The sequence below is a fragment of the Pseudoalteromonas sp. GCY genome (genome assembly GCF_016695175.1).
Taxonomy (GTDB): Bacteria; Pseudomonadota; Gammaproteobacteria; order Enterobacterales; family Alteromonadaceae; genus Pseudoalteromonas.
The window spans coordinates 3,755,858-3,813,528 of record NZ_CP068023.1; the positions used below are offsets into that span (position 1 = coordinate 3,755,858).

The 57,671-nt window shown below is 44.1% G+C and carries 52 protein-coding genes and 2 rRNA genes (2 of these 54 running past the window's edge); 24 read left to right on the top strand and 30 right to left on the bottom strand.

Going from position 1 to position 57,671, the window contains the following annotated elements; translation table 11 throughout:
* A protein-coding gene (locus JJQ94_RS22275; RefSeq protein WP_010376687.1) for a DegQ family serine endoprotease crosses the window boundary here: on the top strand, window positions 1-664 show its end. 689 nt of this gene lie to the left of the window's left edge; 664 of the gene's 1,353 nt are visible here — the last part of the coding sequence; the start codon falls outside the window, past its left edge; its stop codon occupies window positions 662-664.
* A 103-nt stretch (window positions 665-767) separates the two neighbouring features.
* Window positions 768-1,847 carry a trypsin-like peptidase domain-containing protein gene (locus JJQ94_RS22280; protein ID WP_099030730.1) on the top strand — a complete coding sequence of 360 codons (1,080 nt, stop codon included), beginning with the start codon at window positions 768-770 and terminating at the stop codon, window positions 1,845-1,847.
* A 69-nt stretch (window positions 1,848-1,916) separates the two neighbouring features.
* On the opposite strand, the gene murA is transcribed toward JJQ94_RS22280, so the two are convergent.
* From murA to JJQ94_RS22315, 7 genes are read right to left on the bottom strand one after another with little or no spacing between them, the layout of a single operon-like run.
* A complete protein-coding gene (gene murA, locus JJQ94_RS22285) occupies window positions 1,917-3,176 on the bottom strand; it encodes a UDP-N-acetylglucosamine 1-carboxyvinyltransferase (protein ID WP_099030729.1) in 1,260 nt (419 codons plus the stop codon).
* Between the two features lie 12 nt (window positions 3,177-3,188).
* On the bottom strand, window positions 3,189-3,446 hold the full coding sequence (locus tag JJQ94_RS22290) for a BolA family protein (RefSeq protein WP_039492911.1): 258 nt from the start codon (window positions 3,444-3,446) through the stop codon (window positions 3,189-3,191).
* Between the two features lie 5 nt (window positions 3,447-3,451).
* The gene (locus JJQ94_RS22295; protein ID WP_010376680.1) at window positions 3,452-3,757 is read right to left on the bottom strand and encodes an STAS domain-containing protein; all 306 of its coding nucleotides are present in this window, start codon (window positions 3,755-3,757) and stop codon (window positions 3,452-3,454) included.
* Window positions 3,744-4,430 (bottom strand): MlaC/ttg2D family ABC transporter substrate-binding protein, encoded by a 687-nt coding sequence (locus tag JJQ94_RS22300; RefSeq protein ID WP_099030728.1) that lies wholly within the window; start codon window positions 4,428-4,430, stop codon window positions 3,744-3,746. The genes JJQ94_RS22295 and JJQ94_RS22300 overlap by 14 nt, the downstream gene beginning before the upstream one ends.
* A gap of 2 nt (window positions 4,431-4,432) precedes the next feature.
* The gene (gene mlaD, locus JJQ94_RS22305; protein WP_099030727.1) at window positions 4,433-4,978 is read right to left on the bottom strand and encodes an outer membrane lipid asymmetry maintenance protein MlaD; all 546 of its coding nucleotides are present in this window, start codon (window positions 4,976-4,978) and stop codon (window positions 4,433-4,435) included.
* A gap of 12 nt (window positions 4,979-4,990) precedes the next feature.
* Window positions 4,991-5,770, bottom strand: a complete 780-nt coding sequence (gene mlaE, locus JJQ94_RS22310) for a lipid asymmetry maintenance ABC transporter permease subunit MlaE (RefSeq protein WP_010376675.1) — start codon at window positions 5,768-5,770, stop codon at window positions 4,991-4,993.
* A gap of 2 nt (window positions 5,771-5,772) precedes the next feature.
* Window positions 5,773-6,573 carry an ATP-binding cassette domain-containing protein gene (locus tag JJQ94_RS22315; protein ID WP_010376674.1) on the bottom strand — a complete coding sequence of 267 codons (801 nt, stop codon included), beginning with the start codon at window positions 6,571-6,573 and terminating at the stop codon, window positions 5,773-5,775.
* 174 nt (window positions 6,574-6,747) lie between these two features.
* Between JJQ94_RS22315 and JJQ94_RS22320 the strand changes: the two genes are divergently transcribed.
* The 12 genes from JJQ94_RS22320 (at window position 6,748) to mgtE (ending at window position 16,217) form a co-directional block, all read left to right on the top strand.
* Entirely contained in the window at window positions 6,748-7,707 is a 960-nt protein-coding gene (locus JJQ94_RS22320) for a calcium/sodium antiporter (RefSeq protein WP_010376669.1), read from the top strand.
* Between the two features lie 9 nt (window positions 7,708-7,716).
* On the top strand, window positions 7,717-8,688 hold the full coding sequence (locus tag JJQ94_RS22325; RefSeq protein WP_099030726.1) for a KpsF/GutQ family sugar-phosphate isomerase: 972 nt from the start codon (window positions 7,717-7,719) through the stop codon (window positions 8,686-8,688).
* Entirely contained in the window at window positions 8,688-9,239 is a 552-nt protein-coding gene (gene kdsC, locus JJQ94_RS22330; RefSeq protein ID WP_099030725.1) for a 3-deoxy-manno-octulosonate-8-phosphatase KdsC, read from the top strand. Before JJQ94_RS22325 ends, kdsC begins: the two co-directional genes overlap by 1 nt.
* Window positions 9,236-9,790 (top strand): LPS export ABC transporter periplasmic protein LptC, encoded by a 555-nt coding sequence (gene lptC / locus JJQ94_RS22335; protein ID WP_099030724.1) that lies wholly within the window; start codon window positions 9,236-9,238, stop codon window positions 9,788-9,790. Before kdsC ends, lptC begins: the two co-directional genes overlap by 4 nt.
* On the top strand, window positions 9,780-10,325 hold the full coding sequence (gene lptA / locus JJQ94_RS22340) for a lipopolysaccharide transport periplasmic protein LptA (protein WP_099030723.1): 546 nt from the start codon (window positions 9,780-9,782) through the stop codon (window positions 10,323-10,325). Before lptC ends, lptA begins: the two co-directional genes overlap by 11 nt.
* Window positions 10,322-11,047 (top strand): LPS export ABC transporter ATP-binding protein, encoded by a 726-nt coding sequence (gene lptB, locus JJQ94_RS22345; protein ID WP_010376664.1) that lies wholly within the window; start codon window positions 10,322-10,324, stop codon window positions 11,045-11,047. Before lptA ends, lptB begins: the two co-directional genes overlap by 4 nt.
* A 46-nt stretch (window positions 11,048-11,093) precedes the next feature.
* Window positions 11,094-12,593, top strand: coding sequence for an RNA polymerase factor sigma-54 (locus tag JJQ94_RS22350; RefSeq protein WP_099030722.1), 1,500 nt, complete (start codon window positions 11,094-11,096; stop codon window positions 12,591-12,593).
* Window positions 12,594-12,622: 29 nt separating this feature from the next.
* On the top strand, window positions 12,623-12,910 hold the full coding sequence (gene hpf / locus JJQ94_RS22355) for a ribosome hibernation promoting factor (RefSeq protein ID WP_010376661.1): 288 nt from the start codon (window positions 12,623-12,625) through the stop codon (window positions 12,908-12,910).
* A gap of 1 nt (window position 12,911) precedes the next feature.
* On the top strand, window positions 12,912-13,370 hold the full coding sequence (ptsN, locus tag JJQ94_RS22360; protein WP_099030721.1) for a PTS IIA-like nitrogen regulatory protein PtsN: 459 nt from the start codon (window positions 12,912-12,914) through the stop codon (window positions 13,368-13,370).
* On the top strand, window positions 13,363-14,229 hold the full coding sequence (gene rapZ, locus JJQ94_RS22365) for an RNase adapter RapZ (protein WP_010605937.1): 867 nt from the start codon (window positions 13,363-13,365) through the stop codon (window positions 14,227-14,229). Before ptsN ends, rapZ begins: the two co-directional genes overlap by 8 nt.
* The gene (locus JJQ94_RS22370) at window positions 14,230-14,499 is read left to right on the top strand and encodes an HPr family phosphocarrier protein (protein WP_099030720.1); all 270 of its coding nucleotides are present in this window, start codon (window positions 14,230-14,232) and stop codon (window positions 14,497-14,499) included.
* 359 nt (window positions 14,500-14,858) lie between these two features.
* A complete protein-coding gene (mgtE, locus tag JJQ94_RS22375) occupies window positions 14,859-16,217 on the top strand; it encodes a magnesium transporter (protein WP_088531979.1) in 1,359 nt (452 codons plus the stop codon).
* 67 nt (window positions 16,218-16,284) lie between these two features.
* Here the strand turns inward: mgtE and pmbA are convergent, their stop codons facing one another.
* Complete coding sequence (gene pmbA, locus JJQ94_RS22380; protein ID WP_099030719.1) at window positions 16,285-17,634, bottom strand: metalloprotease PmbA; 1,350 nt, start codon at window positions 17,632-17,634, stop codon at window positions 16,285-16,287.
* A gap of 136 nt (window positions 17,635-17,770) precedes the next feature.
* Between pmbA and yjgA the strand changes: the two genes are divergently transcribed.
* Window positions 17,771-18,289: a ribosome biogenesis factor YjgA gene (yjgA, locus tag JJQ94_RS22385; RefSeq protein ID WP_010605940.1), complete on the top strand. Its 519-nt coding sequence runs from the start codon at window positions 17,771-17,773 to the stop codon at window positions 18,287-18,289.
* 77 nt (window positions 18,290-18,366) lie between these two features.
* On the opposite strand, the gene tldD is transcribed toward yjgA, so the two are convergent.
* The 9 genes from tldD to JJQ94_RS22430 all read right to left on the bottom strand — a co-directional run bounded on the left by tldD (window position 18,367) and on the right by JJQ94_RS22430 (window position 31,033).
* Window positions 18,367-19,806: a metalloprotease TldD gene (gene tldD / locus JJQ94_RS22390; protein ID WP_099030718.1), complete on the bottom strand. Its 1,440-nt coding sequence runs from the start codon at window positions 19,804-19,806 to the stop codon at window positions 18,367-18,369.
* Complete coding sequence (locus JJQ94_RS22395) at window positions 19,803-20,618, bottom strand: carbon-nitrogen hydrolase family protein (protein WP_099030717.1); 816 nt, start codon at window positions 20,616-20,618, stop codon at window positions 19,803-19,805. The genes tldD and JJQ94_RS22395 overlap by 4 nt, the downstream gene beginning before the upstream one ends.
* Window positions 20,611-24,540 carry a YhdP family protein gene (locus tag JJQ94_RS22400; protein WP_099030716.1) on the bottom strand — a complete coding sequence of 1,310 codons (3,930 nt, stop codon included), beginning with the start codon at window positions 24,538-24,540 and terminating at the stop codon, window positions 20,611-20,613. Before JJQ94_RS22400 ends, JJQ94_RS22395 begins: the two co-directional genes overlap by 8 nt.
* Window positions 24,541-24,553: 13 nt before the next feature.
* Window positions 24,554-26,026, bottom strand: coding sequence for a ribonuclease G (rng, locus tag JJQ94_RS22405; protein ID WP_010376650.1), 1,473 nt, complete (start codon window positions 26,024-26,026; stop codon window positions 24,554-24,556).
* Window positions 26,027-26,029: 3 nt separating this feature from the next.
* A complete protein-coding gene (locus tag JJQ94_RS22410) occupies window positions 26,030-26,596 on the bottom strand; it encodes a Maf family protein (RefSeq protein ID WP_099030715.1) in 567 nt (188 codons plus the stop codon).
* Window positions 26,596-27,075 (bottom strand): rod shape-determining protein MreD, encoded by a 480-nt coding sequence (gene mreD / locus JJQ94_RS22415; protein WP_010376646.1) that lies wholly within the window; start codon window positions 27,073-27,075, stop codon window positions 26,596-26,598. The genes JJQ94_RS22410 and mreD overlap by 1 nt, the downstream gene beginning before the upstream one ends.
* Entirely contained in the window at window positions 27,068-27,910 is an 843-nt protein-coding gene (mreC, locus tag JJQ94_RS22420) for a rod shape-determining protein MreC (protein ID WP_010376644.1), read from the bottom strand. The genes mreD and mreC overlap by 8 nt, the downstream gene beginning before the upstream one ends.
* Window positions 27,910-28,953 (bottom strand): rod shape-determining protein, encoded by a 1,044-nt coding sequence (locus JJQ94_RS22425; protein WP_010376642.1) that lies wholly within the window; start codon window positions 28,951-28,953, stop codon window positions 27,910-27,912. The genes mreC and JJQ94_RS22425 overlap by 1 nt, the downstream gene beginning before the upstream one ends.
* Before the next feature lie 67 nt (window positions 28,954-29,020).
* Window positions 29,021-31,033, bottom strand: a complete 2,013-nt coding sequence (locus JJQ94_RS22430) for an SUMF1/EgtB/PvdO family nonheme iron enzyme (RefSeq protein WP_099030714.1) — start codon at window positions 31,031-31,033, stop codon at window positions 29,021-29,023.
* 299 nt (window positions 31,034-31,332) lie between these two features.
* Between JJQ94_RS22430 and JJQ94_RS22435 the strand changes: the two genes are divergently transcribed.
* Window positions 31,333-32,244, top strand: a complete 912-nt coding sequence (locus tag JJQ94_RS22435) for a 1-aminocyclopropane-1-carboxylate deaminase/D-cysteine desulfhydrase (protein WP_099030713.1) — start codon at window positions 31,333-31,335, stop codon at window positions 32,242-32,244.
* A gap of 21 nt (window positions 32,245-32,265) precedes the next feature.
* Here JJQ94_RS22435 and JJQ94_RS22440 read toward each other — a convergent pair whose 3' ends face one another.
* The 4 genes from JJQ94_RS22440 to JJQ94_RS22455 all read right to left on the bottom strand — a co-directional run bounded on the left by JJQ94_RS22440 (window position 32,266) and on the right by JJQ94_RS22455 (window position 37,036).
* Window positions 32,266-33,852 (bottom strand): EAL domain-containing protein, encoded by a 1,587-nt coding sequence (locus JJQ94_RS22440; protein WP_099030712.1) that lies wholly within the window; start codon window positions 33,850-33,852, stop codon window positions 32,266-32,268.
* A gap of 258 nt (window positions 33,853-34,110) precedes the next feature.
* Window positions 34,111-34,764 carry a single-stranded DNA-binding protein gene (ssb, locus tag JJQ94_RS22445; protein ID WP_010376633.1) on the bottom strand — a complete coding sequence of 218 codons (654 nt, stop codon included), beginning with the start codon at window positions 34,762-34,764 and terminating at the stop codon, window positions 34,111-34,113.
* Window positions 34,765-34,781: 17 nt separating this feature from the next.
* Complete coding sequence (locus JJQ94_RS22450; RefSeq protein ID WP_099030771.1) at window positions 34,782-36,149, bottom strand: MFS transporter; 1,368 nt, start codon at window positions 36,147-36,149, stop codon at window positions 34,782-34,784.
* A gap of 140 nt (window positions 36,150-36,289) precedes the next feature.
* Window positions 36,290-37,036, bottom strand: a complete 747-nt coding sequence (locus tag JJQ94_RS22455) for a substrate-binding periplasmic protein (RefSeq protein WP_099030711.1) — start codon at window positions 37,034-37,036, stop codon at window positions 36,290-36,292.
* A 180-nt stretch (window positions 37,037-37,216) separates the two neighbouring features.
* On the opposite strand from JJQ94_RS22455, the gene uvrA reads away from it, so the two are divergent.
* Both uvrA and JJQ94_RS22465 read left to right on the top strand, forming a co-directional pair.
* Window positions 37,217-40,039, top strand: a complete 2,823-nt coding sequence (gene uvrA / locus JJQ94_RS22460; RefSeq protein ID WP_099030710.1) for an excinuclease ABC subunit UvrA — start codon at window positions 37,217-37,219, stop codon at window positions 40,037-40,039.
* A gap of 50 nt (window positions 40,040-40,089) precedes the next feature.
* On the top strand, window positions 40,090-41,184 hold the full coding sequence (locus JJQ94_RS22465) for a hypothetical protein (protein WP_099030709.1): 1,095 nt from the start codon (window positions 40,090-40,092) through the stop codon (window positions 41,182-41,184).
* On the opposite strand, the gene JJQ94_RS22470 is transcribed toward JJQ94_RS22465, so the two are convergent.
* Window positions 41,165-41,563, bottom strand: a complete 399-nt coding sequence (locus tag JJQ94_RS22470) for an acyl-CoA thioesterase (protein ID WP_010605953.1) — start codon at window positions 41,561-41,563, stop codon at window positions 41,165-41,167. The genes JJQ94_RS22465 and JJQ94_RS22470 overlap by 20 nt on opposite strands.
* 29 nt (window positions 41,564-41,592) lie before the next feature.
* On the opposite strand from JJQ94_RS22470, the gene JJQ94_RS22475 reads away from it, so the two are divergent.
* Entirely contained in the window at window positions 41,593-42,294 is a 702-nt protein-coding gene (locus JJQ94_RS22475; protein WP_099030708.1) for a 2OG-Fe(II) oxygenase, read from the top strand.
* A gap of 263 nt (window positions 42,295-42,557) precedes the next feature.
* Here JJQ94_RS22475 and JJQ94_RS22480 read toward each other — a convergent pair whose 3' ends face one another.
* Entirely contained in the window at window positions 42,558-42,926 is a 369-nt protein-coding gene (locus JJQ94_RS22480) for a YacL family protein (protein WP_010376624.1), read from the bottom strand.
* A 62-nt stretch (window positions 42,927-42,988) separates the two neighbouring features.
* Here JJQ94_RS22480 and JJQ94_RS22485 point away from each other — a divergent pair, with 62 nt between their 5' ends.
* Window positions 42,989-43,933 (top strand): AEC family transporter, encoded by a 945-nt coding sequence (locus JJQ94_RS22485; RefSeq protein ID WP_236596533.1) that lies wholly within the window; start codon window positions 42,989-42,991, stop codon window positions 43,931-43,933.
* A gap of 3 nt (window positions 43,934-43,936) precedes the next feature.
* Here JJQ94_RS22485 and JJQ94_RS22490 read toward each other — a convergent pair whose 3' ends face one another.
* A complete protein-coding gene (locus JJQ94_RS22490) occupies window positions 43,937-44,164 on the bottom strand; it encodes a hypothetical protein (protein WP_010376621.1) in 228 nt (75 codons plus the stop codon).
* 220 nt (window positions 44,165-44,384) lie between these two features.
* Between JJQ94_RS22490 and JJQ94_RS22495 the strand changes: the two genes are divergently transcribed.
* On the top strand, window positions 44,385-45,698 hold the full coding sequence (locus JJQ94_RS22495; RefSeq protein ID WP_099030706.1) for a short-chain fatty acid transporter: 1,314 nt from the start codon (window positions 44,385-44,387) through the stop codon (window positions 45,696-45,698).
* Window positions 45,699-45,728: 30 nt separating this feature from the next.
* On the opposite strand, the gene JJQ94_RS22500 is transcribed toward JJQ94_RS22495, so the two are convergent.
* A complete protein-coding gene (locus tag JJQ94_RS22500) occupies window positions 45,729-46,739 on the bottom strand; it encodes a metalloprotease (protein ID WP_099030705.1) in 1,011 nt (336 codons plus the stop codon).
* Between the two features lie 210 nt (window positions 46,740-46,949).
* Here JJQ94_RS22500 and JJQ94_RS22505 point away from each other — a divergent pair, with 210 nt between their 5' ends.
* On the top strand, window positions 46,950-48,158 hold the full coding sequence (locus JJQ94_RS22505) for an EAL domain-containing response regulator (RefSeq protein ID WP_099030704.1): 1,209 nt from the start codon (window positions 46,950-46,952) through the stop codon (window positions 48,156-48,158).
* On the opposite strand, the gene JJQ94_RS22510 is transcribed toward JJQ94_RS22505, so the two are convergent.
* Window positions 48,142-49,269: a hemolysin family protein gene (locus JJQ94_RS22510; protein ID WP_172439945.1), complete on the bottom strand. Its 1,128-nt coding sequence runs from the start codon at window positions 49,267-49,269 to the stop codon at window positions 48,142-48,144. The two genes, JJQ94_RS22505 and JJQ94_RS22510, sit on opposite strands and share 17 nt — an antisense overlap.
* Window positions 49,270-49,435: 166 nt before the next feature.
* Between JJQ94_RS22510 and JJQ94_RS22515 the strand changes: the two genes are divergently transcribed.
* On the top strand, window positions 49,436-51,889 hold the full coding sequence (locus JJQ94_RS22515) for an alpha/beta hydrolase family protein (protein ID WP_099030702.1): 2,454 nt from the start codon (window positions 49,436-49,438) through the stop codon (window positions 51,887-51,889).
* Window positions 51,890-52,114: 225 nt separating this feature from the next.
* Window positions 52,115-52,810, top strand: a complete 696-nt coding sequence (locus JJQ94_RS22520; protein ID WP_010605961.1) for a response regulator transcription factor — start codon at window positions 52,115-52,117, stop codon at window positions 52,808-52,810.
* A 45-nt stretch (window positions 52,811-52,855) separates the two neighbouring features.
* On the opposite strand, the gene JJQ94_RS22525 is transcribed toward JJQ94_RS22520, so the two are convergent.
* From JJQ94_RS22525 to JJQ94_RS22540, 4 genes are all read right to left on the bottom strand, one after another.
* On the bottom strand, window positions 52,856-54,376 hold the full coding sequence (locus JJQ94_RS22525; protein ID WP_099030701.1) for a YifB family Mg chelatase-like AAA ATPase: 1,521 nt from the start codon (window positions 54,374-54,376) through the stop codon (window positions 52,856-52,858).
* A 17-nt stretch (window positions 54,377-54,393) separates the two neighbouring features.
* A complete protein-coding gene (locus JJQ94_RS22530) occupies window positions 54,394-55,008 on the bottom strand; it encodes a trimeric intracellular cation channel family protein (RefSeq protein WP_099030700.1) in 615 nt (204 codons plus the stop codon).
* Between the two features lie 622 nt (window positions 55,009-55,630).
* Window positions 55,631-55,744: ribosomal RNA gene (gene rrf / locus JJQ94_RS22535) — 5S ribosomal RNA — on the bottom strand.
* Between the two features lie 116 nt (window positions 55,745-55,860).
* Window positions 55,861-57,671 (bottom strand): 23S ribosomal RNA (locus JJQ94_RS22540) (it continues 1,073 nt past the right edge of the window).

The following is a 57,671-nucleotide window of genomic DNA, read 5'->3' on the forward strand; positions in this document are numbered from 1 at the left end:
CGCGTCTGGCGGTAATGTCGGGATCGGCTTTGCTATTCCATCAAACATGATGAAAAACCTAGTTGACCAAATTGTTGAGTACGGAGAAGTTCGTCGCGGTTCATTGGGTATATTGGGTCGTACTTTAGATGCTGGTCTTGCTAAAGCGCAAGGCTTTGATGTTAAGCGCGGTGCTTATGTCATGCGCGTAGTGGAAGATTCAGCAGCGGACAAAGCGGGTCTGAAAGCCAATGATGTCATTGTCAGCCTAAACGGCGACGACATTGAAAGCTTTAATGAACTGCACGGTAAAGTCGCTACGATGGGTGAAGGTCGTGAGGTACGACTTGGTGTCTACCGTGATGGCAAAACCAAATTTATCGACGTAGAGCTTGGTGGTAAGCAAGAAGAACAGGCGAATGCAGAGGATGTACATCCAAACCTACGAGGCGCGGTGCTTGAAAGTGGCGAGCGCAACGGCAATGAAGGTGTTGTCATTACCTCAGTAGAACCTCGCTCACCAGCAGCACGTGTTGGCCTTGAAGAAGGCGATGTGATCATGCAAGTGAATCGCCAACGTGTCACTAGTGTTAAAGATATGTCTAAACTAATTAATGGTATTAAAGGCAATATCGTACTTGGGATTAAACGCGATCGCGAGACGGTTTTCTACCTCATTCAGTAATGAAATCGAAAAAATATTAAAAATGAAACACAGCGAAACTTGTCGCTGTGTTTTTTTTTGTGTCATTATTAGCAGTATTAGATAACGATAAATATAAGCTCTTGTGTTCAAATTAATTAAATTCATTTTTCCACCGCTGCTTGCCGGACTAGGGATCGCTTTTATCATCATTTGGTTTAATCCTGAGCTGAGGGCTAACTTGCCAAAACTTGAGGCCCCACATATTCAAGCTCATCATATGAGTTTTGCTGAAGCAGTAGAAAAAACAGCTCCAGCGGTCGTGACGATTTTTTCCGAGGGCTTTAGCAATCAGCCAAGATACCAGCGCCAAAGTACGGTTAGAGAGCTTGGCTCTGGCGTTATTATGAGCCGAGATGGCTACATACTGACAAACTATCATGTGGTGAACAATGCCGACCAAATCATTGTACTACTTCCTGACGGCCGCCAGTATAGCGATACGCAACTGATAGGCTTTGACACCATTACGGACTTAGCTTTATTAAAAATTCCAGCTGAAAATTTGCCTGTTATTCCTATCGATCATGACTACTCACCACGTGTCGGAGATGTGGTGCTCGCAATCGGTAACCCGCTGAACATTGGACAAACCATTACTCAAGGCATTATCAGTGCAACAGGCAAACAAACGCTTACAGAGAGCCAATTTAACAATTTACTGCAAATGGATGCGGCGATTAATGTTGGTAATTCAGGTGGTGCCGTTGTCAATTCTAATGGCGCGCTAGTTGGCATTACCTCGGCACAGTTTCGCACGCGTTTGAATATTGATATCCAAGGTATCTCTTTTGCAATCCCTTATGATCTTGCACTAGACGTCATGCATAAACTCATTATGGATGGCAGAGTGATCCGGGGCTACCTCGGCTTTAGGGGCACGCCAGTTGATAATACAGGTAAAAGCGTAACGGATCTCTACACACCAATTGTCGGCCTTGCTGTGAGCGAATTAGACCCGCTAGGTCCCGCATGGCAAGCTGGTATGAAAGAGCACGATATTGTGGTTAAAGTAGGTGGAGAGCCTGTGACTAATCCGCAAAGGACACTGAAGACGATTGGCAATACCGCGCCTGGTACTAAACTCGAGTTTGAAGTACTCAGAGGCGGTCAGCGCCTCACCATTACGGTGGAAGTCGCTGAACTCGAAACAGGGTTATATTAGGCAAAAAGATTAAGCAAAAAGCGTCCCCGAGGACGCTTTTTCGTTTCTTACCAATTCGCTTAATTAAGCTCAGGTTTTACGGCGTTTTATATTTGCACCTAAACGACTTAGCTTGTCTTCTATCTTCTGATAACCCCTATCAACGTGATAGATGCGATCTACTATGGTTTCGCCTGTTGCAACAATCCCCGTTAGAATAAGACTCGCCGATGCGCGTAAATCGGTTGCCATTACCTGCGCACCAGATAACGACTCAGTCTCACCACAAATTGCAGTGTTGCCTTCTAATCGAATATTCGCGCCCATGCGCTGTAGCTCAGGCACGTGCATAAAGCGGTTTTCAAAGATAGTTTCTGTGATTGTCGCGCTACCTTCAGCCACCACATTTAATGCGGTAAACTGAGCTTGCATGTCTGTTGGAAAGCCAGGATGTGGCATGGTTTTGATATTAACGGCTTTCAAAACGCGTTGACGCATATCCACATAAATACTGTCTTCACTTACCTCAACAATAGCATTGGCAGCTCGTAGCTTTTCAAGCACAGGTTCAAGGCTATGATAATCCGTGTTTTTACACAGCACTTCGCCTTTTGCCATTGCCGCAGCAACCAAAAAGGTCCCTGTTTCGATGCGATCTGGAAGGATTTTATGCTCACAACCATTAAGACGCTCAACACCTTCTATCTCAATTCGGCTCGAACCTGCACCGCGGATCTTGGCACCCATAGCAACCAAGCATTCAGCTAAGTTAATAATCTCTGGCTCTCTCGCAGCATTGTCTATCACAGTTTTACCATCGGCGAGGGTTGCAGCCATCAGTAAGTTTTCGGTAGCACCAACGCTGACGGTTTCCATAAAGATCTCGGCGCCACGAAGACGCCCCTCGGTTACCGCATGGATATAACCATTCTCAACTTTGATCTTTGCGCCCATTTTCTCAAGGCCCGAAATATGCAGATCGACTGGACGAGCACCGATAGCACAGCCTCCCGGTAGGGATACTTGCGCTTGACCAAACCTAGCTACTAATGGACCTAGCGCCAATACCGAAGCACGCATTTGTTTAACGAGCTCATAAGGTGCAAGCACGCTATTTACCGTTGCACCATTGATTTCTAAGATATCGCCGTCCCACTCAACTTCAGCACCCAATGTTTTTAATAAGGCTTCTGTGGTACCTATATCGCGTAAGTGCGGTACATTAGAAAAACGGCTTTTACCATCGCCAAGCAGAGCGGCGAATAAAATAGGTAGGGCTGCGTTTTTAGCCCCTGAAATAGTGACTTCACCGGCTAAAGTGGTGCCACCTTGGATAACAAACTGATCCATTGCGGCACTCCGTTATTGTGGAAGAATAAATTTGCGCTCTTTTTGCCATTCATCAGGTGTGAATGCACGAATACTAACAGCATGGATAGTGCCGTCTTTAATAGTATCCATCAGTGGGCCATAGATCAGCTGTTCTCTTTTCAGCCTTCTTAATCCGTCAAAACACGTTCCAACAGCAATGACTTCGTAGTGACTACCATTAGCTTTGACGATGATCTCGTCAAGCGATAGTGCATCTCTCAATAAAGTTTCGACTTGATTTGTTTCCATTAGACTCACTCAAATAGGGTTGTCACCTGTCCCAACTCCATTAAATTTTGCAGTTGCTCAGGCGTATTTTTCAGCTCGAGACGAATGTCGCGCTGTTTCAATTGACCTAAAGAGTGAATTAACCAAGCTAAGCCCGCGGTGTCAACCCTTGTCACCTCAGAAAGGTTAAAATAGACGGTTGATTGTGCATTTTTCAACACTTGAACGATGGTCGACTGTTTCAGTGCGCTTGGTAAACTCGCTCTCGTAAGTTCACCAGTTAACACGATTTCACCTTTACTTTCGGTGAATGAAATATTAGGCGTCACCATCATCCCCTCTAAATTGCACAGGTAACTTGCTCTTTTTATCTAACAGTTGGATCACATGTTCAATACCTTGTTGGCGCAAAATACCATGTAATTCTGTTTGCTTGGCATCTAGCAAGCTAATACCTTCCGCCATCATGTCAAAAGCACGCCAATCATTGTCTTTACCGCGTCTGACTTTAAAGTCAATTTTGATATCAGGTTTACCAGCTTCAACAATTTTTGTTTTTACAACAGCAATATCTTCTTTATCGAATGGGCGGTGCTCGCCGAATTCTACCTTTTGATCTTTATACTGGGTAAATACCCCTGCATAAGTCGCGATAAGATAGTTTCTAAACACATCGATAAACTCACGAATATGCTCTACGGCAGCGGCCTTCTCTTCTGCATTATCCATATTCCGAACAGTCTGAATGTACGAACCCAAAACACGGTACGCGGCATACTTATAGTCGATGTAAGGCATAAGCTCTTCTTCAACGATAACACGTAAGTGCTCTTTGTCTTTTTCAATGATGCTTTGATCTTTCGTAACACGCTGAAAAGTTTGCGCCGCGACTTGCTCTACCATTTTATAAGGATTACTTGAATCCACTTCTTTTGCCTGTACCAATGCAGTAGCCATCAGTGCTATAAACAAAGTCAGACATTTTGCATAGACGTTCTTTAACATATTTACTCGCTCCCTTGATTAAATAGGAACTGACCAATTAACTCTTCTAACACAAGTGCCGATTTTGTATCTGTGATCATGTCACCGTCTTTTAGCGCTTTTGATTCAACACCAAATAAAGATTCAAGATCCACACCATCCTCACTCGTCACTTCCTGACCAAGGCATTTTTGCTTCGCAGATTCAGCGGCAATAACGGGAGAAATACCTAAATATTGTTCACCTAAAATGCCCGACGTTAAAATAGAAACCGACGAAGTATCAGAAAATTGACACTCATAGTTTTTATCTAAACTCATTGAAACCATCGGCACGAACTCTTGTGGATGGATGTGAATTCCATCAACGCGGCCAATCACAACCCCACCCACCTTAATTGGCGCACGGGTTTTCAATGAACCTATATTCTCGAACTTAGCGTTTAAGGTGTAAGTCTCACCATTACCGCTTAAGCCCGAGTTAGCCACCTTTAGCGCCAGCATAACAAATGCAGCAATGCCTAATGCCACGAACAACCCAACTAAAATTTCTATTTTCCGTGTATTCATTTTTAAAACCTTTTAACTTGAGAACATAACCGCCGTTAATACAAAGTCAAAGCCAAGTACAGCCAGTGAAGAATGTACTACCGTCTCTGTCGTCGCTTTACTTATTCCTTCAGAAGTGGGAATACAGTCATAGCCTTTGTATAGCGCGATCCAAGTTACTAATAGTGCAAATACGAAACTCTTAATAAGACCATTTAAGATGTCTTGTTGAAACGACACTTGCGATTGCATAATTGACCAGAAGCTACCTGAATCTACGCCTAACCAATCAACACCCACCAAGTGTGCGCCTAAAATAGCGATCGCAGAGAATATCAATGCGAGTAACGGCATACTGATAAAACCGGCCCAAAAACGAGGGGCAACCACGCGCTTAAGCGGGTCTATCGCCATCATTTCTAAACTAGATAATTGCTCCGTAGCCTTCATCAAACCGATTTCTGCAGTTAACGCACTGCCTGCACGCCCTGCAAATAAGAGTGCAGTTACCACAGGGCCCAGCTCTCTGAGTAAACTCAAAGCAACCAAAGGCCCAAGGCTATCTTCGGCACCATACCCAACTAACACGGTATAGCCTTGTAATGCCAATACCATGCCGATAAATAAACCAGACACCATGATAATCAACAATGATTGATGGCCAACCATGTAAAGTTGCTTTATCAACAGCGGCGTGCCTTTTCGGAAATTAGGTAAGCTACATAGCGCACCAAAAAGCATCGTTGTGGCACGGCCAAGCGCAGCAAAACGGCTGAGGGTTTTGTGGCCTAGTTTTTGTAAAAAGTCGACCATACTCACTCTCCTTGCAACAGCGCTTGCTGATAATCAGGCGCTTTAAAGTGGAATGGCACAGGTCCATCCGCAAGGCCCTGTAAGAACTGCTGCACTAATGGCGATTCATGTTCAAGCATCTGCTCAGGGGTTCCTGTACCAATCACACCTTGCTCAGCAATAATAACGACGTGGTCGGCAATACTCAGCACTTCCGTAACATCATGAGTTACTATCAGTGACGATAACCCCAATACTTCATTAAGGGACTTAATCAACCGAACTAGAACGCCCATGGAGATCGGGTCCTGACCTGCAAACGGTTCATCGTACATAATTAATTCAGGATCAAGTGCGATAGAACGCGCTAAAGCCGCGCGTCTTGCCATACCACCAGAAAGCTCTGCCGGCATTAAATCTTTTGCACCACGAAGACCAACCGCTTGGAGCTTCATCAGCACCACTAAACGGATTAACTCTTCAGATAATTCGGTATGCTCGCGTAGAGGAAATGCCACATTGTCGAACACGCTCATATCAGTAAACAAAGCACCGCTTTGAAATAACATGCTCATGCGCGTTCGAGCTTGATACAAAGCTGCTCGTGACATATTAGGGATACTGTTTCCAGCAAAAAGAATATCACCGCTATCAGGCTTAAGCTGACCACCGATTAATCGCAACATGGTGGTTTTACCAATGCCACTCGGCCCCATTATTGCGGTAATTTTGCCCTTTGGTACGGAAAAGCTCATGTTTTTGTAGATGATCCTTTCACCCCGAGAGAAGGTTACATCCTTGATTTCTACAATTGACTGCGACAAGTCGCTCTCCAGATCCAGACTATATTCATCCAAGTATGATACTTTTTTTTCAAACAAGATGGAAAATCGTTTTGGTAAAATTTTGTAAGTAGTGAAATGTAACGGTTTGCTTATACTTTCCAGAGCGCTTTTGGTAGTATCTATCGAAATTTTAATCCTATTGGCTAGAGGTTCATGGTTTTATCGTTTGTTATTCTCATTCTTGGCTTTATTGCACTGGTTTGGAGTGCTGATCGCTTTGTTTTTGGTGCGGCCGCTCTTGCACGAAACTTTGGTGTGCCAACATTAATTGTTGGTTTAACTATCGTGGCCATGGGTTCTTCAGCACCAGAAATGATGGTTGCTGCGCAAGCCGCTCTTGCAGATAAAACAGACACCGCCGTGGGCAATGCCATAGGTTCTAACATCGCCAATATCTTACTCGTTTTGGGTCTCACCGCGTTATTAAGGCCACTCTCCGTTGGCTCTGGTATTTTGCGCCGCGAAATGCCGCTGTTAGTCATCGTTTCATTGGCAGCTTGGTACATCGTTAGTGATAACCACTTTAGTTTCGTAGAAGGTGTTTTATTATTAGTCGGTTTCGCCGCTTTTCTTCTTGCACTTATCATTATCACCAAGCGTGGTGGTGGAGATAATGATGACCCATTTGTAAGTGAAGCCTGTGAAGAAGTACCAAATAATATTCCAACTCAAAAAGCCGTTTTCTGGTTAATCGTGGGTATGATTTTACTGCCCATTAGCGCGGACTATCTCGTTGGCGCTGCGGTTGATATCGCCAAATATTTTGGCATGAGTGACCTGCTAATAGGATTAACCATTATCGCCGTTGGTACTAGTTTACCCGAGCTTGCAGCTTGTGTTGCTGGCGTACTAAAGAAGGAGGACGATCTAGCGCTTGGCAATATTATTGGTTCGAACATCTTTAATATATTGGCAGTGCTATCAATTGCTGGGATCATTAACCCATCCGTCCTCGACGCCAATATTGCGTCACGTGATATATTTATTATGCTTGGCGCGACACTGCTGCTTATCCTAATGAGCCTCAGCTTAACAGGTCAGCGCCGCATCAACCGCTTGGAAGGTGGCATACTTGTCGCAAGCTTCGTCGGTTATATTTACTACATCATTTAAGGAAGCCTTGTGACAACGAACCCATTTATTGATTCTGCAAATCAAGTTTTTGCTACCGAACTTGCAGCAATAGAAGAAGTGCAACAGTTTGTTGATCAGCAATTTGTAAAAGCCTGTGAAATTATGTTTGGCTGTCAAGGTCGCATCATCGTGATTGGCATGGGTAAGTCCGGCCACATCGGTAACAAAATCGCAGCGACACTCGCAAGTACTGGCAGCCCAGCATTTTTTGTTCATCCAGGAGAAGCAAGTCACGGCGACTTGGGTATGATCACCAAAGATGATGTGGTTTTGATGATCTCCAACTCAGGGGAAACCCAAGAGGTGATCTCTATCCTGCCTGTGATTAAGCGTTTAGGTGCCCCGGTAATCTCTATGACGGGCAACCCGAGCTCTACAATGGCTCGTAATGCAACGGTCCATCTTTGTGTCAAAGTATCAAAAGAAGCGTGCCCACTAGGACTTGCACCCACGGCCAGCACCACAGCAACGCTAGTGATGGGTGATGCGCTCGCGGTTGCGCTACTTGAAGCCAGAGGCTTTACGGCTGATGATTTTGCACTTTCCCACCCCGGTGGTAGTTTGGGAAGGCGTCTACTACTAACCGTTGCTGATGTCATGCATCAAGGGGATGCAATCCCTATGGTCAATAGTCATTGCACAGTTAAAGAAGCTTTATTTGAAATGTCAACTAAAAGTTTAGGTATGACGGCAATCGTAGATGAAAGCTCGCAATTACAAGGTATTTTTACCGATGGCGACTTGCGCCGTATTATTGAACAAAAGGTCGATATTCACACCACCCCAATCACGCAAGTTATGACGGCTAAAAGTACGACAGCACGCGCCGATATGCTCGCAGCAGAGGTACTCAATATCATGGAAACCAAACGAATTAATGGCTTGATTGTGGTAAACGAAAACAACATACCGGTTGGCGCCTTGAATACGCAAGATTTACTTAGAGCGGGGGTGCTGTAATGCAATTTGAAGATTTATATCAGACGATTTCAACTGAAGCTTGGGAAAAAGCGAAACAAATCAAATTATTGATTTGCGATATTGATGGCGTATTCTCAGATGGCCGTATATACCTTGGTAATAATGGTGAAGAACTGAAAGCATTTAATACCAAAGATGGGTTTGGTATTAAGGCCTTGATTGATAGTGGTATCGAAGTCGCCGTTATCACAGGTAGGCATTCACAAATAGTTCAGCAACGCATGACTAGTTTAAATGTAACTTACATTTACCAAGGCCAAGAAAACAAGTTAGTGGCATATGATGAACTGAAGACTAAGCTCAACCTTAGTGATGACGAAATTGCATATATTGGTGATGACGGTCCAGACCTACCCGTAATGGAACGAGTCGGTTTTGCCGTTGCCGTCAATGATGCACATCCTCTTGTTAAACATATCGCCCATTACACGACCTTGATGCCTGGTGGTTTTGGTGCTGTGAGAGAATTGACTGATCTTCTAATGCTCAGCCAAAATCACTTACTGACTTCCAAAGGATCAAGTACATGACCGTATTGCGTGTCATCTTACTCATTGTTTTCGCTTCTTTAATGGTATGGATGTGGTCGCCCATGTTTAATCCATCAGAGGCGGATCCAGCAAAAGAAGATGAACCGTTAGCTAAGCCCGATTATGTTGCAACCACGCTTCAGCAAACGACCTATAGTGAAAATGGCTTATTAAACTATCAGGTAACTGCTGATAAGATGGAGTTGTATCAAGATCTTGGCTTTAGTCACTTTGAAAAGCCCATTTTCACCTTATATAACGGTGAACAGAATTGGCAAATAAGTGCATTAGAAGCAACACTGTACGAAAACAATACCTTGATATTAGAAGGCAATGTGCTGGCAAAGAATTTAACGCCTAACGCCATGATCACCGATATCAATGCCGATAATGTAAGAGTTGAAATTAAGCAAAAATTGATGAAATCGGAACACCCTGTCGTTATCACGGGTCCTAGTCTTAGGATCACAGGTAAAGGACTGCATGCGGATCTACAAAAGCAAGTGATCGAGCTCATCAACCACACAAAGACAATTTATTATGACCAGTAAAATCATTAACAAACTAGTTTTCATAGGCTTGCTTGCAAGTTCTACTCTAGCAGTTGCTGCAGAACAAAATGAAGTCATTATTGATGCTGGCCGTCAGCAAGCTCAACTGCAAAGCAACATCGGTATTTTTGAACAGAATGTTGTTATTATTCATGGCAACAGAAAAATAAATGCCGATCGCCTAGAAGTCCACCGACGCGCGGAGCTTGGTACTAACAAGCAACTGCTTGTTGCAACTGGCAGCCCTGCTATTTTCAGTGAACGTCAACCTGATGGTAATTTGCTAGAAGCCAAAGCAAAAGAAATTCGTTACGACGTTGCGAAAGGCACCTTAGTCATTTCTGGCGATGCGGAAATCAATCAAACTGGGCAAAAAATCAATGCACAAGTCATCACCTATGACATTGAAAAGCAATTGATCAGTGCTGAGCGCTCAGACCAAGAAGATTCCCGTGTAAGAACCATCCTTGTTCCTGTAGATGACAAAAAAGACGCAAAAGATAAAAAAGCGCAGGAAGAAGGTAACAATCAATGAGCGAGCTCAAAGCAACTGGTTTAGCAAAGAGTTATAAAGGCCGTCAGGTCGTCAAAAATGTTGGCTTAAGTGTTCAAGCTGGCAGCATTGTAGGCTTATTGGGCCCAAATGGCGCAGGTAAAACTACCACCTTTTATATGATTGTAGGGTTAGTACCAAGCGACAAAGGTTTTATTCAGATTGATGACGAAGATATCACTTTGCTACCGATGCACAGCCGCGCGCGACTTGGTATTGGCTATCTACCGCAAGAGTCTTCAATCTTTAGAAAACTCACGGTCTATCAAAATTTGATGGCGATTTTAGAAACTCGAAAAGACTTATCTAAAGTTGAAAGAGAAGCTGAACTCAACGAGTTACTGGATGAGTTTAATATTCAACACATTCGCGACTCACAGGGCATGGCATTGTCGGGAGGCGAAAGAAGACGCGTAGAAATCGCTCGCGCTTTAGCCGCTAATCCTAAGTTTATCTTGTTAGATGAACCTTTTGCTGGTGTTGATCCTATTTCGGTGTTAGATATAAAGACAATCATAGAGCACCTAAAAAACCGCGGTATCGGTGTGCTTATCACCGATCATAATGTTAGAGAAACACTGGACGTATGTGAAAAAGCCTACATCGTTTCACACGGTGAGTTAATCGCTGCAGGCACGCCAGAACATGTTTTGGCAGATCAAACCGTAAGAGATGTCTACCTAGGCGAACAATTCAAGCTATAGTTAAGACGTAGTATTAATAACTGTTAAAAAGGATTGTTAGAGATACATGAGGCAATCATTACAGCTGCGCATGGGGCAGCAACTTACAATGACTCCACAGCTGCAACAAGCCATTCGCTTGCTGCAGCTTAGTACATTGGATCTGCAACAAGAAATACAAGAAGCATTAGACAGCAATCCATTGTTAGAAGTGGAAGAAGGTGATAATACTGACGGCGAAAACGCTGACCAACATAGTCAAGAAAAGAGCAGTGCTGACGACAATCAAGATTCAGGCGATGAAGCGCAGGTTAGTGACTATGAGATAGACTCAGATACCGCCATGAGCAAAGACACTGTGAGCGATGACCTTGCCATGGATGTCACTTGGGACGAGTATATGAGTGCAGCACCCGCTGCAAGCTCAGGCCCACTTCCCGATGACGATAATGTTTATCAAGGGGAAACCTCTGAATCTCTCCACGACTATCTCATGTGGCAACTTGAGCTGACGCCATTTAGTCCAACAGATAGAGCTATTGCGATTGCGATTATTGAAGCGGTCGACCTGTCAGGCATTTTAACACTGTCTTGCGAAGACATTTTAGAAAGCATTAATGATGAAAGTAGCGAAGAGCCTATTGAGCTGGATGAAGTCGAAGCCGTGCTCAAACGTATTCAGCTTTTCGACCCTGTCGGTATCGCAGCGCGTAGTTTACAAGAATGCTTGTGTATTCAGCTAAATCAATTCGCCCCAGATACGCCATGGATTGCCGAAACGAAAATGATCCTGACAGAGCATATCGACTTGCTTGCCAGCCGTGACTATCGAACTTTGGCAAAGAAAACGCGCCTTAAAGAAGCCGATCTCAAAGAGGTCATGACGTTAATTCATAGCCTTAACCCAAAACCAGCTGCAAGCATTATTCATGAAGAGCCTGAATATGTGATCCCTGATGTATCGGTGAAAAAAGTAAAAGGTCGTTGGGTCGTAGAGCTAAATCCTGATGCTATGCCTAAAATAAGAGTAAATGACCATTATGCTGCGATGTCTAGAACGGCGAAATCCAGTACGGATAGTCAGTTTATTCGCTCACATTTACAAGAAGCAAAGTGGTTTATTAAAAGCTTAGAAAGCCGAAATGATACTTTATTAAAAGTTACCAATTGCATTGTGCAACAACAACAGGCATTCTTTGAACATGGCCCCGAAGCAATGCGCCCTATGGTGCTAAATGATGTTGCTGAAATGGTTGAGATGCATGAGTCCACAATTTCCCGTGTGACAACACAAAAATACATGCATACACCTCGGGGAATATTTGAGCTGAAGTATTTCTTCTCTAGCCATGTAAGTACAGAAAATGGAGGTGAGTGCTCCTCTACAGCAATTAGAGCACTTATCAAAAAGCTGGTAGCTGCAGAAAATACCGCTAAGCCATTGAGTGACAGCAAAATTGCAGATATCTTAGCTGAGCAAGGAATTAAGGTAGCGAGACGCACGATTGCAAAATATCGTGAATCCCTAGCCATTCCACCGTCAAATCAGCGTAAAAGCTTGATATAAGACGTAAAACCCAAGAAGGAAAAATGCTTATGCAACTAAATCTAACTGGTCGCCATGTAGAAATTACTGACTCATTAAGAGACTATGTCACCAACAAGTTTGCGAAGCTAGAAAGGCACTTTGATCATATCAATAATGTGCATGTGATCCTTGATGTCGAGAAGCTAGTACAAAAAGCAGAAGCAACATTACACGTAAACGGCGGCGAGCTATTTGCATCAACAGAGCATCAAGATATGTATGCCGCAATTGATGGCCTTATCGACAAGCTAGATCGTCAAGTTATTAAACACAAAGAGAAGCTTACTCGACACTAAGATGAAATTAAGTGAATTAGTGAACAAGGACTGCAGTAAAGCTGCGGTCCTTTTTAATAGCAAAAAACGTATTTTAGAATACATCAGCGAACTGGCTCATAGCCAAATTCCAAATACCAGTCAGCATGCTATCTTGGACGCCTTAATGGCGCGAGAGAAATTAGGCAGCACAGGGATCGGTAAAGGCATTGCCATTCCCCATGGTCGACTTGAAGGTTTGGATAAAATCCTTGCAATGGTACTTGTCAGCGAGCAAGGGATCCAGTTTGAAGCCATAGATAAGCAGCCTGTCGATATTTTTGTCGCGTTCATCGTACCCGAAGGTGATAATCGACAGCACCTGAAGACCTTAGCGGCGATTGCTGATACACTCAAAGACAAGTCTTTTTGCAAAATGCTTAGGCAAGCAAAAAGTGACGATGAGTTATATGCAGTGATCCAAGGTGAACTTGATGAGTGATGAAGAAAAAGGACTCGAGCTTATCATTATCAGTGGCCGCTCAGGCTCTGGTAAATCTGTAGCGCTTCGAGTATTGGAAGACTTAGGCTACTATTGTGTAGATAACATTCCAGTCAATTTGCTGCCGTCTTTAGTCCGCAGTGTTTCAGACAACTATAATAAAATTGCAGTGAGCATTGATGTTAGAAACTTGCCTAAAGAACAGGACGAGTTTAATGACATTCTTGAATACTTACCCGGCTTCGCCAAACCTACCCTGTTTTATTTAGACAGTGACGATCAAACCCTGATAAAACGCTTCTCAGAAACTCGCCGTTTGCACCCTCTTTCACTGCATAATCTTCCATTAGACGTTGCGATAAAGAAAGAACGGGAATTGTTAGACGTGTTGATCACTCGCGCTGATTTTCTCATTGATACTACAGGCCTGAGCGTTCATCAACTTGCAGAAGATATCCGCGAAAAAATCTTAGGTAAAAAAGACAAACAACTCATTATAACTTTTGAATCTTTCGGCTTTAAACACGGCATCCCAAAACAAGCGGATTACGTTTTTGATGCGCGCTTTTTACCCAATCCACATTGGGAGCCTGAGCTTAAGCCGCTAACGGGCCTAGATCAGCCAGTCAAAGACTATTTGTCGAGTCACAGCATCGTGCAAAAGTTTACTTGGCAGATCCAAACCTTTGTACAAACTTGGTTACCACACTTAGAGCGAAACAATCGCAGCTATCTAACGATCGCAATAGGATGTACTGGTGGACAGCATCGCTCAGTATACTTAGCGCAAACCATTGGTGAGCGTTTTGCTAAAACCCATCCTAACGTCAAAATTCGTCACCGTGAGCAAGAGGGGTAAATGTTAGAAAATACGTTTTTAATCCAGAACAAACTCGGTCTGCACGCTCGAGCGGCGACAGTTCTTGCTCAGTTAGCGACCCAATTTGATGCTGAAGTGACCTTATATCAAGGAGACAAAAGTGCTGCTGCTGACAGCGTACTAGCACTGTTGTTACTTGAAAGCAGTCAGGGAAAAGAGGTGCGAGTTGTCTGCGAAGGTCCTGATGCTCAGTATGCACTAGACGCCATTGGTGGACTAATAGAAAATAAATTTAATGAATCCGAGTAACTTGGACTGTAATCACCAAAATAGCACTAAGGCCTGATTCATTTATTCCCTGCTAATCTCCCCCTCCGTAACCAGACTGGTCTAATAAGTCTCTCATAATTAAGCGTAAACCTTGGTAGTTCCCAATAAACTGAGTTACACTGTAATACCAACTTAGGTTTCTTTCGTGCAGTAAAGCGAGTTGCCGAGAAAATCCTACTTTATCGTTGCGTACACCTTTAACGTGTATTAACGATAACAACCCACCAGCAGAAACAACACGAATAAAATTCAAATTAAGAAATTGATTTCTGCGATAAAATAAATAAATTGGGTTAACTTAATCACGTTAGCCACCATTATTATCAAAAAGGATGCCTATGCCTGAAGTATTTGAACAAGACTACACACTGGAACAACTCCAAAAGGTAACTAAAGCCTTAAACAGTGGTCAGTTTGTTCAAGTTAGGCGTATGCTCGCAGAAACAGCACCTTGTGACACAGCACTGCTTTTAGAATCATCCCCTCATAAAGTTCGCTCTATGCTGTGGCAGCTCGTTGACCCAGATATCCAAGGGGATGTCTTAGAGGAACTGTCAGAGGATGTAAGACTTGGGATCATCGCCCAGATGGAGCCGGAGCTAATTGCTGCCGCTACAGAAGACATGGACGACGACGACCTTGGTGATGTCCTGAGAAGCCTACCTGATACCGTCTACCAAGACGTTATCGGTGCGATGGATAGCCAAGATAGAGAACGTGCGACACAAGCATTGTCATACAAGGAACACTCTGCCGGTGCGCTGATGAGCACCGACACGGTCACCATTCGACCCGATGTTACCTTAGAAGTTGTATTTAGATATCTACGTCTTAAAGGCGAATTGCCAGACGGTACGGACGAGTTGTATGTAGTTGATAAAGACAACTGCTTTTTAGGCACGCTGCCTGTCAATACCTTATTAACTAAGTCTCCTGACAGTATGGTTCGAGACTTGATGGATGAAGATAAGGAAACGATCCCTATCTCCATGGATGAGTCTGAAGTAGCGCAGCTTTTTGAGCGTCATAACTGGATCTCAGCTCCTGTAGTTGACGATAACGCCCATTTACTTGGTCGTGTCACCATTGATGACGTTGTTGACGTCATCCGTGAAGATGCTGAGCACAGTTTATTAAGTATGGCAGGTCTTGAAGATGAAGAAGATACCTTTGCGCCAGTTCTAAAAAGTAGCCAGCGCCGCTCTATTTGGCTTGGGATTAACCTGCTAACCGCCTTGATGGCAGCGTTTGTTGCAAGCTTCTTCGAAGGAACTCTGGATATTTTACCTATTCTCGCGGTGTTAAATGGCATAGTACCAAGTATGGGTGGCGTTGCCGGTAGCCAAACGCTAACCTTAGTGATTCGTGGTATTGCCCTTGGTCATATTAACCAGACTAACCAAAAGTTTTTAATGGGTAAAGAACTGGCGATCGGCGCCTTAAACGGCGTGCTGTGGTCAGTATTGATCGCTGGAGTTATTGCTGTATGGCAATGGGATTTTACACTCGGTGCAGTTATTGCTTTCGCGATGTTTATGAACTTAGTCGCAGCAGGTATCGCGGGTGCAAGTATTCCAATTATGCTAAAGAAAATGAATATCGACCCAGCACTAGCTGGTAGTGTGGTACTAACAACGGTTACTGATATCGTCGGGATCTTTGCATTCCTTGGCACCGCAACTTGGTTATTAGTGTAGCAGTAACAGTGTCGAAATGGCGGGAAATGCTGGTCACAACCAGCATTTCTTGAACTGAGGGAACGAGTTATTCGCCCGCTATTTGCATAGTATTGAGTAGTATGGAGCCGGTTTGTACTGCACCGCGGCATTCAATATCACCGCCAATCCCTTCAATCCCCATAAACATATCTTTTAAATTGCCAGCGATCGTAATTTCACTCACCGGATATTGAAGTTCCCCATTTTCAACCCAAAAACCAGCAGCCCCCCGAGAGTAATCACCGGTTACCGTATTAACACCTTGTCCCATTAGTTCAGTGACTAACAAGCCAGTACCCATTGTAGCAAGCAGGCTGGTTAAATCGTCGTGCGTTGGTTTTACCAGCCAGTTATGGATCCCACCTGCATGACCTGTCGCTTGCATATTCATTCTGCGTGCGGCATAGCTTGCCAATAAATAAGTATTAAGCACGCCATCTGTGATAATTTCACGGTCGATGGTTTTTACACCTTCGCTATCGAAAGGACTAGAAGCAAGCCCTCTAAGTAAATGTGGCTTCTCTTCAATGTTTACGCAGCGATTAAAAATCTGTGTGTCTAAAGAATCCAATAAGAAGCTAGACTTACGATATAGCGCGCCGCCACCGATACCTGATACTAAGTGCCCAAATAAGCTGTTCGCGATATCCGCTCGAAAAATAATAGGCACTTTACGTGTTGATACCTTGCGACTGCCTAATTTTGCCAGCGTAGATTGCGCCGCTTCTAAACCAACTTCTTCAGGGGATTTTAGCTCTGTGTGTACGCGAGATAAGGCATATGCAGAGTCCCGTTGCATTTGCTCACCTTCTTTACCAATCACCATGGTGCTCAGGCTGTGTCTGGTACGTGGGAACCCTGCTATTAAGCCATGGCTATTGCCATATACACGGATCCCTTGGTGGCTCGATAAGCTCGCGCCATCTGAATTCACGATTCGAGGATCGAATTCTAACGCGGCTTTTTCCGCAGCAATACATTGCTCAATGGCTTCATCGGGAGAAACTTGCCAAGGATGGAAAAGGTCTAAATCTGCAGGTGACATCTCTAGCAAGGCTTTATCCGCCACACCATTACAGGGGTCATCCGAGGTAAATCGAGCAATATCTACGGCTTTTTCAACCACTGAGCGCAGGGCTTCAGGACTCAGATCCGCTGTTGATGCTGAGCCTTTATGATTACCCACATAAACGCTGATACCAAGACCACCATCTTGATTAAACTCAATGGTTTCAACTTCTCCCATTCGTGTACTTACAGACAGACCTGAGGTACTAGACATCGCTGCTTCTGCCGAGGTTGCACCTAGTTTTTTAGCATGCGCTAACACATCGGCAACTGCATTTTTCACATCATCAATTTGATTATATATAGGGTGTTGTTGAGGTTGAGTCATAGATACCTTATCCGCTCGCTCGTCTAACTAAAACATATTAGTTAATATGCTATCACAGCTACTAACTATTGTAGTGATCAATTGTGGTATACTCTAATGTTAGAGACCTTAATATTTACTAGTATAGACAAGACCAATGGCTAAACACGAGCAAACGACCGAAGAAGAGATTATTTACGTTTCAAAAAGCGAGCTTAAGCGCGAAGCGCTAGAGTTGCATGAACTTGGCTGTGAAATTGCTGGGCTTGGCAAGAAGCAGCGTGAGAAGTTACCTCTAACGGACGAGCTTAAAGAGGCCATGACTGTTGCGGATAGGATCCGCGCTAAAACAGATGCTTACCGTCGTCATATGAACTACATTGCGAAGACATTGCGTAGTACTCCGAATGTCGAAGATATTCAGGCTGCGATGGATTTGATGCTAAATAAGAACAATAAAGCAGACGTATTGCTCAATAAGATTGAACTTATTCGCGATGAAGTGATTGCCAAGGGAGATAGCAAGATTAATGAGCTATTGGATAAGTATCCTGAACTTGAGCGTCAAAAAATGCGCCAGATGGCTCGCCAAGCAAGTAAAGAAGTAAAAGCTGAGAAGCCAGGCAAAGCCTACAAAGAGCTGTTCCAGTATTTAAAAGAAGCAATTATGCCGTAACGCTATGTTGTGATCTGACACAATACAAAAAGGCGCTGATGCGCCTTTTTGCTTATTAATAGTTATCGTAGGTAGTATTACGCTGTACCACCGACAGTAATTTCGTCAATCTTCAAACTCGGTTGACCCACTCCCACCGGGACGCTTTGACCATCTTTACCGCATACTCCAACGCCTCTATCAAGCGCAAGGTCATTGCCTACCATAGAGACCTTTTTCATCACCTCTGGGCCATTGCCAATAAGCGTTGCGCCTTTAATTGGTTGGGTTATCTTACCATTCTCAATTAAGTAGGCTTCAGACGCTGAGAATACAAATTTGCCGGAGGTAATATCCACTTGACCACCGCCAAAGTTACTAGCAAAAATACCTTTATCTACGCTACGAATGATCTCTTCTTGACTGTGCTCACCCGCAAGCATGTAGGTATTTGTCATTCTCGGCATCGGTAAATGGGCATAAGACTCACGACGCGCATTACCCGTAGGGGCCACGCCCATTAAGCTTGCGTTTTGCTTGTCTTGCATATAGCCTTTCAAAATACCATTTTCAATCAGTACGTTGTATGCCGCAGGTGTACCTTCATCGTCCACATTCAAAGAGCCGCGACGGTCGGCTATCGTACCATCATCCACCACAGTACAAAGACTCGAAGCGACTTGTTCACCTATTTTGCCACTGAATGCAGAGGCACCTTTACGGTTAAAATCACCTTCTAGACCATGTCCAACGGCTTCGTGTAACAAAACGCCCGGCCAACCAGAACCGAGCACCACAGGCATCGCACCTGCTGGAGCATCAATGGCTTCTAGATTCACGCGTGCTTGGCGCACAGCTTCTTTGGCAAACTGCATCCATCTCGGTGCACCGTCTACTAACTCTTTAAAGTAACCATAGTCTAAACGCGCACCACCACCGGCACTGCCACGCTCTCTGCGACCATTTTTCTCAAGTAGTACCGAGCAATTTAAACGTATTAACGGGCGAATGTCGGTTGCAAATGTGCCGTCGCTTGCGGCAATTAACACTTCTTCATATACCGCCGACAGCGAACTTACCACTTGCTGCGCCTCAGGTGCTAAATCGCGAATGCACTGTTCAATCTCTCTAAGTAAAGCCACTTTATCCGCATCACTCATGCTGGTAATTGGCTGTGCTGGTTGAAATTGAATGGGTGCTTTTACATCGCTAAATACTTGGACTTTACTGCTTTCGCCAGCTTGCGCAATGCTACGCGCAGCTTCTGCTGCTTTGGTTAACGCTTCAATATTGATGGCATCAGAATAACTAAAGCCAGTCTTCTCACCACTCACTGCACGCACACCAACACCACGTTCGATGTTGTAGCTGCCGTCTTTGACTATGCCGTCTTCCAGCACCCAAGTTTCGTGGTAGCTTGATTGAAAGTACAGATCGGCATAATTTACTTTGTGCTGATGAATATACTCGAGAGTTTGTGATAATTGCTCACGTGTCAGCTGGCTATTGGTCAGTAAATTCTGCTCTACATTACTCATAAAAACTCACTTTTAAATCGGTTATGATCCGCAACCGGCATTTTTTGCCGGATCGAATCAAGAAACGCGCTATCTAGCTGCTGTGAAATGGGTTCTAAACTCGCACCAGAGTCAATTAAGACTTCACCCCAAGGCGATACAATTAAACTATGTCCATAGGTTTCTCGGCCATTTTCATGACAACCTACTTGCGCGGCTGCAACTACATAGCATTGGTTTTCTATCGCCCTCGCCTGTAATAATGGCTGCCAATGTGCCTTACCCGTTGCACAGGTAAAAGCACTCGGGACTAAAAATAGCTCAGCACCCCCTGCTCTCATCATTTGGAACAAACCGGGAAAGCGCAGATCATAACACACGCTTAATCCAATTCTGCCAAATGGACTATCCACTACCACGACATCCTGTCCAGGCTCTGTTCGCTCAGACTCTCGGTATTGTTTAGTTTTGTCACTCACATCGGCGTCAAACAGATGGATCTTATTATAGCGTGCTACGATTTCGCCATTCGAATTAAATAAGTAACTCGCAGCCAGATATTTATCGTTCTGACTTGGTATCGCGATGGTACCTGCCGCCAACCAAATATTATGTTGTTGACAAAGCGCTGACAGCTCTCCAAGCAGAGCTTCATTATGCTGCGCGTATTCCCAAGTCTGTTGAGCATTGTCGCAAAACGCCAGCCAAGTTTCAGGCAAACAGACTAAGGTTGGCTCTTCAACCACTAACTTAGCCAGCTGGTTTTTAAGGTAATCTATATTTGTTTGGGGTGCTTTAGCCGAGCACATTGGCAATGCAATCACCTTAGCCATTACCACTTTCCTTATTTTGCGATACAAGAGGTTGCTCACTTTGCTTAAGTGTAGCACTTGGATGTGATTCTGAATTCAATGCTGGTTCTTCTTTACTTGTATTCTCATCAGCTCCATCTGGCCTCGCTTCTTCACTAGGAGGCACAACCGGTTTAGGTAACTCAATTTCTTTACTCTTACGATCAACCTCGGTAACCACTGGCTCTTGCATCGTTCCGGTGATTTTAAAATTAATCTCAGAGATCACTCGCGCGGAGTGGATAACCTTGTCTAATGCCAGTGCAGCTAACCCCGTAACAGGGTTCACCGCCCATGCCATAATCACAGGTAAACTCGACGTGACTTGTGGTGCGACGGCCAAATCATAATTAATTTCGTGAGTATTGAGGTCGGCATAGCCACGTATCGTTAGATCAGCTGGCACGCCATCAAGCTTCGAATCTTCAGTGATCGCAATACCATTCGTTAGTTGTACCGAACCACTCATACTGTTATAGAAAAAACCTTTAGAAAACACATCTCTAAAGTCCAAGCGTAGCTTTCTGATCAAAGAGTCCAAACTCAGTAGCGAAAATACACGTGCCCCTTTATCACTTATTTCTGCCAAATGACCCTCACCTAAGCGCCAAGTCAACTCGCCTCCTAGGCTAGGTAAATCCATTTCGTATGGCGCACCTTGCCAATTAAGAGCAAAATCAATGTTGGCGCGGGAGTCTTTAATAGTCGAAGTAATATCAAACTCATCCGTTAGTTCACCAAAATCATCGCTGTTTAACGCGCCACTTAGCATCGTTTTACCTTGCTCAAAGCGGCCACTGGCATTGAGTTTATGGTCTTTTTTGTCAATCACTAACTCTGAGATATTGAGTCTATTACCATCTCCAAACAACGACATATTGACCTGATCTAACTGATATTCACCGACTTTACAGTCACTGCACACAAATTCGGTTGCAGGTAAGCTCAACAACCAATCTAACGAGTGAATGTCTCTTTCCACTGTCTCTTGCGCTTGCGGCTCTGACTTAGGTAAATTTAGACGTAAATAATCACTATTAATGTGAATGGGCCGGCTTGAGTTTGATGCTGGAATAGCCACTTGTGAGCGCATTTCTTTACTATTGATTTTAAGCTGCATCGCGCCGTCAATCTCAGCCATAGTAAAGTCAACATCATGGAAAGGGATCTCTGAGAAGGTTACTTTTGAAAAAGAGCCATTCACCTGATTCAGTGCTGGTAGAAATGCAGGGTCGGAACCTGAACTTGGCGCTTTGATAATACGATTGATCAGTGGGAACCAAGGCAGCAGCTCGACTTCTTGTTGTTTGATTGTGATATCAAAACCGGATGCATTTAAGCCTTCATCTTTACGGCCAATTATCAGGTGAGCATTACGCATCGCACCGGATCCATTTTCAATGATGCCATTAAAATACAATTGATTATCTAGGCTTGCCGTAACAAGATTCGAAATATCATCCCCTAATACCGTGCCGCTTAGCAGTTTAGCTTGATCAGCGGGTTTAGCGAATTGATCGGGTAAATGACTTGTCATGCCCCGTAAATCACTAGCAAATTTGGCTTTATAGTTAAATCCTGCATCGGCAAAATTAAGGATAAGCTCAGTGCTCAGCACGCTATTGCCTTCTAAGTAGCCGTCAATAATTCCATTTGCGTGCGGTTGCAGTTGCTCAATCCCAGCTTCAAGACTGATCTTGGTCGTGACTTGATAATTTTGCTTATCTCCGCTTCCGGATAAGTCCAGCGACAAGGGCATGTCCAACCACTTAGCAGACAAATTATTCACTTTGATAGTGTCATCATCGAAGCTAACCACACCTTTCACTTGCTGTAATTGCATCCCAGGCTTTGCCAAGAAAACAGGGTTGTTGTCTAGGTAGATGTCACCTTTAGCATGTACGGCACCTGAGTGCAGGTCGACGGCCAATTGCACATCCCCTTTTGCATCACCTTTACCTTGAACAATATCTAATATATTCGCGAGCGGATCTGCGAGCGGTGTTGCCGCAAAGAAAGGCTGTAACGTGCTCGCTTCTGTGGTGTGATTAATATCAACAGTCAGCACATCAGCGTGATTTAAATCCGCAATACTCACAATGACACCCTCATCAATACTTTGATTAACAAGTTCCCCACGGTGTGCGTAGATATCCATTCTTTCGTTTTCGAAGTGTAGTGTGACATCACCTGAAGTAACGCTAGGCCAATCCGGCGCAAAACCAAAAGTAACCTCATTCAAACGTGATTTAACTTCAAACTGACCTTGCTTATCAGCGAATGGAAATTGTGAAAGCGCCCCACTCAATAAGACTTGAGTCTGCAAGTGCTGACCCCCTTGGATCCCTGCTTCTAAATAATCGACTAAGCTTTTACGCATAATACTGACAGGAAAGTACTGTGAAGCGATTTCACCACGCCCACCGAGTAATTCCGCATATAAATCAAGCCGAGGGTCATCTGATAACTGCAAGGAAAATTCTGTGGCTAACGCTACATCTTGATTGCTAAGCCAAAAGTTGGGACTGGTAACTTGCCAGCCTTGCGCTTGTTGATTGCGAATATAGACATCACCACTGAGCTGCTGGAGCTTAATATTATCTTTGAAGGTCTCTTTTGATAGCAACTCAGTTTGTTCAGCACTTAAATTGAGCCTAACTTGCTCATCAGTCGCACTCACTTCTAACCTGGTACCATAAATTCCCGGGATCCCATGAAATGGCTCAAAAGCTATCTCTTCAATAACTCCCCATGCCGCAAAAGCATTATTAGTACCTAGGCTGAATTTCGCTGCGCTCAGTTGGCCATTGGGATTCATGCCATAAAGCAAATCTCGCCCAGGGAATTTAGCAAGTTGTGCTAACTCAGCTAAAAAGTTGGCGTTCATATCCTTTAACCAAAAGGTCTTGTTATCTTTATGCCATTTCGCTTCAAATAAAATAGGAGCAAGCGCTTCTTGATTGCGACTAAACTGGATACCACTACTTTGCACCCACCAACCCTGCTGGTCTGGCTTTAATAGAAATTGAGCATCATCTAATGCTAACGTGCGCTGATTTTCATCTTCTTGCCAAGTCAACAAACTGGGCTTGATATCCACTGTGATATCTTGCAATGTACCTTGCTCGAAACCTAACCATAACTGAGCATTGATGTCCGCTTTAAGATCTGGGTGCGCTAAGGTGATAAGCTCTTCTAGCCAATCGACCGGATTAACCTTATCCGCAGATACATAGATATTCCCCGCCAATTCACGTAGCTTTCGCCCTGACAAAGAAAGACGAGCGTTAAACTGGCCTTGAGAAAACCCAGGTAATGCAATTTCTCCCGCACCTTCATGTAATGCGTTAGAGTTTTGCCACACTAAATCTTTCAATAGTAAACTGTGAGTCTTACCACTAGAAAAGGTGATATTTAGACGACTGTTTTGCACCGCAAAATGCCCAACATCACCTAAGAAAAGGCTTTCAATTAATGCTTGCTGCTCAAAAGCACCTTGATCTTGAGCCGCGTTTAACTTACTCAGATCTATATCGGCTTCAAACCCTTCCAGTACAAAATAGTTAGATGCGATCTGCATTTGTCGTACAGACTCAAATACATTGAGCTGCAATGAGGTTTTGGCGATATTAATGGAAATTGGCGAGTCTTTATTATCTTTAAAAGAGAGCGATTCCAACACCAGAGCGGGCCCATTGCCCTCCCAACTCGCACTGATCTGGCCAATACTAATATCAACATTCAGTTGCTTTTGGATCAGCGCTTCGATGTTACTTCTATAATCATTTGCATAGGGCAAGGCGTACTTCAGCGCAGACACCAGCACCGCGAGTGTCACTAAAGTGATCGCAAAGATTTGCCACGCTTTACGCAGGCAGAAAAAACAGACGGCCTTAGCCTGCATGTACCGCTACCCTTTACATCATTACTACGTCAAACTGCTCTTGGCTATATAAGCTCTCAGTCTGAATGCTAACCTGCTTACCAATAAATAATTCAAGCTCTGCTAAATTATGATACTCGTCGTTGATCAAGGCTTCGCTCACCGCTGGCGAGGCATAAACCATAAACTTGTCGGCATCATAAGCACGATTCACACGTACGATTTCCCGTAGGATCTCATAGCAAACGGTTTCGACCGTTTTTAATGAACCACGACCTGAGCAAGATGGACACACATCACAAAGAATATGTTCTAGGCTCTCACGCGTGCGCTTGCGGGTCATTTCTACAAGACCAAGTGCAGAGAGTCCATTGATATTGGCTTTCGCTCGGTCTTTAGACAACGCAGTTTCTAAAGAGTGCAATACTCGGCGTTTGTGCTCGTCAGATACCATGTCAATAAAGTCGATAATAATGATACCACCAAGGTTTCGTAACCTTAGTTGCCTCGCAATTGCTGACGTCGCTTCAACATTGGTATTAAAAATCGTCTCTTCGAGATTACGATGGCCAACAAACGCGCCAGTATTAACATCAACCGTTGTCATTGCTTCCGTTTGGTCAATGATAAGGTAGCCGCCTGACTTTAACTCAACCTTTCGATGTAGTGCTTTTTGGATCTCAGTTTCAACATCAAACAAGTCAAAAATGGGGCGCTCACCTGGGTAATACTCAAGTGCACTTGCGAGTTGGGGAACAAACTCTTCAGTGAAAAGCTTTAGTTCTTGGTAGGTTAACTTTGAGTCAACACGGATACGCTCCATGTCCTCACCAACATAATCACGCAAGGTGCGAAATGCTAAGGTAAGATCCTCGTGCAAAATTTTTGCTTTGCTCGTTTTACGGCGGCGAGTCACAATTTTTTGCCAAAGCTTTTTCAAAAACTCCGCATCATGCTGTAACTCGGCTTCGGAAGCACCTTCGGCAGCGGTACGAACGATAAAACCACCGTTTTCGTCATTATATTGTGCAACGATTTCTTTTAATCGGTCGCGCTCTTGTTCGGTTTCAATACGCTGACTCACTCCCACGTGAGTCGCATCTGGCATAAACACCAAATAGCGTGAGGGAATAGTGATATCCGTAGTCAGTCTAGCGCCTTTTGTGCCAAGCGGATCTTTGACTACTTGTACCATAATGAACTGACCTTGTTTAACCAGCTCACGAATATCCTGCACTTTCTTAACTGGGGACTCTGCCACCCCCTCTTCGATGGAAGCGCTGTTCACGATATCTGACGCATGTAGAAACGCCGCTTTTTCCAAGCCGATGTCCACAAAAGCAGCCTGCATACCAGGAAGGACTCGGCTTACTTTGCCAAGATAAATATTACCAACGATGCCTAGGTTACCGATCCGTTCAACTTGAACTTCTTGCAGCACCCCATTTTCGATTAAGGCTACGCGACTTTCACTTGGGGTGACATTGATTAGTAGTTCGCTACTCATATTTTATTTTAAAAACCGTTGAATTAATTCGTCTGTCTCATATAAAGGTAAGCCGACAACTGCAAAATAGCTACCTTGGATCTCAGTTACAAAGCGTCCACCTAAGCCTTGGATCCCGTAGCCACCCGCTTTATCTTGTGGCTCGTTGGTGTCCCAGTAGGCATCAATTTCAGTTTCGCTGAGCGTTTTAAAGGTCACATTGGTCACAATCACATCGCTCAGTACTTTGCTTGTATCTGCAAGTGCAATCGCCGTCATCACCTGATGCGTATGACCAGAAAGGCGCTGCATCATCGCTTTGAAATCCGCTTTATCACGAGGCTTACCAAGCGCTTCTCCGTCAATGACAACCACAGTGTCACTGCCAAGAACCGGCTTATCGGTATACCCTAGCGCCACACCTGATTGCGCTTTTAAACACGCTAAACGCTCTACAAGCTGTAATGCGCTTTCATCGTCTAGCGGACTTTCATCAGCATCAACACTAAATTGCTCGAACGAATAGCCCAGCTGAGAAAGTAGCGCTTTGCGACGCGGAGAAGCCGAAGCTAAATATAAAGAAATAGACATTATCTGATCCTAAACTGTCTACGATATTTTCTCAGCAGTGGGAATATCCACAGCCAACACACCATGCCCGTAACCGCAGGCCACAGATAATGCGGGTTAAAGTAGATATCGAGCAAGAAATGATTAAGCCAAAATTGTAACAAATGATAGAGCGCGAGAAATAGCCCGATCAGCACTGCTTGCTGCCAGATGGAGAAATTACGAATTTTCTGAAAGTTGCTGGCGGTAATATAAATACAAATGGAATAGGTCAACGAGTTCACTCCGAGTGGCGCGCCCATCGCTAAATCTATTATCAGGCCAGTCATCCAAGCCCAACCAATATTCACACGGTGAGGAACGGCCAAAGACCAGTACATCAGCACCAATAATACCCAGTCAGGACGAAATGGCTCAAGTGAGAATGGTAATGGCATAAGCGCCATGATTAACGCAACAAAGACACTCAATGCAATCAATAAGTTGCTATGTTTACTCATGATTAATTGCCTCTTGGCTACGTTTACCTAACACCACGAGTAAGCGAATGCGATCTAGTTGTGCAATCGGCTCTGCCTGTACTTGTGCAAACGGTAGGCCTTCGTCTCTGTCTATTTCAGTAACTACAGCCACCGGATAGCCTTCAGGGAAAGTACCACCAAGCCCGGAAGTGACCAACACATCACCAATGCGAATATCCATGCTATGCGGTACATGAGCAAGGCGAACATTATTGATTTTACCCGTCCCCTCAACCACAGTGCGAACGTCATTACGCAATATTCTGACCGGTGTCGCATGGGTGGTATCTGTCATAAGCAGCACTCTTGAGGTCGTTGTACCGACTTGAGTTAGCTGTCCAACAATGCCCATTTCGTCAATAACAGCCTGCCCTTCGCTGATCCCATCAATAGTGCCGCGATTAATCACCACCTGATGACTATAAGGGTTCGAATGAACAGATAAGACTTGAGATATTAAACGTTGATTGGTTTCCCTAGCCGAAGCACCTAATAAGGCGCGCAATTCTTGATTTTCTTTTTGCAAAAACTGAAGTTGCTGTAATTGCTCACTCTGTATTAATTGTTTTTCTCTGAGTGCTTGGTTTTCTTGTTGCAGCTTTTCTCTGGTATTGAGACTTTTCAGGCCCAAGTTGAACGCTTCATAGGGAATGTTAGCGACGTACAGTAGCGGACTGACCAAAGTGTTTAAACTGGTTCGCACCATAGTCCCACCAACCGTGTAGCGGTCACCAATGATCAGAATAATACTAAGCACAACTGCGACAGTAAGTCGCAGTTGTAAAGGAACGGTTCGGCCAAATAATAAATTCATCAGTCGTAACTAAATACGTCACCACCGTGCATGTCTATCATCTCTAACGCTTTACCACCACCTCTTGCCACACAAGTTAATGGATCATCGGCAACCACCACTGGAATACCAGTTTCTTCCATCAACAAACGGTCTAAGTCTTTGAGTAATGCGCCACCACCTGTTAATACCATGCCGTGGGCAGAAATATCAGAGGCAAGCTCCGGTGGCGACTGCTCTAGCGCAACCATTACTGCACTTACAATCCCCATCAAAGGTTCTTGTAACGCTTCTAAGATTTCATGTGAGTTGAGTGTGAAAGAGCGCGGTACCCCTTCAGCTAAGTTACGGCCGCGAACCTCAATCTCAATCGGCGTTTCGCTCTTAAAAGCAGAGCCAATTTCATGTTTGATATGCTCAGCCGTCGCTTCACCAATTAGGCTTCCGAAGTTGCGACGTACATAGTTAATAATCGCTTCATCAAACTTATCACCACCGATACGTACTGAAGACGAATAAACAACACCATTTAGTGAGATAATCGCCACTTCCGTCGTACCACCACCTATATCAACAACCATTGAACCCGTTGCTTCAGATACTGGTAGACCAGCACCAATTGCAGCTGCCATTGGCTCTTCAATTAAGTACACTTCACGCGCACCGGCACCCATTGCGGATTCACGGATTGCGCGCTTTTCAACTTGCGTTGCACCACAAGGTACGCAAATGAGTACACGAGGGCTTGGACGCATAAAGTTATTATTGTGCACCTGTTTAATAAAGTGCTGTAACATTTTTTCTGTTACATAGAAGTCTGCAATCACCCCATCTTTCATCGGGCGAATAGCTTTGATGTTACCCGGCGTTCGACCTAGCATTTGCTTAGCCGCAGTACCCACTGATGCAACGCTTTTTGGGCCACCAGCTCGCTCCTGACGAATCGCCACCACCGATGGCTCATTCAGTACGATGCCTTCTTCTTTTACATAAATAAGTGTGTTTGCCGTCCCTAAATCGATAGAGAGATCGTTAGAAAATAATCCGCGTAATTTTTTAAACATGAGGCTGGGTGACCTTTCAGAATTCTGTCAAACAAAGCAGCATCACCTGCTGCTCTTAATTTACTACTTATCGCTCTCGAACAAGTCGAAAACCTATATAATTCGCTCTAAAATCTGGCGCTAACGCTAAGCGAGTTGACACTCGAGCCAAACTCGGCGCGAAGTTCCATGCACCGCCACGCACTGTAACATCGCTCTGAGAAACACGCTTTTGCGTCCACTCCCAAACATTTCCTACAGTATCATATAAGCCATAGCTATTCGGTGAAAATTGGGCTACTGGTGAAGGACTTTTATTAGACCACTCACTGCCACACCAACCACAATTAGCTAGGTTTCTTCCGATTTCATTACCCCAAGGGTACTCAGATGCAGTGCCTGCACGCGCCGCATATTCCCATTCAACTTCATTGGGTAATCTAAATTGCTGTCCTTTTTCGCCAGATAACCAGTTGGCATAGGCTTTGGCATCGTCATAGGCAACACAAACAACGGGAAAATTATCTGATTGCTCGTAACCTGGGTTTTCCCAATTATATTCAAGCTCCCAAACCGGTTCGCCATTTTTATAGTATGCGCAGCCTTTACCTTGTTCGGCTAAGGTTTTATATCCAGTGCTTTGCGCGAAACGGCGAAAAGCCGCCACTGTAACCTCAGTGCTCTGCATGGCATATGAATGACTCAACACTTTTTCAACAATGGGACGCTCATTTGGTAAACCATTACCCGTCAGGTCGCCCATTTTAAAAGTGCCCGCAGGGATAATAGCTAGCTCATTTTCAGTATTTGCTACGGCAACCACCTGTACTTTTTGCGCTTCAGGCTCAGGCTTTTTCGTTACAACAGATGTTACCGATTGGCGTTTCTTCACCAATTTCGCATTAATGGTTTGTGCCGCTCGCAGATTAATGCGTGCTTTATAAGGTTCATAACCTAATTTACGGATCTCAACGTCATAAAATCCGACAGGAATTGCTACTGTCGTTTTTGTCGCGCCGTAGCTGACTCCATTAATAAATACTTCGTCGTCGTAAACATTTGATCTTAAAGTTAACTCGACTGTTTTATCAGCCGTTTGTGACTTTTTTACAAGAGGGGTCTCCACGACAGGCTGCTTTGTAATAGTCGCGACTTCAACCGGTTCACTTTGCTCGTCCGAAAAAGTCAGTTGATTATCACTGTAGACTGTCGAGTAGTTCGACTGGTAATTTACGGCAAGCGGAGTCCCATACTCAGCACAATAACGATTGTCTAAGCTCAACAAGTTACATAAGCGGCTGCTATTTACATCACCACGCATCGTCACACTGAGGTTAACGTTGTAGTTGCCTTGTCCACTGAATCCACTATTTACAACATGGCTGCTAACCACTTGAACCTGCGCGCCAGCCATATTGCGTTTTGGCTCGACAACACGGCTCTCGGTTAGGTTTGCAAAAATCTGATCAATAAAGCGCTTGGTTGCTTTTTGAAGCCCCATTTGCTGACCACGCTGTTCACAAGCCGCCAAAGTTTCTGTGCGCTTACAGTTAATCGTGTGGTCTACCTCTAGCGTACCTTCACGAGTAAACTCATTACGTAGTCGCTCTACTCGCGCTGTGCCAAGCTGATCTTTTAAGTTTTCAAGCGTATTTACTAAGGTGTGCTTAGTTACACGGACTTGCTCAATATCTTTACGCTGTGATGCAATCGCCGCAATCTGCATCGCAATGTCTTCTTTATTCTGCTTGTGATCCGCCACTGCTTGTTGATAACGCGTTTGCGCAGAAGAAATATCAATGGAAGGATCATCAATTAGCCGACGATACAACTCATTCATTGCATCTAAGGCCTGATTTTTTTCTTTGTCTAACTCACCTGAACGTTTTCTCAATAACTCAAGTTGAGACTGCAGACGCGTTTCCTCTGCTAGGTGTTTTTCTAAAACGACCGAGTATCTGTCTAATTCGCTTTGCTTGTTAGACAATTCAGACTCGATGGCAGTGACCGTTGCAGTATCTTGCGCCATAGCGCTTTGAGCAACAGTTCCCATGGCCAGGATCGAGGCCGAGACAATAAAAGTTAAAGGAGCAATTCGCATATGTTCCATTCCCAACAGCGGCAATTGTTTGGTCTTGTTATTTCTTATAGTTAGGGCTCTATGCTATGTACTTACAAAGTAAAACACAAGCTTTGCACAATTAATATCTGAGTTTACAACTATTAACCAGCGTCTTGCCAGTTTTTAGCTGAGATTTTGTCTATTTTTCTCTAACATCGCGATGTGTTACTAATTCGAGTCCAAAATAGAAGATAGGTAATCAAGAAGATATGATAACCTCTGGAGTGAAACGCTCGGGTTATTTATTATAGCACGCAAAATATCAGACTGATTTCATCATGCAAACCATCACCAATATCACCGAGTCACCAATCCAAACTATTCACCACCCGACATTGGATAAATATGGTTTAACTTTGTTGGTTAAGCGTGATGATTTGCTACACCCTGTGATCCAAGGAAACAAATGGCGTAAGCTAAAATACAACATACTCCACCTAAAGCAAGCTGGCCTTGAAGAGTTAGTCACTTTTGGCGGGGCGTTTTCCAATCACTTATATGCTACCAGCATGGCATGCAAACTTTTCGCAATCAAAGGTCACTTAATTGTTAGAGGCCCAGAGATTGACCGGCACAATCCAACGCTAAAAATGGCAAGCGCTTGCGGGCTAACACTTCATCCCGTGAGTCGAGTCGAATATCGGCAAAGAAATCAACCTGAATACATTCAAACTCTGCAAGCCAAGTTTAATAATGCTTATCTCATACCAGAAGGCGGCACTAATGCACTTGCACTGCAAGGCGTTGAAGAGTTAGCGCATTCCTTGCCGCAAAGTGATTATGTCATGACAGCTGTGGGCAGTGGTGGCACAGTGGCAGGACTAATCTCGGGATTACCTAACCACACGCAGGTTTTAGGCGTTACGGTACTAAAAGGTACTGAATACCTAGCACAGGAGATACATGAATTAATCACAGCTCAGCGCTGTGCGCCATGGCAGCTACTCCATGATTTTCACCACGGAGGTTACGCCAAGACTACGCCTGAATTGCTGAGTTTTTGCCATGAAATGAAGGTAAAATATCGTTTGCCTCTTGAGCCTATTTACACTGGTAAACTGTTTTACGCTATTTTCACTTTGGCTAAACAAGGATACTTCAAAAAAGGCAGTGTGATCACCGCAATCCATACCGGCGGTTTACAAGGATTAGATGGTTTGAGATATATGGCAAATAAAAAGTCGACCTAATCAGCTCATGCGGTTAGCGTTTTAGTGAATATCAGCGAGTTGTTGTAATGGTGCGGAGAAATAATGACCTTGGGCCCCCTTCACTCCAAGCCCTTTGATGCAACTCAATTCAGCAACAGTTTCAATCCCCACGGCATATACAGGGACACCCAAACTTCTCGCTTGAGCGACGATCTGCTTTACTGTGCGTTTACGATAGGCAGACTTTTCAATGCCGTGTACCAGCTCGTAGCTGAGCTTGATAGCTTTTATCAACTCGGCAAGCGGCGAGCGCCCTAGCGTAAGAGCCTGTGTAACGTTATCCAAATAAATATCGCACCCAAGTCGATGCAACCTATCAAAAGCTGCTAACAACCGCTCTCCATGTTGATAGACCTCTTCTATGCTAAGTTCAAACCCAATTGCCGCACCACTATGAGACGCAATGAGCTGCCCCTCTAGCCATTCAATAAACTGACTATCCACCCAACTCGAAATATGTAAGTTAATACTTACCTTGCCAAAACTCCTTTCCTGCTCATAGACAGACAATACCTGCTTAACTATCGCCCTATCCAGAAACTGAAATTGCTCAGGGGTATAAAGGTGTTGCATCACCTGCTTGGCCGAAATTCTCCCCATTTCTTTGTGAGTCACTCTTAGTAGCGCTTCGCTTACAATTACGTCTTCGGCTAAAAAATCAAACAATGGCTGGAAGAATAAGGAGAACTGCCCAGCTTTCAGATAACTCAGCAAAGCCTCACCGTCTTCGTTAAGGCGTTTTGCCAATGACTCTGTGAGATGAACTAGATGAGTATGCTGCCACACTTGATTTTGCGCAATCGAGAGCGCTGATTTTGCGCTTTGATAAACCTGTGTTTGTTGTTTATTTTCCTGATAAAAACAAGCGCCAAGCTTCACTTTGCTGCGAGATAAATCCCCCCGAAACTCTAGCAGTACTCGATAAACGATTTCGTGCATTTGCTTTGCCAAATCCATACCTTTAGTCGCCCCTATCTGCTTTACTGTCACGGCTAATGCCCCTGAAGCTAGATACTTAACTGCCACCGTCCCAAACTCTCCAACGCCTTTAACCAGTGCAAGCTGAAAATGTAACTGCAGATCAACTTCTTTAGGCGTACTGCACTGCCAATGGATTAACGCAAATAATGCATACTGCCCTTCAGGAGCGGGGGCTGGTAAAGCCACAGGCTTCTGCGCATGTGAAGTAGACTCAGCCTTACCGTATAAAAACCACCACCGATGTACGAATAACACCAGCCCAATCGACAATAAATTGAAAAATATCAATATATATCCATGACTTATCCATATGGATTCATGATACAAGGTAACGGTTTGGTCATTGGCAACAAATTGATGTTCTTCTGCATTCGCAATAGGTAACAACGAAAAACCATACTTCGTAGCTATTTCACTTACTCCCGCAGCAAAAGCTTCAGCTGATAGCTGCGAAATTTCAGCCGCAGCCTCTTCTCCTTGCGTGTGAACCTGAAGGTGCAATAAATGATTCAGAAGGAAATTTAGACACAACAACACCGCCAAACTTACCGCGACTAGCTTTTTTCGGTACTGACGACTAAATCCATCTAACAGCTGAATGGGCATAATGTTTTTATTGGGTGGAAAGATAACTGAAGTGTTGTTCAAAATAGTGCAAAACTCAAGCTAGATGCGGCTTTTAATTGTACAGAAAGGATAAGCAACTGAGCCAAAACTAGAAATGCGTTAAGTTTATTAATCGCACAAGATGTTAAGCTTTATCTAAGCTTACTCGTCGTCACCATTTTCTTAGAAGTATTTATACCAGTAAAAAACAAAAACCCCAGCATAATGCTAGGGTTTTCTTAGATGCTATATCACCATTTAGAACGGAATGTCATCATCAAAATCAATTGGCGGCTCCATAGGATTTGAGCTACCGCCTGATTGACCGTTGTTTTGGTTCTGTTGTGGTGCAAAGCCACCTTGAGACTGGCCACCAAATCCAGAAGACTGCTGTGAATTCTGCTGCGATTGCTGCGGTGCGAATCCACCTTGCTGCTGGTTTGACTGGCTTTGCTGTGGCTGCGAATATTGCTGCTGAGGTGCTTGATTATAGCTTTGCTGGCCATAATTGTTTTGCTGCTGTTGACCACCTTGGTACTGACCACCACCTTGACCCTGCTGCTCGCCACGGCCACCTAGCATTTGCATTTGACCACCCATGTCCACAACGATTTCCGTTGTGTACTTTTCTTGGCCGCTTTGATCTGTCCACTTACGAGTCTGTAGACGACCTTCAATGTAAACCTGCGAGCCTTTTCTTAAATACTCACCCGCAACTTCCGCAAGTTTACCGAACAACACCACACGATGCCATTCTGTACGCTCTTGCAATTGACCAGTGTTTTTATCTTTCCAGCTATCCGTAGTTGCAATGCTGATGTTAGCCACGCCGTTACCGTTTGGCATATAGCGAACTTCAGGATCTTGGCCCAGATTACCTACCAAAATTACTTTATTAACACCACGTGCCATGGCATTGTCTCCTCACACTATGACAAGCCCAGCACTTGCTTGGCTTGCTTCAAATCAAAAATTTTATCATCTACTTTTAGGTAGCTACGATTCTCATCTCTTACTACCGTGGCCTCAAGTACCCCAGGTAATGAAACCAATTGCTCTGCCAATTCCGTCGCTTGTTGCTCATTCTCTACAGCAGAAACTAAGCTGATCGCTTTGCTCTTAGGTGGCACTTGCATGCCCCATGCGATAACGAACCATATTACCCCAATAATAGCCGTTGCGGCAAATATCGTATCGACCGCAAAGTTTTGCGCCAAGATACCACCCAAAGCACCGCCTATAAATGCACCTAGAAACTGGCCTGATGAAAATACTCCCATCGCCGAGCCCTTTTGGTTTGCAGGAGCAATGCGAGAAACCAGCGCTGGCATAGTTGCTTCAAGAAAGTTAAAGGCAATAAAATAGACTAGCATTGCACCTGCGATCACCCAAAGTGAATCCACAAAGCAATACAAAGTAACTGAGCTTACCACTAGCATCGCAATAGACAGCAAGAATGTCTGCTTTTCTTTTTGTTTGCGGATCGCCACTATCATCATCGGTGCCATCAAAATGAAGGCGAGTAAAAATACCGGGATATAGAGTTGCCAGTGCCTGTCTGCAGCAAGGCCGTCACGGATCAACTGACCTGGCAAGGCTACAAAAATCGTAGTCAGCGTCAAATGCAATAGCAACACACCCAGATCAAGTCTCAGTAGCTGTGGGTTTTGAACCAAGCGACGAATATCTGCAACGCTTGCTATTGTGTCGCCTTTTGGTGCTTTATTTACCGCGTTTGGCACCATAAAGGTAATGATAGCGATACCTACGATTGCCAATACTGCCGTCAGCCAGAAGATCCCTGCGATACCAAAAGACGCCGCAATCATTGGTCCTAATAACATGGCTACAGCAAAGCTCATACCAATGCACATGCCAATGACCGCCATTACCTTGGGACGCTGCTCGTCACGGCTCAAATCCGCAGCAAGCGCAAGTAAAGCACTTGCAATCGCGCCCATACCCTGTAGGGCTCTACCAAATGTCACCCAATAGATTGAATCCGCTAATGCCGCGATAACGGATCCTAATGCAAATACTAACAACCCACCAATGATGATTGGCTTACGACCGAACTTATCAGACAGCCAACCCATAGGTATCTGTAGTAAAGCTTGAGTCAAACCATAAGCACCAATAGCCAAACCAATCCACAGTGGCGAGACATCCTGTAAAGACTGGCCGTAAACAGCTAACACTGGCATCAGCATGAACAAACCAAGCATGCGGAAAGCGAAAACGCCAGCAAGAGAAATCGCAGCGCGCTTTTCAGTTGGATTTAAAGAGTCATTAGACATAAGGCGGTATTCATCACTATCGAAAATCACGCGCAAGTTTAACAAACTCTTTTCTTAACTTACACTAGCGCGAACGGATCTTTGCAATGCGATTGTTACCATCATGAATTTGAGCGGCTTACTTCGAGAGAAAGAAAGCGTTAATTGACGCCATACTTGGCCGTGATCTGATCTAGTTTTCCGCTACGTTTTACCCGTTCAAATGCTTGACTCAAACGCTGCAAACGCTCGCTCGTGGTGCGAGCCTTGCTAAAGGCAAAATATACTGGATTTTCGTTAATAACCAACGGGCTAATAGTAAACTTTTCAAAATCAGGGTTATTTTTACTTTGATATAGGATGTTGAATTTTTCTTCTAAAAATCCTGCGATCCGTCCCTTTTTGAGCAAATTCAATTTTACCTGATTGTCGGGTACATAAATAAATTGTGTTTCACTGTCAGTACGACGCGCAAGACGAGCTGTGAACGCATCACCGTAATAAGCATTACGCTGAATAGCGATGGGCTTTGACAGATGGAATAACGACTCAAGTGAGTCAAGCTGGTGAGGCTCGCCTGAGTTCATTGCAAAAACAATGGTTTCCATGCGTTGGGGACCAATAAAATACGCAAACTGTTCACGTACTGGTGTTTTTGTGACGCTCAAAATAAGATCGATATCACCCTCCTCTAAAAGCTTCAGCGCCCGACCCCAAGGAATACTTACGAAACGATAACTACACCCAGCTTCATCTAACAAGGCTTTAGCGAAATCAACGTCCATACCGTGCCAAACAAGGTCATCATTTAACTTAGATTGCGCAGCGTAATTCTCAAACCGCACCACCAGCTCACAAGCGAAGACGTTTTGGCAAAGCAGTACCAAAAGCAATAAAAGTCGATACAAAATCAATATCCCAAGTTGATCGGTTTAATAAGTTTAGTTCATTTAGCAGAGATAACTTAATTTTGTATTCGGGATGCGGTAATCTGTTCACTTCACATCATGCTTTGACTGATCCATGTTTCAATTTAGTGGATTAGTATCGCGTACTCAGTACAGCGCACGAAAAAACACAAGGGTCGTATGGATAAAATAGAAGTTAGGGGTGCCCGCACCCACAATTTAAAAGACATTTCACTCACTATTCCAAGAGACAAGTTGATAGTGATCACGGGTCTTTCTGGCTCAGGGAAGTCGTCTTTAGCATTTGACACCTTATACGCAGAAGGCCAGCGTCGTTATGTTGAGTCTTTATCCGCGTACGCGAGGCAATTTCTATCGCTGATGGAAAAACCAGATGTGGATCACATTGAGGGCTTGTCTCCCGCGATTTCCATTGAGCAAAAGTCGACTTCTCACAACCCACGCTCAACCGTGGGAACCATTACCGAAATATACGACTATTTAAGATTACTCTTTGCCCGAGTGGGTGAACCGAGATGCCCTACGCATGATTTACCGTTAGCCGCACAAACTATCAGCCAAATGGTTGATACTGTGTTGGCGCTACCCGAAGGTAACAAACTCATGCTACTTGCACCGGTGGTGAAAAACCGTAAAGGTGAGCACGTAAAACTGTTAGAAGAGCTTGCTAGCCAAGGTTTTATTCGTGCACGTATTGATGGCGAGGTATGCGATCTCTCAGATCCACCAACGCTAGAGTTACAGAAAAAACATACCATAGAAGTCGTGGTGGATCGTTTCAAAGTTAAAGCAGGGCTTGAGCAACGGTTAGCCGAATCTTTTGAAACTGCGCTTGATTTGGCTGATGGCATTGCGCAAATCGCCTATATGGATGATAGCGACGCAGACGAACTGATCTTCTCGGCCAACTTTGCCTGTCCAACTTGTGGCTATGCCATGAGCGAACTTGAACCACGATTGTTTTCTTTCAATAACCCAGCTGGTGCCTGCCAAAGCTGTGATGGTTTGGGGGTAAAGCAGTATTTTGATCCCAAACGTGTAGTGCAAAACCCAGAACTAAGCTTGTCTGGCGGTGCAATCAAAGGGTGGGATAAACGCAGTTTTTACTATTTTCAGATGCTAAGCTCAGTTGCCGAGCAATATGGATTTGACTTGGAAACACCATTTCAGGATCTGCCGAGTAAATTTCAAAAAGTGGTATTAGAAGGCTCTGGCAAAACTAAAATCGCGTTTAAGTATCGAAATGACAGAGGCGATCTTATCACCCGCAATCACGAGTTTGAAGGCGTGTTAAATAATATGAACCGCCGTTATCGGGAAACGGAGTCCAGTTCAGTAAGAGAAGAGCTCGCCAAATATCAAACCAGCCAAGCTTGTCCAAGTTGCCATGGCTCACGCCTGCGCGAAGAAGCTCGCCATGTGTTTATCGGCTCGACCAACCTGCCAACCGTAACAACGATGAGTATCGGCGAAGCCAGTCAATTTTTTATCGACTTAGCACTCACAGGCCAAAAAGCACAAATTGCGGACAAAATACTCAAAGAGATCCGCGACCGTTTATCGTTCTTGATCAATGTTGGCCTAAACTACCTCTCTTTGGAGCGTAGTGCTGATACTTTATCTGGCGGTGAAGCTCAGCGGATCCGTCTTGCAAGCCAAATTGGCGCAGGTCTCGTGGGGGTAATGTACGTGTTGGATGAGCCTTCAATTGGTCTACATCAGCGCGATAACGACCGTTTACTTAAAACACTCACGCACTTAAGAGATCTTGGCAACACCGTGATTGTGGTAGAGCACGACGAAGATGCCATTCGTGCAGCCGATCACATCATCGATATCGGTCCAGGAGCCGGCGTACACGGCGGCTATGTCGTCGCTGAGGGAACTCGCGATGAGATAATGCAAAGTAAAGACTCATTAACGGGTCAATATCTCAGTGGCGAGAAATGCATTGAAGTTCCAGCGCAACGTCATCAATGTGATGACAAGTGGCTTGAGCTTAAAGGTGCAACGGGCAACAACCTAAAAAGTGTCGACTTAAAAGTGCCTGTTGGTCTAATGACCTGCGTAACAGGAGTATCTGGTTCGGGTAAATCTACTCTCATTAATGACACCCTATTCAAGCTTGCCCATCAGGAATTAAACGGTGCAACAACGCAAGAAGCTGCACCATATGAATCAGTTCATGGGCTAGATCACTTCGATAAAGTTATCGATATTGATCAAAGTCCTATCGGTCGCACACCACGTTCAAACCCAGCAACTTATACAGGGATCTTTACTGCTATCCGTGAACTATTTGCGGGGACGCAAGAGTCGCGTTCACGCGGTTATAAGGTTGGCCGCTTTAGTTTTAACGTTAAAGGCGGTCGCTGTGAGGCCTGTCAAGGCGATGGGGTTATCAAGGTAGAGATGCACTTCCTGCCGGATGTCTACGTTCCTTGTGATGTCTGTACAGGTAAGCGCTATAACCGTGAAACACTAGAAGTGCTGTATAAAGGTAAAAATATCCACGAAGTGTTGGAAATGACCGTTGAGGACGCTCGAGAATTTTTTGATAAGATTCCCGCGATCAACCGCAAGCTACAAACTTTAATGGACGTTGGCCTCTCCTACATTCGCTTAGGGCAAGCCGCCACGACCTTGTCCGGTGGTGAAGCGCAGCGTGTTAAGCTCGCTCGTGAACTATCAAAACGAGATACTGGCAAAACGCTCTACATTCTTGATGAGCCAACCACAGGTCTGCACTTCCATGATATTCAGCAGCTACTCGCGGTGTTACATCGTCTACGCGATCATGGTAATACGGTGTTGGTTATCGAGCATAACCTAGATGTCATCAAAACCGCGGACTGGATTGTGGACTTAGGTCCAGAGGGAGGAGCTGGAGGTGGTCAAATACTCGTCTCAGGTACGCCTGAAACGGTAGCTGATTTTGCGGCTTCGCATACAGGTAAGTACCTTAAGCCCTTATTGTCTTAATTTCTAAAAGTCTCTATTATTGGTGCATAATAATTACAAATTCACTTGTTATGCATCAACTTCTCGCGCCAAAAAACTTAACCGCATACCTAGCAAGACTGCGCTTTTCCATCGGCCAATTTTGGCAAAGCCTAACGCTGGCTCAACGCTATTATTTAGTCAGTTTTATCATTTTTATGTTCAGCTTAAGTGAAACTGAAGATAATAACTTCACCGCTTTTTTGATCTTAATAACCACAGTAACGGCGCTATGCTATGAATTCTGGCCAAGGATCATGACCTTTTGGGAAAGTGTGCCAGGCAAAGCACTGATACTGTTATTTTACGCCTTTATCGCTAACTTTGTACTGGTTCAAGCTGATGGCCGTATCAATGATTTAACTGGCGTCAGCACAGATAATTTCCCTTACACACATAATTTGAGTGTGTTGCTGTCGTTACCTACTTGGTTTTTTATTACCAGTACCTTCTTGTTAATTCTCGCGCAGCTCTTTATGACATGCTATGTCGTTGTACTTTTCCTACTTAAACCATTACGTATAAAGCCTTTTTGGCATCAGAATCACTATCGCTATCCGGCAACAACAGCAATCATCAGATTGATCATGTGTTTTGTTTTATTGGCTTTCTTAGTGCTTGGCATCGCTAAATCAGGTGCTTCAACCGCATTTACTGAGTTTTCTTCTGATTTCAAAATAGATGAGGACGGAATTTCTTTCCAAGCCAACGCGAAAGAATCACGCTCATCGGACTCCGAAGAAGAAAACGAAGGTGCATCGGAAACTCAACCACAAGTGGCCGACATGAGTGGCGATACTCCACAACAAGATGAAGCACAGTCCACTGCAGATGAGTCGGAGTCGTTAACGGTATCTATTAATAACGATCCCAACCCAGATTTGCATGAGCAAGGCAAAAACTATAACGATGTGCTAAACCAAATACTGGCTTATTTTATCTTTCGCTTTGAGTCTGACGGAAACTCACGTTGTGAACATAGCGAAGGCAGTAATATTGTTGAATTAAACGATTATGAGATCTTAGAGATAATGCCGGATAACGCCGCGGAATACGGCTACAACTATACGGTAAAGCCTTGTATCTCAGCGGCAATTGGTCATCAGTTTAAGCCGCAGCAACCATAAAGGTGCCTAGCGCATCGCGCTCTTGCTGACTCAGCGGTTGAGATTGCTTAACCGCAAAATCATATCGCACCATAATGGTTTTACCTTCAGCACAGCATTCTCCATGCTGCCAAGCCTGCTGCAAAATCACAAATGAGCTGTTGCCGATATGTTCAACAGCCGTTTTGATTTCGACTTCCTGACCATAAAATAGCTCCCCTTTAAAGGTAACTTCGACTTTAGCAACAATCAACTTCCACTCTTTTGGATTTAAATCTGGTGTAAATATTTTGAAAATAGGTGTGCGCGCGGCTTCAAACCACACAGGGAGTACGGTATTGTTGATATGTCCAAGCACGTCTGTATCACAAAAACGCGGCATAAGCTTTTCAGACAGCATAATAACTCCAATAAAAACTAGGGAAAAACATGAGTGATTTTATTCGCGTTTACGATAACGCACTCAGTTCAGACTTTTGCGATGAATTCGTAAAGACCTTCGATCAAAGCCCATATTTAAAACAGGGGACTACATCTGGTGGTGTCGACTTGAGTAAAAAAGTCAGTCACGACCTTTATTTAAATTCCTATCCTGACTATGCCAAACAGTTACAACACATTCAACAGGTTACGGCAAAGCTCTTATTTGAATACCTTGAAGAACATTTCTTTATGATCATCGGTGCATTTGGACTTAAAGTGTATCACCCCAAAACAGGTGAGCCTGTCGATCTAACCGTGGATAACTTTGAAGAAGTAGGCAAGCCACAACTCCCGGTCCTTGCTCAGCAGCTGTTTCGTTTGGGCGCTATCCAAGCCCAACGTTATCAAATAAATAAAGGTGGCTATCCCTATTGGCACAGCGAAGTCTACCCTCAGCACGACCATAATGAAGCCTTACACCGAGTACTGTTATTTATGTTCTACCTTAATGATGTCGAGGAAGGTGGCGAGACCGAGTTTTATTATCAAAAGCGTAAAATTGCCCCAGTAAAAGGCTCTATGGTGATAGCGCCAGGGTATTTTACACATACACATAGAGGCAATATTCCGGTTTCTAATGATAAGTATATACTCACTTCATGGGTGTTATTTAATAGAGCAGAGCAACTCTATGGTACACCAAAATAAGCTATCTGGATACTTCAGGGGCTGTTGAACTCAAGCATGAAAGTGCAACAGACCCCACAGAACTTATTTAACCTGAGGTTTGGATAAGGAATGTTCCAACTCATTGTTGCTAAAGCACAACTTAGTTTTTTCCTTATCTAGCCAGAGAGTTTTAGGGAAAACAAGACGAATTTACGCACCAATAGCTGGCTATTGGAAGTGAATTCAACGCAGTTAGCGCTAAAACTGGCTGCTAGAAAGGCATTAATTATCCGCAGCTCAGGTTATTTAGCTTTGGTAAATTCAGCCCACTCTATCAGCATGGGTAAAAAGTCTTCATAGCCACACACCGCCATCATACCTGATTCATCTAAAGCCAGTGCGTCTTCTTGGTACTGCGCTATGTCATCACTTTCATGAAACAGAGCGTGGCTTTCAAATAATGCTTCTTGCGGCGTGAATGTGGCGCGGATCTCTTTTCCAGCCAACACAAGCTCTTCTTTTTGATTTGGCAGGTTTTCAAGCTGTGTCAGCAGGCTGACAATACGCTCATGTGCTAACTCTTCGCTCAGCCACCGACCTATCAACGCATGCTCGTCATTTAAGCGAGCTCGAAACCCAGAAAGTGGGTCACGAATAAACTGGTATTCCATCTTTACTTCTTAACTAAATCATCTTCTTTTATTATACCTAAGTGGCGTCCGCTAAGCATTCATTGATAGAATTACCTTTTAACCACTCGATTATTGGTCAACGCATGTCGCCTGTTGAGATATTATTTCCTCTCATCTTTATCGTTATTTCTGGGTTTTTGAGTGCAAAGATAGGCTTTATTGCCATCAATCAGCTTGATGGTTTGCGTACTTTTATCTTTAATTTATGTATTCCTGTGCTGTTATTTAGCAGTATGGTGCAAGCAGATCTGGAGAGCCTCGCGACAGGCTCCTTGTTATTATCCTTTTATCTCCCAGTCGCCCTGACTTATGCAGGCTTATACCTGTTTCTCTTTAAAGCGCAACATCGTTCAAAAGCAGGCAGTGCAGCATTAGCATTAAGTGGCACCTACTCTAATACCGTGTTAGTCGGATTACCGATTATCTTAATGGCACTCGGTGAGCAAGCCGCTGCCATGGTATTTATGATTATTACATTCCACAGTGCGATGCTGTTTTTTATGACTTTTTTACTGGCAGCAAGACACAAGAATAAGTTGGATATTGTGAAACCCCTGCTGTTAAATCCAATAGTGATAAGTATTACGAGTGGTTTGATATTAAACGTTGCTGGATTAAAGCTACCAAGCTTAATACTTGAAAGCTTTAGTTGGTTGGCAAAACCAGCCATTCCTGGGGCGCTATTTATTCTGGGTGCGAGCTTGGTACAGTATGGCGTGCGAGGAAAGTTGCACGGTGCAATATGGCTAAGTGCAGTAAAACTGATACTACTACCGGGATTGGTTTATCTCTTTGCCACTTATTTAGGATTGGCAACTCAACAAGTTCAGGTGGTGACTTTAATGAGTGCCTCTCCTTTGGGAGTCAATGCCTATCTTGTTGCTAGACAGCTCGACAGCCAACAAGCAACACTTGCGGCTACCGTTGTGCTGTCTACTGTGCTGAGTATGGTCAGCCTGACTGGGTGGTTATACTTTTTGGTATAACCGTTAATACCTAGGCGGCGTATACTTAGCAGCATCAATAATAGCCCACAAATGGAAAACGGCTGCAATCACGGGTGGAACCAATAAAAACCACAGTGCATACCCACCTACAACAACAATTGCAAAGATTAAAGCCGCCAATATACGACCTTGAACCAACTGACCAAGGCCAGGGAAAAAGACGTTACAAATCGCTGCAATTACATTACCACCAGAACCTTGTCCAGACATAGTTACCTCTCTTAGTTACTTAAAGTCTTTCTTTTTAATATATCAGATTTCATGCCAACCCTAACACTTTGATTTTAAAAGAAACCAATGAAGCTCATTGTTTTCTGTTCACTATAAGTTAGCCTAAACCACTAACTTTTAGCTTAAAGTTTAGCTATATTATGATGCGTAATTCAATCACTTTGATTTACATAAAATAATAATGAAAACAGGATGTCTTATGCTTGGCAAGTTTACCACCCCGCTAACAAAATTAGTCGACAAGTATCTACCCGATCCATTTGTGATTGTACTTTTACTCACTTTATTGGTGATGGTACTCGCTACATTGTTTACTCCAGCAACGCCTGTCATGGTGCTTGAGGCATGGGGTAATGGTTTTTGGAAGCTGCTTACTTTTGCGATGCAAATGTTGTTAGTTTTATTATGTGGTCACATGCTTGCTGTTACCCCTCCAATAGCGAAAGCGCTAGACCGTATCGCAGGAGTAGCTAAAACTCCTTCTCAAGCAATTATACTCACCACCTTTGTTGCGATGAGCGCCAGCTGGATAAATTGGGGGTTTGGCTTAGTAGTCGGGGCTTTGTTCGCAAAGGCCATCGCTCGAAAAGTGAAAGTTGATTATCGCCTGTTAGTGGCTAGTGCTTACTCTGGTTTTGTTGTTTGGCACGCAGGCCTATCAGGCTCAGTCCCCCTGACTATCGCAACTCCGGGGCACTTTAGTGAAAAGAGCATCGGTATTGTTACCACTTCAGAGACAATCTTTGCACCATTTAACCTGCTCATCGTACTCAGTATTTTTATCGTTTTACCACTTATAAATAAACTGATGCTTCCCAAAGATGATGACGCAATTATTGTTGATAAAGAAAAGCTCATTGAACAAAGTAATGATATCAGTACCCGCAATACTCCGGCTGCAAAATTAGAAAATGCCTCATGGCTTAGCATGTTAGGAGGAGCAATCGGTCTTAGCTACTTGGGCTTTTACTTTATATTTAATGCAGGCACATTGACATTGAATATCGTCATAGCCCTGTTTTTGTTCTTAGCCATGCTGCTACACAAAACCCCTGCAAATATTCTCAATAGCCTACAACAAGCGATTCAAGGTGGTGCCGGTATCGTGATCCAGTTTCCTTTTTATGCTGGGATCATGGCTATGATGGTCGAAACTGGACTAGCGCAACAAATATCTCAAGGATTTGTTTCTATTAGCAGTCAATGGACATTACCGCTGTGGAGCTTTTTAAGCGCAGGCCTTGTAAATATATTTGTGCCTTCAGGCGGCGGTCAGTGGGCGGTACAAGCACCAATTATTATTCCCGCAGCAGAAGCGCTTAATGCGGACATAGCCAGAGTCGCGATGGCAGTTGCTTGGGGTGATGCTTGGACTAACCTGATCCAGCCTTTTTGGGCACTCCCGGTACTTGCAATTGCAGGTCTTAAAGCCAAAGATATTATGGGATTTTGCCTGATACAATTGCTGGTAACGGGTGTAATTATCGCAACTTTATTGTTGCTGCCTCTGTAAGAAGGTGCGTGATGCACCTTCTTACACAGATTAACTTGATAAAATTTTCATTGGTAAGCTTAGGATTGGATTCTCTGAATCAGCAAAATGCATCATTACCGCAACATGACCCGTAATAACAACTACATACATAATGGCGCTGACCACTTGCCCATACCGGTCAAGAGGTAATAAGTGACTATAATTACGGCCACGCCACTCAATCAGGATTTCAAAACTACCAATCAAAATGAATATCACCAGTAGGATTAAGCCAAAGGTGTAACTTATCCAAAGGCCGAATAATACCCCTGCCATACACGCCAATAACCCCACCCAAGAGCGCATTGAAAAGCTTATGCTTTTTAGAACATGCCCGCCATCTAGCGGCAAAATAGGTAGTAAATTGAATAAGTTCAATAGCGCGCTTAACACCGCAACACCAGCAAAGATTTCCATCTCTGTCGCGTAATACAACACCACACCAAGGATTGAGGTTATCAAACCAAATGCCGGTCCCATCAACGAAATAACTACATCTTGCCAGCGGGTCGTGATCTTATCGTCACTTACAGCCAGGCCACCAACGAAAGGGATCAAATAGATACCTTTTGTTTTAATCCCAAAATAGCGCATAGCGCGGACGTGGCCATATTCATGAACGACTAAGCAAGCCACAAGCATAAGCGCAAACTGCCAAGAAAATAGCCATGCGTACCCAGCCACGGATGCGCCAGCCAAGGCAGCTTTGACCACTTTGGCACTTTTAAATAACTTCAAGCCCAATGCCGCCAAACCAAATAAGCTGCGTTTTTCTTTAGGTGTTTCAGTGCTCACTTCGAGCCACTGAAGTTCAGCTCCATTTACTGCAATCCCAAGTAACCCCTGAGGTAACTGCTCTGTATTTACCGCTAGTGCTTGTCCATCAATGGTCGCTAAAATGCCATTATGTTGCTCTTCAAAGGTAATCGCTTGCTGCTCGACAAAAAGCTGTACTACTTGTTGTTGGTTAAAAAAGATAGATACCGCTTTGTCCGCTAGCGAAAGCTCGACTCTATTCATATTCAGATCCAAAGGTCATTTGGGGCATTATCGCTAAAAGCGTCCGCTTCATAAAGCGCTGCCGAAATCTGAATTAGAAAAATGCAGGCAAAGTGTCATTATTGCGCTTCAAATTGAGTAAAAATCACCTTTTAAAGCTTTTTGAGATTTGAGCACTTTAAATTATTTGTACTAGACTGTAAGGAGGTAAGGTATACGAAGGAATTGTTAATGTCATTAGCAAAACATCGGATAATGGTAGTAGATGATTCACCCGCGATCCTCGTCGTAATGCAAGCTATTATGACTGAGCTTGGCATTGAGCATGTAACAACCTGCTCAAGTGCGCTGAATGCTGTAGAAAAAATACGGCAGACTCCTCATCAATTTGACGCCATTTTTACAGATCTCAATATGCCCGAAATGGATGGCATGGAGTTTATTCGCCAACTAGGAGAGCTAAGGTTCTCTGGCGGCATTATTATTATTTCCGAAATGGAAGAAAAGATTATTGATCTAGCAACCAACCTTGCCAGACAGTCCAATGCACATCTTATCGGCAATATTTCCAAGCCCGTACAATTGGTTGATGTCGAGCGCATGCTCAAAAAAATGGAGACGTATACCACTGTTAAACGTAGCCGTATTGAAAAGGTGACCGAAAGCGATCTTTTGCACGCCATTAGTCACAACGAAATTACGCCTTACTATCAGCCAAAGGTTCACCGTGGTGACAAAAAGATTAAAAGTGTCGAAGTGCTTGCCCGTATTGTGTCTAAAAATACCGAGCAGGTTATTTTACCGGACCATTTTATTGGCGTGGCCGAAGATACCGATCTAATCAACATCATTACTTTCCAGCTTTTTGAAAAAGCAACAGATGAGTTTAAAACAATTAAATCTGAGCTAAATTATCCAATTAAAATGGCCTTTAATTTATCGCCCGTGCAATTAAATGATTTGAGCTGCCCAGATAAACTGGCACTTATTCTAGAAATAAACCGTTTAAAGCCTAGTGATATCATTTTAGAAATTACTGAAAACCAACCAATGAATCAGTCTATCCAATTAGAAACAATGAACCGGTTACGGATCCGGGGGTTCGATATTTCGTTAGACGACTTTGGTACTGGATTTACCAATATTCAGCAGTTAAAGTCTTTGCCGTTTACTGAGATCAAAATCGACCGCTCTTTGATAACCCATGTCGAATCCGATCGCTTTTCACAGGTACTTATCGACAGCTTAATCGACATCGCACAAAATCAACAATTAGACATAGTAGCTGAGGGTATAGAGCGGATTGAAGAGCTACAATACCTTGACCGCTACAAGCATAGCCTGTTAATGCAGGGTTTTTTAATCAGCAAACCTAAACCACTAACAGACCTAGTAGGGTGGATACACTCTTGGCAGCGCATGATTAATTCGAACCCTTAACCTCTGGAGAGGGGGTTTCCTCTCCGTCGCTTTGCGTTTCAGACACTTCTTCAGCTTCGTCGCTGTCTTCAATCAAATTATCATGATTATCAACTCGCTCTCGCCACTTTTGCTTAGCAGCAGCTTGCATGTTGGTGGTTTGCTCTCGCTCATCAACAATATCCATTCCCATTAATGATTCAAGCAAGTCTTCTAATGTCACTATACCTTGTACATCGCCATATTCATCAATCACAAGCGCGATGTGTAAACGTTTGGCCAGCAACGCTTTGAATAGCTCTGGCGCAGCTAGCGTTTCCGGCACGGTATAAAGAGGGCGCGATAGCTTACCAATTTTATATTCTTCTCCAAGTCTATGATAAGCCAGCATAATGTCGTTTTTATGTACAAAGCCTATAATGTCATCTGTATTTTTATCAAATACCAACACCCGAGAAAAAGCAACCGAACCATGATCAGACAAATACTCGTGCACTGTCATATCTTTATGCACCTTAAATAACACCGTTCTTGGTGTCATGATGCTTTCGAGTTTTGCATGGCGAAAACGCAATAAGCTACGAATGGTTTCAGTTTCATCTTGATGTAATGCGCCTGCTTCAGAGCCAATCTCCGCCATTGCTTCGATTTCTTGGCGAATATAGTGAGCTTCGTCTTCTTTACGGCCTATCACTTTTGTAAGTTGGTCAGACATCCACACAAATGGCTTCAATATTCGAACTAGCCATACCAACACACCTGAAACGATAGGTGTTAATCCGCGCCAATAAGTCGCTCCTAAGGTCTTTGGAATGATTTCCGACAGCACCAAAACCAGCAGCGTCATCACTGCTGACGCAATACCAACGGCAGCATCTGAAAATACCACAGCAGCTTGTGCGCCAACCCCTGCAGCACCGGCGGTATGCGCAACGGTATTTAACGTTAGAATGGCAGATAAAGGCTGATCAATATTGTCTTTAAGGCGTTGAACTCGCGATGCTAATGCATCATTGTCTTGCTTTAAGATCCCTATATGGCTTGGCGTAATACTAAGTAGCACCGCTTCCATCACCGAACAGATAAAAGAGATAGCTATTGCCAAAAACATGTAGGTTAATAATAAAACCAAGTAAATTCTCCTCTTTATTCAACGCTAAGTGTTTGCTTAACCACATACGTTATGTTGATCATCAACACAGTCTATTAAATTTAGGACGTCTATCGCAGCAATACAACCGGTTCAAAATACTATGATATAGTTTTATCGTATAATTACCTACAATAGGCGCACATAAATGAAATTACGTACAGCCGTCACTCTACTATTTACGGCAGTCTCAGCACAACTTTCAGCAAGCCCATTAGACGAATCAAAAATACAATTTTTGGGTCCCATCGCAGGCGAATCAACAATAAAGCCAGCTGACACAGCTCATCGTGATGCAATTATTGAAAACCTGCTACCATCATTACAACAAGACGCTAAACAGGTAACGCTATTCAATAATGAAAGCAAATGGCAACCACTGAATAAAATATCTCAATTAACGATACCTGGACTGCAGGCTCTAAAGTTTAATTTCACTACTGAACGTTTTGTTTCAGGTAAGCTAAAGCTTGAGGGCATTGAGAAAGCCAAAGTATTTCTAAATGGAGAGCAAGTCTCCGGTGTTAAAGAGGTTCAGCTTGATGTAGTCAAGGGCGATCATCAAATCCTCGTTATCGCTGAGCAGGTAAATGACTGGAATAAGGTTGATCTAAGCTTTGAAGGCGAAGCAGCACATGACGTTATCACGCTAACAGAAAAACAAACCAAAGCGCTGTCTGCAAAGCAGTTGTTTGATGCTCCAACGGTGAGTGCTATCTCACTTGCACCTAACGGCGAATATTACATTTCTACCGTACGCCACTATGATGATGAAAAAGGCAACTCAGCAATCACCGAAACTGCTTTATACAATGAAGATGGTGACATGCTTTACAATTTCGATGGTATGAGTGCAAATAGCTTTGCGTGGCGTGATGACAGCAGCAAACTCACCTATTTAAAAGACAATAAAGCTTACGTCCTAGATGTAAAAACCTTTAAACGTACTCAAGTTGCTACTAAGCTCAATGGCGCGAATAGTATCGAGTTTTTTGATAATGAAACGCTTATTTTTGCTTGGACCAACAGCGGCAAAGAAGAAGGCAAACTGACAAAACATTATCAAGGATTAGAAGATAGATGGTCATATGCTCGCACCCAATCGCAAATCTTCCTACTCGATATCAAAAGTGGGCTACTTAATCCTGTGACCGTTGGCGCACAAAGCCACAGTTTGGCTGACTTTGACGCACAAGCAAACACGGTTTTAGCGACGCGTAATAAGCAAGACTACACGCAACCACCTCACATGTTGACAGAGTTAGTAGAAATCGATCTATCAAACAATCAGCAAAGTGTCATTGGCCAGTATCGTACATTTAGTGGCGCTCAATACACTAAAAATGGGATTTATGTAATAGCAGGTCCTGATTTTGCAGAAGGTGCGGGGCAAAACTTACCTGAAGGTATGCTCGCGAATAACTATGATGGCCAACTTTATTGGATAGATCGCAAAGGCAACAATGTAAAAGCACTGAGTAAAAACTTTGACCCGGCCATAAGCAGCTTCACCGTGCTCAATAATGGCGATGTGGTACTAAAAGCGACTGACCAAGATCGTCAACAGCTTTTCTTCTTCGACGAAAGTAAATCTGCATTCAAACGCTTAAATACTGGGCTGGATGTTGTCGCGAACTATTCTGTGTCCGGTGAACGTAATCCAGAGATCTTATTCACCGGAACTACTGCATCAACTCCACAACAGTTAAAAACCATGTCTGCCTCAGATAAGCGAGCTGACACGCTATGGGACTCAAAAAATATCGCATATCAGAATGCGGAAATTGCCAACCTGGAAGAGTTTAATTTTACTAATACTGAAGGCGTGGAGATTAGGGGGCGAGTGTATCTACCACACGATTTAGACAAAGCTAAAAAATACCCAGCACTCGTCTATTACTATGGCGGTACCTCTCCAGTGACTCGTGGCTTCACAGGGCGTTATCCATTTAACTTATGGGCAGCCAAAGGCTATGTTGTTTATGTCTTGCAACCAACCGGTGCAACAGGTTTTGGTCAGAAATTCTCAGCAGAGCACGTCAATGCTTGGGGTGAACACACCGCTAACGATATCATCATGGGTACCAAAGAGTTTGTGAAAGCCTACCCTTTCGTTGATGACAAGCGTTTAGGTAATTTAGGTGCTTCTTACGGTGGCTTCATGACTATGCTGCTGACAACAAAAACTGATTTGTTCTCAGCTTCTATCTCACATGCTGGTATTTCTAATATTACTTCATACTGGGGCCAAGGCTGGTGGGGTTATTTGTATTCCGGTGAGGCCTCAAAAGGAAGTTTCCCCTGGAACAACCCAACGCTTTACTCGCAACATAGTCCGGTATTTAATGCGGACAAAGTAACAACACCATTATTGTTAATCCATGGCGACGCTGATACCAATGTGCCGCCAGGTGAAAGTCACAATATGTATACCGCGTTGAAGATCCTTGGCCAAGATGTTGAATTGGTCGAATACAAAGGCGCAGATCACCAAATTGTGGCTCGTGACCAGCGCTTCCATTGGTGGAACACCATGCTTGCTTATTTCGATAAACATTTAAAGCAAGAACCACAGTGGTGGGAACATCTATACGGTAAGTAATCAACGCTAGGCGGCACACTGTGCCGCCTTTTTGTTTAGCGAAGCAGCAATCAAACATATCATTGTATATAATTTAATAATAAAGCTCGGTTTCCTCTTGATCGAACAGGGTTGTCAGGTTAACGTGCCAGATACAGAGTTGTAAGAATTCGTTTCATGCACTTCCAAGCAGCGATCTCTCAGTGTTATATTAACGACAATTAAACAACAATTAACAGTGAAAACATGAGCATAAAGGTTTTATTAGTTGAAGATGATGAACTCTTAGCAAAGCGGCTGTGTAGTCACTTTGAAAATACCGAGTTCAGTATCACTGTAGACAATACGGGTGCTACTGCGCTTGAGCTTATTCAAGCTCAAACCCAAAACCCATTTGCACTTGCTATTGTTGATGTTGTTTTACCCGCCACTGATGGCCTGCAACTCGCAAAAGAGATTAATACCTTATCAGACCTTGGTGTCATCATGCTTTCCAGTCGAGACTCTCAAGCCGACAGAATCGCAGGTCTTGCGCAAGGTGCTGATGACTACGTCTGTAAACCAGTGGATACGCTTGAGCTTGAACTGCGTATGCGTGCCTTATACAAACGTTTAGTTGGTAATAAAGACGATGAATCGGAAGAGTTTATCGAATATGCTGACTTTAAACTGCATCCTGATAATCGTACCTTAATCAATCAACACGGCATTGAATCTCGACTTACCGAAGCAGAGCATAAAGTATTGATTTGTCTTATTTCTAATGCAGGAAGGGCAACATCCAGAGAGCGTATTTCAGAAGACATTGGGCAACCGGATTGGAGCCCAAGTGACAGAACGGTTGATGTGTTAGTTGGCCGACTACGCAAAAAACTCGGCGATGAAAAAGAGCAAAAACGCATTGTTACGGTTCGTGGTAAAGGTTATATGTTGTCAGCTTAACCTTTACCAAAATTATACACTCCCTATCTATTGAAATGCCGTTATCTAATACTGTGTTAACTGAGCTAACAACCTCTCCAGCGCGCGATAACTAAGCGCTTCCTTTAAATGTGATAAGCTAATATTAGGTGTCGAGCTCAGATCCGCTATGGTACGTGCAACCTTGATTATTCGATGATATGAACGTGGTGATAGCTTTAGTTTTTCTGCTGCCTTTGCTAGAAATAAACGTTCAGCATCAGCAAGATAGCAGATATGATTTAGTTCTTTTACACTCAGTTGGTCGTTACATTTTCCCTGACGTGCTAAAGCTGTTTTATAAGCCTGCTCCACCCTAGCTCTTATTGTTGCACTAGACTCTCCATCACTCTGGGATTGTAGTTCTTCTGTTTTTAGACGAGGTAATTCTACCTGTAGATCTATTCGGTCTAAAAATGGACCTGAAATCTTAGCCAAATAGCGCAATACTTGATCTGGAGACGCTCTTTTGTCAGTGTAACAACCTGTAGGACTGGGATTTAATGCTGCTATCAGTTGAAAGTTTGCAGGGTAATCAACTTGCCGAGCTGCGCGCGAAATCGTTACCATGCCCGTTTCCATCGGTTCACGTAATGAGTCTAGTACCTTCCTATCAAATTCTGGTAATTCGTCCAAAAATAGAACGCCATTATTTGACAATGATATCTCCCCAGGCTTAGGATTTGATGATCCTCCAACCAAGGCTACCGCAGAGCAAGTGTGATGTGGAGCTCTAAAAGGCCTTGTTTTCCAGTTCGATTGGCTGATTGTTTTTCCCAGTATGGAATAGATAGAAGCCGTTTCTAACGCCTGATTATCCGTCATTAATGGCATTATCGTGGGTAAGCGCTGAGCAAGCATCGATTTTCCAGTGCCAGGAGGGCCAAGAAATAAAACGTTATGCCCACCTGCCGCGGCTATTTCTAGTACTCGCTTCGCTCCCTCTTGCCCTTTCACCTCAGCCATATCCAGCAAGCTCCCACCTGAAGCTTGTATATTTAAATCGTCTGGGTAGAGTTGATTAAACATCAGTGATTGCTGGCCGCTTAAGCCTAACCATGCTGTACGCAAGCAGCTTATAGCAACACGATTGGCATCAGCTGCAAGGCTCGCAACTGCATCGTTACCAATTGGCAAGTAAGCAGTTCGCCCCTCCTTCGCTGCAGCAATAACAGATGGCAAAATGGCAGTGACCGTCCTCAGCTCACCGTTTAACGCAAGCTCACCATAAAACTCTTTATCAGCAATAGCATGGCTATCTAACTGCCCTGATGCGACGAGAACACCTAGTGCGATTGCAAAGTCAAAGCGGCCCCCGTCTTTGGGTAGATCTGCAGGTGCTAAGTTTACTGTGATACGCTGTTCTGGAAATAAAAAGCCAGCATTAACAAGCGCACTACGGACGCGTTCTTTGGCTTCTTTAACTGAGGTTTCGGGTAATCCAACAATACTAAAGGCAGGTAAACCATTGCTTAGGTGCACCTCAACAATTACCTCTGGTGCGGTAATGCCAACTTGTGCTCGAGTGAAGACTCTTGCTAAAGACATCCATGTCTCCTGCTTACTTAATATTTATAGCTAAATACGTGTAACACCAAGTGGTATCGCATAGCCGCTAATCTTAATAACAAGGTTGCCGCCATGGACAATACCATTACGTATTCTGTTGCCATGCCCAATTTAATTGCTTGAGTATAGACTATCCCGCCAAAAATGCAGGTGATCGCGTATAACTCTCCTTTTAGAAGAAGGGGGATTTCTCGAGCTAATACGTCTCTGATGACGCCACCAAAACACCCGGTCAATACGCCCATGATCACAGCTGTAGTATCAGGCATCCCAATACTTAAAGCCTTTTGTACTCCCATTACAGCGAAAAAAGCAAGCCCAATGGCATCAGCAACCTGCAGTACAGTCCTTGGAATATTTTGATGCCGATTTAACCACCATATACTCACAGCGACAGCAAATAAAATAGCGTAAATATAGCTAGTATCATGAAGCCAAAAAACGGGTTGATCTAAAATCAAGTCTCGTAATGTTCCCCCTCCGATACCAGTCACAGTCGCAAGGACAATCACACCAAAGCCATCCATATGTTTACTATGCGCAATTAAGGTTCCCGAGATTGCAAAAACCATAACACCCAAGAGATCAAACCAATGATAGAGTTCTGACATTTCGTAATTAGTTGTGAAACAAAAGCAAAATCATAACGAAGATCTCACACAAAAGGTAGTAGGATCGCCGATATTTACAGCTATCAATGTGGTGAGAAAAGTGACTTTATGAAATGTTTAGGATGAATGCTTGCGGATAAACCACCTCCTACCATGTTGCACTGTGCTGATACTGTGGTAGGAGCGCATTTATTTAGGTTTAGAAAACCTCACGAGGTTTTTTATATCTCAAATTTCTATACCCCAAACAACAAAAAACCCGTCGCATTGCTGCATTTGAGCCGAAACTTTCATTGCAACCCATCGGTGGGTAAACCACCTCCTACCATGTTGCACTATGCTGATACGGTGGTGGGAGCGAGTTTACCTCGCGAGATTTTCTATATCCCAAACAGCAAAAAACCCGTCGTATTGTTGAAACGGGTTTTGATGTACATGGGTGTTCCACATTATTTCTGAGCCGAAGCTTTCATTGCAACCTATCGGTGGGTAAACCACCTCCTAGCATATTGCACTGTGCTGATGCTATGGTGGGAGTGGGAGCGAGTTTACCTCGCGAGGTTTTTAAATCACAAACAGCAAAAAACCCGTCGCATTGCTGCAACGGGTTTCTCTTATTTGGCCCTGGCGATGTTCTACTTTCACATGGGTAATCCACACTATCATCGACGCTGTTTTGTTTCACTTCTGAGTTCGGCATGGGGTCAGGTGGGTCCAAAACGCTATAGTCACCAGGAAATTCTGTTCATCAATGAAGTCTCCCTCATCAATGTAAATCCGGAAAAAGCTTATTAAATTCTTTTGTCTACTTTAGTCTATTAACTTCTGTCGCTTAAACCACTTTGGCGTTGTATGGTTAAGCCTCACGGGTAATTAGTACGAGTTAGCTTAATGCCTCACAGCACTTCCACATCTCGCCTATCAACGTTGTAGTCTTCAACGGCCCTTCAGTTGACTCTAAGTCAAAGTGAGAACTCATCTCGAGGCCTGCTTCCCGCTTAGATGCTTTCAGCGGTTATCAGTTCCGAACGTAGCTACCGGGCAATGCAATTGGCATCACAACCCGAACACCAGCGGTTCGTCCACTCCGGTCCTCTCGTACTAGGAGCAGCCCCTCTCAATTCTCAAACGCCCACGGCAGATAGGGACCGAACTGTCTCACGACGTTCTAAACCCAGCTCGCGTACCACTTTAAATGGCGAACAGCCATACCCTTGGGACCGACTTCAGCCCCAGGATGTGATGAGCCGACATCGAGGTGCCAAACACCGCCGTCGATATGAACTCTTGGGCGGTATCAGCCTGTTATCCCCGGAGTACCTTTTATCCGTTGAGCGATGGCCCTTCCATTCAGAACCACCGGATCACTATGACCTACTTTCGTACCTGCTCGACGTGTCTGTCTCGCAGTTAAGCTTGCTTCTACCATTACACTAACCGTACGATGTCCGACCGTACTTAGCAAACCTTCGTGCTCCTCCGTTACTCTTTGGGAGGAGACCGCCCCAGTCAAACTACCCACCAGGCACTGTCCTCAACCCCGATTCAGGGGCCTAAGTTAGAACATCAACACTACAAGGGTGGTATTTCAAGGTCGGCTCCACAGAAACTAGCGTCTCTGCTTCAAAGCCTCCCACCTATCCTACACATGTAGGGTCAATGTTCAGTGCCAAGCTGTAGTAAAGGTTCACGGGGTCTTTCCGTCTAGCCGCGGGTACACAGCATCTTCACTGCGATTTCAATTTCACTGAGTCTCGGGTGGAGACAGCGTGGCCATGGTTACACCATTCGTGCAGGTCGGAACTTACCCGACAAGGAATTTCGCTACCTTAGGACCGTTATAGTTACGGCCGCCGTTTACCGGGGCTTCGATCAAGAGCTTCGCCTAAGCTAACCCCATCAATTAACCTTCCGGCACCGGGCAGGTGTCACACCGTATACGTCATCTTACGATTTTGCACAGTGCTGTGTTTTTAATAAACAGTCCCAGCCACCTGGTCACTGCGGCTCTCGTTTGCTTACAGAGCAAGTCCTTCACAAACAAGAGCGTACCTTCTCCCGAAGTTACGGTACAATTTTGCCTAGTTCCTTCACCCGAGTTCTCTCAAGCGCCTTAGTATTCTCTACCTGACCACCTGTGTCGGTTTAGGGTACGATTCAGTATGAACTGAAGCTTAGAGGCTTTTCCTGGAAGTAGGGCATCAACAACTTCACCACCTTAGTGGCTCGTCTCGACTCTCAGCCTTGGCAACCCGGATTTTCCTAAGTCACCAGCCTACAGCCTTTCACATGGACAACCAACGCCATGCTTGCCTAGCCTGCTCCGTCCCCCCATCGCATTCATACCGAGTACGGGAATATTAACCCGTTTCCCATCGACTACGCTCTTCAGCCTCGCCTTAGGGGTCGACTCACCCTACCCTGATTAACATGGGATAGGAACCCTTGGTCTTCCGGCGGAGGAGTTTTTCACTCCTCTTGTCGTTACTCATGTCAGCATTCGCACTTCTGATATGTCCAGCATGCCTCCCGGCACACCTTCAGCCACTTACAGAACGCTCCCCTACCCCGCGAACTAAGTTCGCAGCCGTAGCTTCGGTGGTATGTTTAGCCCCGTTACATCTTCCGCGCAGGCCGACTCGACTAGTGAGCTATTACGCTTT

Coding starts and splice junctions, on each gene's coding strand:
- murA (WP_099030729.1), bottom strand. CDS start 3,176: ATGGATCAGTTTGTTATCCAAGGTGGCACCACTTTAGCCGGTGAAGTC.
- JJQ94_RS22290 (WP_039492911.1), bottom strand. CDS start 3,446: ATGGAAACAAATCAAGTCGAAACTTTATTGAGAGATGCACTATCGCTT.
- JJQ94_RS22295 (WP_010376680.1), bottom strand. CDS start 3,757: ATGGTGACGCCTAATATTTCATTCACCGAAAGTAAAGGTGAAATCGTG.
- JJQ94_RS22300 (WP_099030728.1), bottom strand. CDS start 4,430: ATGTTAAAGAACGTCTATGCAAAATGTCTGACTTTGTTTATAGCACTG.
- mlaD (WP_099030727.1), bottom strand. CDS start 4,978: ATGAATACACGGAAAATAGAAATTTTAGTTGGGTTGTTCGTGGCATTA.
- mlaE (WP_010376675.1), bottom strand. CDS start 5,770: ATGGTCGACTTTTTACAAAAACTAGGCCACAAAACCCTCAGCCGTTTT.
- JJQ94_RS22320 (WP_010376669.1), top strand. CDS start 6,748: ATGGTTTTATCGTTTGTTATTCTCATTCTTGGCTTTATTGCACTGGTT.
- kdsC (WP_099030725.1), top strand. CDS start 8,688: ATGCAATTTGAAGATTTATATCAGACGATTTCAACTGAAGCTTGGGAA.
- lptC (WP_099030724.1), top strand. CDS start 9,236: ATGACCGTATTGCGTGTCATCTTACTCATTGTTTTCGCTTCTTTAATG.
- lptA (WP_099030723.1), top strand. CDS start 9,780: ATGACCAGTAAAATCATTAACAAACTAGTTTTCATAGGCTTGCTTGCA.
- lptB (WP_010376664.1), top strand. CDS start 10,322: ATGAGCGAGCTCAAAGCAACTGGTTTAGCAAAGAGTTATAAAGGCCGT.
- JJQ94_RS22350 (WP_099030722.1), top strand. CDS start 11,094: ATGAGGCAATCATTACAGCTGCGCATGGGGCAGCAACTTACAATGACT.
- hpf (WP_010376661.1), top strand. CDS start 12,623: ATGCAACTAAATCTAACTGGTCGCCATGTAGAAATTACTGACTCATTA.
- ptsN (WP_099030721.1), top strand. CDS start 12,912: ATGAAATTAAGTGAATTAGTGAACAAGGACTGCAGTAAAGCTGCGGTC.
- rapZ (WP_010605937.1), top strand. CDS start 13,363: ATGAGTGATGAAGAAAAAGGACTCGAGCTTATCATTATCAGTGGCCGC.
- JJQ94_RS22370 (WP_099030720.1), top strand. CDS start 14,230: ATGTTAGAAAATACGTTTTTAATCCAGAACAAACTCGGTCTGCACGCT.
- mgtE (WP_088531979.1), top strand. CDS start 14,859: ATGCCTGAAGTATTTGAACAAGACTACACACTGGAACAACTCCAAAAG.
- pmbA (WP_099030719.1), bottom strand. CDS start 17,634: ATGACTCAACCTCAACAACACCCTATATATAATCAAATTGATGATGTG.
- yjgA (WP_010605940.1), top strand. CDS start 17,771: ATGGCTAAACACGAGCAAACGACCGAAGAAGAGATTATTTACGTTTCA.
- tldD (WP_099030718.1), bottom strand. CDS start 19,806: ATGAGTAATGTAGAGCAGAATTTACTGACCAATAGCCAGCTGACACGT.
- JJQ94_RS22395 (WP_099030717.1), bottom strand. CDS start 20,618: ATGGCTAAGGTGATTGCATTGCCAATGTGCTCGGCTAAAGCACCCCAA.
- JJQ94_RS22400 (WP_099030716.1), bottom strand. CDS start 24,540: ATGCAGGCTAAGGCCGTCTGTTTTTTCTGCCTGCGTAAAGCGTGGCAA.
- rng (WP_010376650.1), bottom strand. CDS start 26,026: ATGAGTAGCGAACTACTAATCAATGTCACCCCAAGTGAAAGTCGCGTA.
- JJQ94_RS22410 (WP_099030715.1), bottom strand. CDS start 26,596: ATGTCTATTTCTTTATATTTAGCTTCGGCTTCTCCGCGTCGCAAAGCG.
- mreD (WP_010376646.1), bottom strand. CDS start 27,075: ATGAGTAAACATAGCAACTTATTGATTGCATTGAGTGTCTTTGTTGCG.
- mreC (WP_010376644.1), bottom strand. CDS start 27,910: ATGAATTTATTATTTGGCCGAACCGTTCCTTTACAACTGCGACTTACT.
- JJQ94_RS22425 (WP_010376642.1), bottom strand. CDS start 28,953: ATGTTTAAAAAATTACGCGGATTATTTTCTAACGATCTCTCTATCGAT.
- JJQ94_RS22430 (WP_099030714.1), bottom strand. CDS start 31,033: ATGCGAATTGCTCCTTTAACTTTTATTGTCTCGGCCTCGATCCTGGCC.
- JJQ94_RS22435 (WP_099030713.1), top strand. CDS start 31,333: ATGCAAACCATCACCAATATCACCGAGTCACCAATCCAAACTATTCAC.
- JJQ94_RS22440 (WP_099030712.1), bottom strand. CDS start 33,852: ATGCCCATTCAGCTGTTAGATGGATTTAGTCGTCAGTACCGAAAAAAG.
- ssb (WP_010376633.1), bottom strand. CDS start 34,764: ATGGCACGTGGTGTTAATAAAGTAATTTTGGTAGGTAATCTGGGCCAA.
- JJQ94_RS22450 (WP_099030771.1), bottom strand. CDS start 36,149: ATGTCTAATGACTCTTTAAATCCAACTGAAAAGCGCGCTGCGATTTCT.
- uvrA (WP_099030710.1), top strand. CDS start 37,217: ATGGATAAAATAGAAGTTAGGGGTGCCCGCACCCACAATTTAAAAGAC.
- JJQ94_RS22465 (WP_099030709.1), top strand. CDS start 40,090: ATGCATCAACTTCTCGCGCCAAAAAACTTAACCGCATACCTAGCAAGA.
- JJQ94_RS22470 (WP_010605953.1), bottom strand. CDS start 41,563: ATGCTGTCTGAAAAGCTTATGCCGCGTTTTTGTGATACAGACGTGCTT.
- JJQ94_RS22475 (WP_099030708.1), top strand. CDS start 41,593: ATGAGTGATTTTATTCGCGTTTACGATAACGCACTCAGTTCAGACTTT.
- JJQ94_RS22480 (WP_010376624.1), bottom strand. CDS start 42,926: ATGGAATACCAGTTTATTCGTGACCCACTTTCTGGGTTTCGAGCTCGC.
- JJQ94_RS22490 (WP_010376621.1), bottom strand. CDS start 44,164: ATGTCTGGACAAGGTTCTGGTGGTAATGTAATTGCAGCGATTTGTAAC.
- JJQ94_RS22495 (WP_099030706.1), top strand. CDS start 44,385: ATGCTTGGCAAGTTTACCACCCCGCTAACAAAATTAGTCGACAAGTAT.
- JJQ94_RS22500 (WP_099030705.1), bottom strand. CDS start 46,739: ATGAATAGAGTCGAGCTTTCGCTAGCGGACAAAGCGGTATCTATCTTT.
- JJQ94_RS22505 (WP_099030704.1), top strand. CDS start 46,950: ATGTCATTAGCAAAACATCGGATAATGGTAGTAGATGATTCACCCGCG.
- JJQ94_RS22515 (WP_099030702.1), top strand. CDS start 49,436: ATGAAATTACGTACAGCCGTCACTCTACTATTTACGGCAGTCTCAGCA.
- JJQ94_RS22520 (WP_010605961.1), top strand. CDS start 52,115: ATGAGCATAAAGGTTTTATTAGTTGAAGATGATGAACTCTTAGCAAAG.
- JJQ94_RS22525 (WP_099030701.1), bottom strand. CDS start 54,376: ATGTCTTTAGCAAGAGTCTTCACTCGAGCACAAGTTGGCATTACCGCA.
- JJQ94_RS22530 (WP_099030700.1), bottom strand. CDS start 55,008: ATGTCAGAACTCTATCATTGGTTTGATCTCTTGGGTGTTATGGTTTTT.